Consider the following 55805-nt stretch of genomic DNA (forward strand, 5'->3'; position numbering starts at 1 on the left):
CCCAGTCGAAATAAACGACCAAACCGCCCACATATCCCTTCAGATATCCAGCAATGTCAAAAAGCAAGGAAACAAAAACAACCGAGGCGCCAATCTCTCAGCGCTAACCCAGCCGCTCCGTTCCCGAATGTCCGTCAGAACCCCGAACCCAAAGGCCGGCCGTTCCGTCCCGTCCAGCGTCCCCGCCGTTCGGTGAAGCGGTATTTACGAAGCGCAGACGAAGGGCGCAAGAGGAAAATTCCGGCAGGTGGCAAAGTTTTCCGCAACCCCTTGGCATGGCTGCGAAACTTCCGCGCACAAAGGCGCCCCGCCCCGGGCGCGCCCAGGGCCTCGCCTGCGAACCCACGGCCCCAGCCTGGACGATTCCGGGCCGATCCTGAACGGCCGGATCGAGTCACGCGATGCAGAATCGCGGACCTGCCCGCCTTTTCGGCAGACTGCCTGCGCTTGACGACAAGGCGATGACGATTCGACAGCAGTCCGGAAACGAAAAAGGCGCGGCCCTTGCGGGTCGCGCCTTCCGGACAATGCCTTGCTGAAATCAGCGCTTCGAGAACTGGAAGCTGCGGCGGGCCTTCGCCTTGCCGTATTTCTTCCGCTCCACAACGCGCGAGTCGCGGGTCAGAAAGCCCGCCGCCTTCAGCGCGGCCCGCAAGGAGGGCTCGTGCAGCTGAAGAGCCTGGCTGATGCCGTGCTTCACAGCGCCAGCCTGGCCTGACAGGCCACCGCCACTCACCGTTGCCATGACATCGTACTGGCCGGCAACGCCGGCAACCTCGAAGGGCTGGCGCAGGATCATCTGCAAGACAGGGCGGGCGAAATACTGGGTGTAGTCCACATATTCGCCCTTGTTGTTGCGAATCAGGAACTTGCCGGAACCGGCCTTCACCCACACGCGGGCAACAGCGTCCTTGCGCTTGCCGGTCGCATAGGAACGGCCCTGGCTGTCGCGCTGCGCCTCGCGGCGGGGGGCTTCGGCCACTGCGGCGGCACTGCCCGACACGACGGATTTCAGATCGTCGAGGCTCTTGATGTCTTCGGCCATAATCACGCGCTCCGGGTGTTCTTGGCGTTCAGGACCTTGACGTCCAGAACTTCGGGCTGCTGCGCTTCGTGCGGGTGCTCGGCACCGGCATAGACGCGCAGGTGGGTCATCTGCTGCTTGCCCAGCTTGTTGCGGCTGATCATGCGCTCGACGGCCTTGATCACCACACGCTCGGGATGGGCGCCTTCCAGCACCTGGCGGGCCGTGCGGTGCTTGATGCCGCCCGGGTGGCCGGTGTGCCAGTAGTATTTCTTGTCATCCCGCTTGTTGCCGGTCATCTGCACCTTGTCGGCGTTGATGATGATGACGTTGTCGCCCATGTCCATGTGCGGGGTGAAGGTCGGCTTGTGCTTGCCGCGCAGGCGATTGGCGACGATCGTGGCGAGGCGGCCCAGAACGACGCCCTCGGCGTCGATCAGGATCCACTTCTTCTCGATCTCCGCCGGTTTCGCGGTATAGGTTTTCATCTTTCGTCCCTTCAGGGTCGTGAAATTCGAGATGGCGGTATATCCGCGATCAAAGGCAATCCGTCAAGCGCGACGTAAGCAAGTATTCCGAATGTAATCAGTTACTTGCGAAATAGGTAACTTTATACCACATCACAATGCGCTGTTTTGCGGTGTTTTTGGTGGAATCGAATAGGTCATCGAGCAGCGCGCGACCGGATCCGCCATCCCGTCCGAAAAGACCAGCGCCTCGGCCACGGCAAGGCTGCGCCCCAGCTTGAGGATCCGGCATTCGGCCAGCAGGTCGCGCCCTGCCGCAGGCTTGCGCATGAAATCGACCGAGGCATTCGTCGTCACCGCCAGCGCCACGGGCCCGATCCGCGACAGGATCGCGCAATAGATCGCTACATCGGCCAGCGCGAAGATCGAGGGGCCGCCGACCGTTCCGCCGGGCCTCAGGTGCCGGTCGTCCACCCGCCACCGGGCGACCAGCCTGTCCGGCAGCACCGCCTGGATGCTGCAGGCATCCGCGACCTGCGGGAAGTCCCTGGCCAGAAACGCGTTCAGCGCCTGCGCGTCCATGACGATATCCATGCTTTCCCCCTGCCCCGCCCGGGCATAGGCTTCCGGCAAACCGAGGAGGAGATCAAGATGGCGGACCTGGTGCTGAGGGAGGATGGCGACCATATCGCGCGGCTGGTGCTGAACAGCCCCGGCAACTACAACGCCCTGTCCGTCGAGATGATCGCCGCGCTGACGGATGAACTGGAACGGATCGGCGGCGACGACCATATCCGCGTGGTGGTGATCGCGGCGACCGGCAAGGCGTTCTGCGCGGGCCATGACCTGAAGCAGATGCAGGTATTGCGCGGGGACGGGGATGAGGGGCGTGCGGCATTTCCCGAGCTGTTCGACAGCTGCGCCCGGATGATGCAAATGATTCCCGCCCTGCCCCAGCCCGTCATTGCCGAGGTCCAGGGCGTCGCCACCGCGGCGGGCTGCCAGCTTGTCGCGTCCTGCGACATGGCGGTCGCCTCGGACAGCGCGCGCTTCGGCGTCAACGGGGTGAACATCGGGCTGTTCTGTTCAACCCCCATGGTGGCCCTGACCCGCGCCATTCCGCCAAAGGCCGCGTTCGAGATGCTGGTGACCGGAGAGTTCATCGATGCCGCCCGCGCGCTGGAACTGGGCCTGGTCAATCGCATCGCCACACCCGAGGCGCTGACCGATACGACCATGCAGTTGGCCGCCACCATCGCAGCCAAGCTGCCCGCTGCGATCCGGCTGGGCAAGCGCGCCTTCCACGACCAATTGCGGCTTGGTCTGGCCGATGCCTATGCCAGCGCGGGCGAGGCCATGTGCCGGAACATCCTGCTGCCCGACACGGCCGAGGGAATGGCCGCCTTTCTTGAAAAGCGCCGGCCCGCCTGGACCTGATCAGCGCGTTTCCAGCGCCCTGACCAGGGCGGTGAAATGCTCGCCGCGCTTCTCGAAGTTCGGGTACTGATCGAAGCTTGCCGCCGCAGGCGCCAGAAGCACGGTTTCGCCCGGCTCGGCTTCGGAGGCGGCATGGGCGACGGCGGCTTCCATCGTTTCGGCAATCTCGTAGGGGGTGTGGCCGATCTCCAGCGCGAAATCGCGGGCTGAATGACCGATCAGATAGGCCTTGGTGACACGGCCCAGGCAGGGTGCCAAGGCGCCGATGCCGCCTTCCTTGCCAAGCCCCCCGGCGATCCAGCGGATCCGGTCGAAGGCTTGCAGCGCCTTGGCGGCGGCATCGACGTTGGTGGCCTTCGAATCGTTGACGTAGCGGACGCCGCCGATTTCGGCCACGGTCTGGCTGCGATGCGGAAGGCCGGCGAAGCTGCGGAACGCGGCCTCGATCTCACGGGGGGCAAGTCCCACCGCGCGACAGGCGGCATAAGCCGCGCAGGCGTTCTGGTGGTTATGGGCGCCCGGCAGGCCTGTCACCGCGCGCAGGTCGATGGAGGCTGCCTGCCGTCCCTTGCGGTATTCCGCAAGGTGCCCCTTGCGCGCAAAGACCGACCAGGCCGTTCCTTCCAGCCTCTGGCCCGAGGACACGCGGATCACCCGGTCATCGGCCGGTCCCATCGACAGCTGGTCCGCCAGATACAGGCCCTCGATCTCATCCACCCCGATCACCGCGCGATCCGGCCCGCCTTCGGCGAAAAGCCTGCGTTTGGCGGCGAAATAGCCGCCGTGGCCACCGTGGCGATCCAGGTGGTCGGGCGAAAGGTTGGTGAAGACCGCGACATCGGGCGTCAGCGCGCGGGCAAGTTCCGTCTGGTAGCTGGACAGCTCCAGCACCACGACCTCGCCATCCTCGGCGGGCTCCAGCGACAACACGCCCGTGCCGATATTGCCGCCCATCTGGGTCGGACGACCGGCTTCCTTCAGGATGTGATGGATCAGCGCGGTCGTGGTGGATTTGCCATTCGACCCGGTGACGGCGATCACGCGGGGCGCGCGGTCGAAGCCCTCCCAGTCGGCGGTCGCATAGCTGCGGAAGAACAGGCCGATGTCGTTGTCCACCGGGACGCCAAGCGCATAGGCCTTGGCGATCACGGGATGCGGCTTCGGATAAAGATGCGGGATGCCGGGGCTGGTGATCAGCGCGGCAACCCCCTGCCAGGCATCGTCGCGGGTCAGGTCGGTGATGGTCAGGCCATCGGCGGCGGCCGCCTCTCGGGTGTCATTGCCGTCATCCCAGGCGATGACATTCGCGCCGCCCGCCGCCAGGGCGGCGGCGGTCGCCTTGCCGGAACGGCCGAGGCCCAGGACTGCAATGGTTTGGCCTTCGACGCCTTGGACGGGGATCATGGGAATTCTCTTGCAAGATGGGACGCCAAGGCAAATCCGATAGCGACGGAGCAGGCGAAACCCCCGGCATATCCAAAGGATGCTATCAACTTTCCGATCGGACCCGGAAACATCTCCATAAGCACCTTAGCCGTGTAATCTGCGAGACGGTAAGTCGCCTTATAATGAAGTGCGATGCCTAGGATGCCGAAACCGATCAAACCAAAGCTGCCGAAGTAGCGGAGGAACGGATCATTAAGCTCCCAATCACCTATGAAGCTTGAGAGTGCTAAGACGAAAGCTGCTTCTAATGCTAGCGCAACAGCAAAATTTCTTCCGATCGCCTCAAAAGATTCGTCGATCATCTCACCTCAACTTCAGCGTCGCCAGCCCGATCAGCGCCAGGATCAGCGAGATGATCCAGAAGCGGATGACGATCTGCGGTTCGGCCCAGCCCTTCTTTTCGAAGTGGTGGTGGATCGGGGCCATCAGGAAGACGCGGCGGCCCGTGCGCTTGAAATAGGCGACCTGGATGATGACCGACAGCGCCTCGACCACGAACAGCCCGCCCACGACGGCCAGGACGATCTCGTGCTTGGTGACGACGGCAATGGCGCCAAGCGCGCCGCCAAGCGCCAGCGACCCGGTGTCGCCCATGAAGACCGCCGCAGGGGGCGCGTTATACCACAGGAAGCCCAGTCCTCCGCCGATCAGGGCGGAAACGAAGATCAGGATTTCGCCCGTTCCGGGGACGTGGTGGACGCCCAGGTAGTCGGTGAAGTCCACGCGGCCTACGGTATAGGCGATGACCCCCAGGGTGCCCGCCGCGATCATCACCGGCATGATCGCCAGCCCGTCCAGACCGTCCGTCAGGTTCACCGCATTGGCCGATCCGACGATCACCAGCATCCCGAAGGGAATGAATGCCAGCGACAGGTTCAGCAGCGCGTCCTTGAGAACCGGCAGCGCCAGTTGTCCCGACAGGTCGTCCGGATGCAGCCACATTGCCCAGGCCGAGGCGACAAGGGCCAGCGCCAGTCCCATCGCCATGCGCTTGCGGCCCGACACGCCCTTGGTGTTCTGCTTGCTGACCTTGGCATAGTCGTCGGCAAAGCCGATCGCGGCATAGCCCGCCGTGACCAGCAGCACGATCCAGACATAGGCGTTGTCCAGCCGCGCCCAGAGCAGGGTCGAGAAGAACAGCGCCGACAGGATCAGGATGCCGCCCATCGTGGGGGTGCCCGCCTTGACGAAATGGCCCTCGGGGCCGTCGTCGCGGATGGGCTGGCCCTTCTTCTGCACCCGGCGAAGATAGTTGATCAACGGACGGCCGAAGATGAAGCCGAAGATCAGCGCCGTGAAGAAGGCCGCGCCCGCGCGGAAGGTGATATAGCGGAACAGGTTGAAGAGGTCGCCCCCTTCGGAAAGGCCGCTCAGCCAATAAAGCATCGTTCAATCTTTCGTTTCAGATGCGGGCGTTTGCGACGATTTCCGCAGGGCGTCAACAACGGTCGAGATTTTCGAGGACTTCGAGCCCTTGACCAGCACGATGTCGCCGGGGGCGACCAGATCCGCCACCCGCCCGGCGAGTTCCGCCGCCGTTTCGGCCCAGATCCCGCGCTTGGCCGAGGGAAGCGCATCGTGCAGATGGCGCATCCGCGGACCGGCGCTGTGGACCAGATCCACCTGCGACATGGCCGGGTCGTCGGCCATCCCGCGATGCATGGCGATCTCGTCCTCGCCCAGTTCCAGCATGTCGCCCAGGATCGCCACGCGGCGTCCGCCCTGCAGCCCGGCCAGCGTGGCAAGCCCCGCCGACAACGAGGTCGGGTTGGCGTTGTAGGCATCGTCGATCAGGCGCAGGCCCGCCAGATCCTCGACCGCGCCGCGCCCCTTGGGCGGCAGCCAGTCGCCAAGGCGCTTGCCCGCTTCCTTCACATCCGCCCCGGCGGCGGCCAGCGCGGCCAGAACGCCGACGGCGTTCATCGCGAAATGCATGCCGGTGGTGTGCAGGGTGAAGTCAACGGTTTCGCCGCCGATCCGCGCGTGGCACCTCAAGGCTCCGTCGTCCGGCCTGGCCTGCACCAGCCTGGCCTGTCCGTCGCTCCCGAAGCCCATGACCAGGGCACCGGCGTCATCCGCGCAGTCACGCAGGATCTGCGTGACCGCTAGATCCTCGGGGAGGATGGCGTGGCCGATGGGCTCCAGCCCCTGGAAGATCGACCCCTTCTCGCGGGCGATCCCCTCAATGGCGCCGAAGGCTTCCAGATGGGCGGCTGCAACGGTCGTGATCATCGCGACATGGGGGCGGGCCAGGCGCGACAAGGGCGCGATCTCGCCCGGGTGGTTCATGCCGATCTCGATGATGGCAAAGTCGGTGTCGCGCGGCATCCGCGCCAGCGTCAGCGGCACGCCCCAATGGTTGTTGTAGCTGGCCTCGGCCGCATGGATGCGGCCCTGCCCCGCCAGCGCCGCCCGCGCCATGTCCTTGGTCGAGGTCTTGCCGACCGAACCGGTGATGGCGATGACCTTGCCCGTCATGCGCTGGCGCCCGGCGCGACCCAGGGCCTCCAGCGCGGCCAGCACGTCCGGCACGACCAGCAGCGGCGCAGCGGCATCGACGCCGTCAGGGATCCGGCTGACCAGCGCGGCGCAAGCGCCCTTGTCCAGCGCCTGGCCCACGAAGTCGTGCCCGTCGCGCAGGTCCTTCAGCGCCACGAACAGGTCGCCCGGCTGGATCGTGCGGGTGTCGATGGACACGCCCGCCGCCACCCAATTCCCCTGAACCCGCCCGCCTGTTGCGGCGGCGGCTTCCTCGGCTGTCCAAAGGCTCATATCTTGCCGTCCAGTGCTGCGACCGCGACAGATGCCTGTTCGGCATCGTCGAAGGGATAGACATCGTTGCCGATGATCTGGCCGGTTTCGTGTCCCTTGCCGCAGATCAGCAGCGCATCGCCCGGCAGCAGCGCATCGACGCCGCGCAGGATCGCCTCGGCCCGGTCGGCGACCTCGGTCGCGTCGGGGCCGGCGCCCTCCATGACGGCGGCGCGGATGGCGGCGGGATCCTCGTTCCGGGGGTTGTCGTCGGTGACGATCACCACATCGGCGAACTGGCGCGCGGCCTCGCCCATCAGGGGGCGCTTGCCCCGGTCGCGGTCGCCGCCCGCGCCGATTACGCAGACGATGCGGCCCATGACATGCGGGCGCAGCGATTGCAGGGCGGCGACGACCGCACCCGGCTTGTGGGCGTAATCGACAAAGACCGTGGCGCCGTTTTCCCGCTGCGCGACAAGCTGCATCCGCCCCCGCACCGTATGCAGTTCAGGCAGGGCGCGCAGCGTTGCCTCTGCCGCATCCCCCGATGCAAGCACCAGCCCTGCCGCCGCCAGCACGTTTTCGGCCTGGAAGCCCCCGATCAGCGGCAAGCGGACCAGATGCGGCTGGCCCATCAGCGAGAAACGCAGGTCCTGGCCGGTCGCGTCATAGCGCTGGCCCAAAATGCGCAGCATCGCGTTTTCGCCGGTGCCGACGGTCGTGACGGCCAACCCGCGATCCGTGGCGATGTCCAGCATCTGCCGCCCGCGATCGCTGTCGATGTTGATGACGGCCGAGGCCCCATCCTCCAGGATATGATTGAACAGCAGCGCCTTGGCCGCGAAATATTCGTCAAAGCCCGCGTGGTAGTCCAGGTGGTCCTGGCTGAAATTGGTAAAGGCCCCGGCCTCGACCCGCACGCCGTCCAGGCGGCGCTGGTCCAGACCGTGGCTGGATGCCTCCATCGCGGCATGGGTGACGCCCGCCTCGGCAGCCTCGGCCAGGATCCGGTGCAGCGTCAGGGGATCGGGCGTGGTATGGGCCAGCTTCGCCTCGTAGTCGCCCTGCACGCCCATGGTGCCCAGGCTGATCGCCTTGTGGCCCAGATGCTGCCAGATCTGGCGGGTGAAGCTGGCGACGCTGGTCTTGCCCGAGGTTCCGGTGACGGCCACCACATGTTCGGGCTGCAATTCGAACCACAGGGCGGCAGCACCGGCCAGGGCGGCGCGCGCATCCTCGGCCACGACGACGGCACCGTTCCAGCCGGACAGGGCAGAGGCCGCCATCTCGGCCCCGGCGCGGTCGGTCAGAACGGCGCCCGCCTCCATCCGCAGGGCATAGGGGATGAATTCGGCGCCATGCACCGCAGATCCGGGCAGGGCGGCGAACAGATGGCCGGGCTTCACGGTGCGGCTGTCCAGCGACAAACCGGTGATGGCCGGGTCGCGCCCGTCCCTTGCCCGCAGCCCCAGCTGCGACAGCGTTTTCGTGCCTTGCCCCACAGTCCTACCCGTCATTGATTTGCGACGACCTTTAGCTCATCGCCCGGTTGCGATTCAACACGGGGCTCGAAGCGCGGCGCGATGACCGGCAGCTTTTCGTCGGTCACGGGCTCCAGCCCGACCAGCGGCGCCAGGCGGCGGATCATCGCGCCCGCGACCGGCGCAGCGGTGGTTCCGGCGGTGCGTGTCTCGCCGCCCGGCCCCGTGACGGAAGGTTCGTCAAGCGCCAGGATCAGCACATATTTCGGTGCGCTTGCCGGAAAGACCGAGGCGAAGTTCGCGACCACCTTGTTGTCGTAATAGCCACCCGAGGGGCGCGGCTTGTCGGCGGTCCCGGTCTTGCCCGCGACCTCGTATCCCTCGACCTCGGCCTGCCGGGCGGTGCCGCGCGTGACGACCTGGCGCAGCATGTCCACCGCGCGGGCGGCGGCGCGTTCGGACAGGATCTGCTCGCCTTCGGGGCGGGTGCGGCCATGGATCAGCGTGGGCATCACCTTTTTGCCGCCATTGGCCACGGTGGCATAGGCGGCGGCCAGATGCAGCGGGCTGGCGGCAAGGCCGTGGCCAAAGGACACGGTCGCGGCCGTGACGGCGGGCCAGCGGGTCGGGACCAGCGGCTTGCCGGTCGGCGCCTCGACCATCTCGATCGGCAGGGGGTCGAAGAAGCCCAGCTTCTGCAGGAAGTCCTTCTGCTTGTCCACGCCGATCATCTGCGCGATCCTGACCGTGCCCACGTTCGAGGACTTAACGATCACATCGGTGGCCGACAACTGCGGGCCATAGTTGGAAAAGTCGTTGATCCGGTACTTGCCGATCCGCATCGGCGTGGTGGTGTTGATGCCGCTGTTGGGGTTGATGATCTGCAGATCCAGCGCCTGCGCGACCGGGAAGATCTTGAAGGTCGAACCCAGTTCATATTGCCCCTGGACCGCGCGATTGAACAGCGGACTGTCGGACGGATCGCCCTTCAACAGCGGACGCGGGCGGTCGTTCGGATCGAAGTCGGGCAGGCTGGCCATCGCCAGGATCTCGCCCGACTTGATCTCCATCAGGATGCCGGTGGCGCCCTTGGCGTTCATCACCTCCATGCCGGAGGCGAGAACCTGCTCCATCGCCGCCTGCACCGGCAGGTCGATGGACAGCTGCAAGGGCGCGCCTTCGTTCGCGGGATCGCGCAGCCAGCCGTCGAAGGCCTTTTCCACGCCCGCGACGCCTAGGACCTCAGCGCTGTCCACGCCCTCGTTGCCGAAGCCCGACCCGCCGAGGATGTGGCTGGCGATATGGCCGTTGGGATAAACGCGCATCTCGCGCGGGCCGAACAGCAGCCCCGGCTCGCCGATGTCGTGGACGGCCTGCATCTGCTCGGGGCTCATCTTGCGCTTGATCCACATGAACTTGCGGCTGCCGGTGAAGTCGCGCAGCAGCTTCTGTTCATCCAGATCGGGGAAGATGCGCGCCAGTCCCTGCGCCGCGCCCACTGGATCGACCATCTGGTGGGGATGGGCGTAAAGCGAATGCGTCAGCAGGTTGGTTGCCAGCACGCGGCCATTGCGGTCGGTGATATCCGCGCGCTGCGAGACGATCTGCGCCGACATCACGTCGCTGCGCGGCTCGATCGCGTCGCTGGAGGCCAGCGCGCCCATGCGCACGCCCACCACGCCGAAGCCCAGGACGAACAGGCTGGCCATCAGCGCCAGGCGCTTTTCAGCGCGGCGGCGGGCCTGGTCCTGGATCGCCTCGTGGCGCAGGCGGCGGTTCTCGGCCTCGATCTCGTCGGGATTCTCGCCACGCTCTCGGGCGCGGAGGATCCGGGCCAGGGGTCGCAAGGGAATGCGGATCATGACGGTCACTCCTGCGGGGCGGCGTTGCCGGGGGCTTCGGATGCGGCTTCGGGTTCAGGTTCCGGCGGCGCGGGGGGCTTGGGATAGTCGATATGGCCCAGGTCCATCACCTGCCCCGCCTCGCGCGGGATCAGCTGCAGCCGGTCAAAATTCAGATCCACCAGTTCGCGCAGCCGGTCAGGGCGGTTCAGATAGGCCCATTCGGCGCGCAGCACGCCAAGGTCCTCGCGCAGGGCCGCGATTTCCCGCTGGACCTGGCTCATCTCGCCGATGGCTGCCTGGGTGCGGTAATTCTCGCGATAGGCCCAGAAGGCCAGGCCCATCACCAGAAGCGCGCAGGCAAGATAGGTCAAGGGACGCATCAATGGCCCCCCTTCGGCAGACGCGGCATGGCCAGGGCATCGGCATCGACCCCTCCGGCGGGGGCCTCGGTGCGAACGGCCACGCGCAGCAGCGCGGACCGGGCGCGGGGATTGGCGGCCTCTTCGTCCGGGTCGGGGCCGATGGCGCGGCGGAAGGGCATGGTGAAGGCCGCAGGCGCCGTGTCCTGCACCGGCGCATAGCGGCTGCCGCCGCCCGCGCTGTTCGACCGCGCCTGCATGAAGCGCTTGACGATCCGGTCCTCCAGCGAATGGAAGCTGACCACGGCCAGCTTGCCGCCGGGCTTCAAGGCGCGTTCGGCGGCGGACAGGCCATCGACCAGCTGGCGGAATTCGTCGTTCACCCAGATGCGGATCGCCTGAAAGCTGCGCGTGGCGGGGTGGCTCTGCCCCGGCTTGGAGCGCGGCAGGCACGATGCCACGGCCTCGGCCAGCTCTGCCGTGCGGGTCAGCGGGCGGGCGGCGACGATGGCGCGGGCGATGCGGCGGGCGGCGCGCTCCTCGCCATAATAATAGAGCACATCGGCGATCACCGATTCCTCGACGGTGTTCAGCAGATCGGCGGCCGAGGGCCCTGCCTGTTCCATCCGCATGTCCAGCGGCCCGTCGCGCAGGAAGGAAAAGCCGCGTTCCGCCAGATCCAGCTGCATCGAACTGACGCCCAGATCCAGCACGACGCCGTCCAGTGATTCGCCTGCAAGTTGATCAAGGTCCGAGAAGGTCCCCTCGACCAGCCGCAGCCGGTCGCCGTACTCGCCCGCCCAGCTTGCCGCCATGTCGAAGACCAGCGGATCGCGGTCCACGCCGATCACCTTGTCCGCCCCCGCCGCCAGCAGGCCGCGGGAATAGCCCCCTGCCCCGAAGGTGCCGTCCAGCCAGACCCCGGACACGGGCGCGACCGCGCGAAGCAGCGGGGCAAGAAGAACAGGCACATGCGACTCGGCCATGGTCTACTCCTCGCCCAATTGGTCGAGGAACGAGCGCGGGTCGAATTCGGGGCCGTGCTGGGCGGTGAAGTCCTCCAGCGCCGCGACATCCTTGGGCCGGGAATCGGGGTGATAAACCTGGACATAGTCGCCGCGCGATTCGAAGATCGTTTCACTTCCGTCGGCTAGGCCCAGTTTCTCGCGCAGTTTCTGGGGCAGGACCAGGCGGCCCTCCTTGTCGATTTCCAGATCCGTTGATTGTCCGTTCATCAGCATTTCCAGCCAGCGGCGCTGCGGGCTGCCGCGCGTCAGCTTGTCGATCTGCTCGTCGATTTCCTCGATGGCCTCGATGGTGTAAAGCTCGATCCAGTTCCACCAGTCGGGGCCGTAGACGGCCACAAGCTGCGTGCGTCCGGTATTGGCGGTGGCGAAACCCGGGTCGCCGGCATCGAATACGCGCCGCAGCCGGGCCGGGACCGACATGCGCCCCTTGCCATCGACCTTGACGGATTCAGTGCCTCTGAACTTCCGCGCCACCCTTGGCCTGCCTCACTGCCGCTCTTCCGCCCGCCCAAAAGAGAAAGGGCGGATCGGGCCGCTGCCACTGCCCGATCCGCCGCCCTCGTTCCCCGTCCTGGCCCCTTTTTGGGGTCTCGCCCTGTCACGCGCCACCTGGGGGAGGTGCTGCTCGCGCATGCGGACGCTTATTTGGAAAACGGATGCCTGTATGAAAGCCTGCTCGCCTGTGGGGTCTTTGTTGCCCCTTTGCTGCCCGTCTTCGTGATCTGGTTGTGGCATGGGAATTCATGGGAAGCAACGGTATTCTTCGCCCCGAGGCGAAGCTAAAGGGCGAACGGCGGAATGCCGCAAACGGGGCATCTTCCTGATCCGAATCGAAAAAGGCGCAATGGGTGGGATTCCAAGCGCATAAAACATACCAAATCTAGGAGATTAACTTTTGTTAACCAAGGCCTTTTCGGTCGGAGCGGGCCTTGCGAGCGGGTGCCACCTGTTGCGACTTATCCACAGAAAACTGGGTTTGCCGATTTATTGCTCACGGACCCTCACGGAAAGGCGAGCACGCACAACCCTGACGCGACACGCCGCCAAACCCCTGCATTCCCGTCCATTCCCGAAAGGCTTCGCGATCAGGCCACGCTGTCCCCGATCAGACGCCCTGCGAGCTGCGCGTAAGCCTGCGCCGTGGCACCCTCGGACAAGGCTACCGGAAGACCCGAATCGCCTGCAAGCCGCACTTCCAGTTCCAGCGGAAGCGCGCCCAGGAACGGCAGGCCAAGCCGGGCGGCTTCAGCCGCTACCCCGCCGTGGCCGAACAGATGCGCCTCGTGCCCGCAATTGGGACAGACATAGGTGGACATGTTCTCCACCAGGCCGAGGACGGGGGTTTTCAGCTTGTTGAACATGTCGATGGCGCGGCGGGCATCCAGCAGCGCCACGTCCTGCGGGGTCGAGACGATGATGGCGCCCGTCACCGCCGCCTTCTGGCACAGGCTCAGCTGCACGTCGCCGGTGCCGGGCGGCAGGTCGATCAGCAGCACGTCCAGTTCGCCCCAGTTCACCTGCTGCAGCATCTGCTGCATCGCGCCCATCAGCATGGGACCCCGCCAGACGACCGCCTCGCCTTCCTTCAGCATCAGGCCGATCGACATGACGGTGACGCCATGGGCGTGCAGCGGCTCGATGTGCTGGCCGTCGGGGCTGGCCGGGCGGCCCGACACCCCCATCATGCGCGGCTGCGAGGGGCCATAGATATCCGCGTCCAGCAGACCCACCCGCCTGCCCGCGCGCGCAAGCGCGACCGCAAGGTTCGAGGTCACGGTGGACTTGCCGACGCCGCCCTTGCCCGATCCGATGGCGATGATGTTCCTGACGCCCGGAATCGCCTGCGGTCCCGCCTGGCCGGTCGGATGCCGCCCGATCTGCAGCGAGGGCGCGGCGCCCGAACTGCGCACGGGCTCGCCCTTCGGCTTGCCCGCAGGGGCGGTCATGACGATCTGGACCCGGGCCACGCCCGGCATCCCCTCAAGCCGGCGCCGGGCCTCGGCCTCGACCGGAGCGAGGGCGCGCGCGGCAGCGGCATCCGCGACCTCCAGCACGAATCTGATCGTGTCGCCCTCGACCGAAAAGGCCCGGACCAGATCGGCTTTTTCCAGGGTCCTCCCGTCCGGCAGAAGGATATCGGAGATTTCCCTTAGGGCAGCTTCACGGTTCACGGACATGTCAGGCCTGTTCTTGCAACTCAGGCGCCAACATGGTTCAGGACGCGCGCCGCATCAACCACCCGCCGCAATTTGCGGCATCACGCCGCCGGACATGCACCCCGCGCCCATTTTTGCAGCGCAGCGTGACCGCTAACTGCTTCTGACCGTAACAATTCTGTCATGAATATCACGGCGATATGAGGTGCTTGACGCGCCAGTCATGCGGTTGCTGCATGGCAGCATTCCCAAAGCGTCCATTGTGCAGACGCAGCATTCGGGCCATCTTGTGTTCATCGAAAGGCGCCGGGCCAATCCGGGCAGGGCGCAACCGCAAGAACAAAGACGCTGAAAAGGAACATGACATGGCTGCTATCGCCCAAACCCACAACGCCGCTGCCTCGCTTGGCTTCGCTGGCCGTCTGATGGCTGCGATCCAGCGCATGCAGGAAAACCGCGCCCGCCGCGCAATCTATCGCCAGACGGTGCGTGAACTGAATGCCCTGACCAACCGCGACCTGGCGGATCTGGGCATCAACCGCACGATGATCGCCCGGTTGGCCCGCGAAGCGGCCTGGGGCAAGTAAGAACTGACCTTTCCGCCCCACCTCCTCCCCGGGGCGGACCTGACGGCATCCTTTCTCCTCCTCCCATGAGGATGCCGTCACAAACAGCGCTGGAACCCTTTCTCCTCCCCAGGGTTTCAGCCGCAGGCGGCGGCCCCTTCTCCTCCCTCGGGGGTCGCCGCGTACCGAATATAGCCGCCCCATCCCGCGGCACCAGAATACGGCCCGCCCTCTCCTCCTCCCATGGGCAGGGTCGTCTGCGGTGAAGCCTCTCCTCCTCCCTGGCTGAACCGCACCCCATATAGCCGCCTCATTTGCGGCACCCTGATGCGACGGACCTCTCCTCCTCCCAATGGTCCGTTCGTTGGCGGCAACGGCCTTTCCTCCTCCCATGGCCTTGCCGCACCCCATACGCGGCCCCTCCCTCCTCCCTGGGCCAGCGTTGCGCGGCGGCGCCCCCTCCTCCTCCCTGGGCGCCGCCGCTTTTCATTTCAGACCTGCCGGAACTGCCGCCCCCGGGCCGCGTTGTCGCGGGTCATCCGGGGGGCAATGCCATGAACAGATACCGCAAGGGCGCGAAGGTCGAATGGGACTGGGGCAGGGGCACCGGCAGCGGCAAGATCGCCGAGTCCTTTACCGAACCGGTCGAGCGAACCATCAAGGGCACCAAGGTCAAGCGCGACGCCGACACTGGGAACCCCGCCTATTTGATCGAGCAGGACGACGGCGACCGGGTGCTGAAAAGCCATTCCGAACTGCGCAAGGCGACATAGGTCTTTCGCCGGGGATGGCTGCGGGCTAAGGGCCGTTCATGCTCAGCTATCAACACGCCTATCACGCCGGAAATCTGGCCGACCTGCACAAGCACGCCCTGCTGGCCGCCGCGCTGGATTACCTGACGCGCAAGGACAAGCCGCTGTCCTATCTGGAAACCCATGCCGGACGCGGGCTTTACACCCTGGACGGGGCCGAGGCCGCCAAGACGGGCGAGGCCCGCGCCGGCATCCAGCGGGCCGAGGCCGAGCGTTGGCTGCCCCCCGATCACCCGCTTCTTGCCGCCCTGGCGCAGGTCCGCCGCAGCTACGGGGCCTCGGCCTATCCCGGATCGCCGCTGATCGCCGCGCATTTCCTGCGCCGGGGCGATTCCGCCCATCTGGCCGAACTGCATCCCGCGGAATACGATGTCCTGTCCACCGTTGCGGGCTTTGCCACGCTGCACCGGCAGGACGGCTTCCAGATGGCGCAGGCGGTCTGCCCGCCGACCCCCCGGCGGGGCATCATCCTGATGGACCCGAGCTATGAGGTGAAGGCGGACTACGCCGCAATCCCGCGCCAGGTCGGGCTGATCGCGCGGAAATGGAACGTGGGCGTCATCGCGCTGTGGTATCCAGTCCTGACCGACGACCGCCACCGCCCGATGCTGGATGCGCTGATGGTCGCCCATCCCGATGCCCTGCGGTCAGAGGTCGCCTTCCGCCCCGCCCGCCCCGGCCATTCCATGGTGGGATCGGGCATGTGGGTGCTGAACGCGCCTTTCGGCTTGGCCGAGGAAGCCGCGCGGATCGAGGCGATCTTCCGCCGGAACGCCTGATCGGGGGGATTCCCCTGCCCTTGTGCCTGTGGCATGATCCCCCGACCAATCCAGAACGGCCCGTCCATGTCGCAGCGTCTTTCCCTCAGCGCCACCATCCTCCTGGCCCTTGCCGTGGCCCTGGGCCTTTATTTCGCCTTCGCCGCCGTGCAGGGTCCGTCCGGCATCCTTCGCCGCATCCAGATCGAGTCCGAGACCGTCGAACTGTCCGTCCAGCGGGACAAGCTGAAATCCGAAGTGCAGGAGATGCAGAACCTGACCCGCCGGATGTCGGACGAATATCTGGACCTCGACCTGCTGGACGAACAGGCGCGAAAGGTCCTGGGCTTCACCCGCGCGGACGAGGTGATCCTGCGCTGACGCCCGTCGCGTTCGCGGATTGCGCCCTTCCGGTTGATCGGTTACGGATAGTTTAACGCTGAACTATTCTGACCGCGCTTTGAGGAGGACCCCCCGCATGGCCAGGAAGCCTGCCCCCGCAGCCGAGGCACAATCCCCCGATACACTGTCCAACGTCTCTCGGGACGAATTGCTGCAATATTACCGCGACATGCTGCTGATCCGCCGTTTCGAGGAAAAGGCAGGCCAGCTTTACGGCATGGGCCTGATCGGCGGCTTCTGCCACCTGTATATCGGCCAGGAGGCCGTCGTTGTGGGCCTGGAAGCGGCCACCAAGGAAGGCGACAAGCGCATCACCAGCTATCGCGATCATGGCCACATGCTGGCCTGCGGCATGTCCGCGCGCGGGGTGATGGCGGAACTGACCGGGCGCGAGGGGGGATACTCCAAGGGCAAGGGCGGCAGCATGCACATGTTCAGCCGCGAAAAGCACTTCTATGGCGGCCATGGCATCGTCGCCGCACAGGTGCCGCTGGGCGCGGGCCTGGCCTTTGCCGACAAGTATCTGGGCAATGACAATGTGACCTTCGCCTATTTCGGCGATGGCGCGGCCAACCAGGGTCAGGTCTACGAGACCTACAACATGGCCGTGCTGTGGGAACTGCCGGTGATCTTCGTGATCGAGAACAACCAGTATGCCATGGGCACCTCGGTCAAGCGGTCCACGAAATCGACCACGCTGTTCGGTCGTGGCGAGGCGTTCGGCATCCCCGGTGAGCAGGTCGATGGCATGGACGTGCTGGCCGTGAAGGCCGCGGGCGAGAAGGCCGTGGCCCACTGCCGCGCGGGCAAGGGCCCCTATATCCTGGAAGTGATGACCTATCGCTATCGCGGCCACTCCATGTCGGACCCCGCCAAGTATCGGACGCGCGAGGAAGTGCAGAAGATGCGCGACGAACGCGACGCCATCGAGCATGTCCGCGAACTGCTGCTGCAGGGCAGCCACGCCAGCGAGGATGACCTGAAGGCCATCGACAAGGACATCAAGGACATCGTCAACGATTCGGCCGAGTTCGCCAAGGAAAGCCCGGAACCGGCGCTGGAAGAATTGTGGACCGACATTTACGCCGAAGACCTGCCCCAGGGCAGCGCCGAAGAAGTCGCCTGAGGGAGGGCTGAATTTATGGCAACCGAAATCCTGATGCCCGCCCTGTCGCCGACCATGGAGGAAGGCACCCTGGCGAAATGGCTGAAGAAGGAAGGCGACGCGGTCAAATCCGGCGACATCATCGCCGAGATCGAGACCGACAAGGCCACGATGGAGTTCGAGGCGGTCGATGAGGGTATCCTCGGCAAGATCCTCGTGTCCGAAGGCTCGCAAGGGGTGAAGGTCAACACGCCCATCGCCGTCCTGGTCGAGGAAGGCGAATCCGCCGATGACGTGAAGGCCGCAAGCACGCCCGCGCAGGCGCAGGCGCCCTCGACCGCCGAAGGCCCGAACGAGCAGGGCCAGCCCGGCAAGTCCGCCGTGGAACAGGTCAAGACCCCCGAACCCGACCGCAGCCCCGACTGGCCGGAAGGCACCAGGATGAAGACCATGACCGTGCGGGAAGCCCTGCGCGAGGCCATGGCCGAGGAAATGGAACGCGACGAAACCGTCTTCCTGATGGGCGAGGAAGTCGGCGAGTACCAGGGCGCCTACAAGATCAGCCAGGGCCTTCTGGACAAGTTCGGCCCGCGCCGCGTCGTGGACACCCCGATCAGCGAGATCGGCTTCGCGGGCATCGGCACCGGCGCCGCGCTTGGCGGGCTGCGCCCCATCGTCGAGTTCATGACCTTCAACTTCGCCATGCAGGCGATGGACCACATCATCAACTCGGCCGCCAAGACGCTGTACATGTCGGGCGGCCAGATGGGCTGCCCCATCGTCTTCCGCGGCCCGAACGGCGCAGCCGCCCGCGTGGCGGCCCAGCACAGCCAGGATTACGCGGCATGGTATGCCTCGGTCCCCGGCCTGAAGGTGGTGATGCCCTATTCGGCGGCCGATGCGAAGGGCCTGATGAAGCAGGCGATCCGCGACCCGAACCCGGTCATCTTCCTGGAGAACGAGATCCTCTATGGCCGCTCCTTCGAGGTGCCGGATCTGGAGGATTTCACCATCCCCTTCGGCAAGGCCCGCATCGCGCGCACCGGCAAGGACGTGACCATCATCAGCTTCGGCATCGGCATGTCCCACGCCCTGGAAGCCGCCGACAAGCTGGCAGGCGATGGCATCGAGGCCGAGGTGATCGACCTGCGCACCCTGCGCCCCATCGACTATGGCACCATCATCGGATCGGTGAAGAAGACCAACCGCTGCGTCACGGTCGAGGAAGGCTTCCCGGTGGGCTCCATCGGCAACCACCTGTCGGCCTATATCATGGAAAACGCCTTCGATTACCTGGATGCGCCCGTGATCAACTGCACCGGCAAGGACGTGCCCATGCCCTATGCGGCCAACCTTGAAAAGCACGCCCTGATCACCGTCCCCGAAGTCGTCGAGGCGGTGAAGAAAGTCACCTACAGGTAAGGGGAACGCGTTATGCCGACAGAAATCCTGATGCCCGCGCTGTCCCCCACCATGGAGGAAGGGACGCTTGCGAAATGGCTGGTGAAAGAGGGTGACGAAGTGAAATCCGGCGACATCATCGCCGAGATCGAGACGGACAAGGCCACGATGGAATTCGAGGCCGTCGATGAAGGCAAGATCGGCAAGATCCTGATTGCCGAGGGTTCGCAGGGCGTGAAGGTCAACACGCCCATCGCCGTGCTGCTGGAGGAAGGCGAGGATGCCTCGGCGGTCGCCAGTCCGGCACCTGCCAAGGCCGCACCCGCAGCCGAGGAAAAGGCCGCCGCCGAAAAAAGCTATGGCAGCCCCATCAACCCCCCGATTGCAGGCGATGCCGGATCGGCCCAACCGGCGCCCGCCAAGGCTGAACAAGGCAACCGCGTCTTCGCCTCGCCCCTTGCCCGCCGCATCGCGGCCGAAAAGGGCATCGACCTGACGGGCATCACCGGCACCGGCCCGCGTGGCCGGATCGTCAAGGCCGATGTCGAAAGCGCAAAACCGGGCGCAGCCAAGCCCGCGGCGGCGCCCGCTGCCGCACCGGCTGCGACGCCTGCCCCGGCACCCGCCGCGCAGGCGCCCAAGGCCCCCTCGGCCGATGCGATCCTCAGGATGTATGCGGACCGCGAGACGTCAGAGGTGCCGCTGGACGGCATGCGCCGCACCATCGCGGCGCGCCTGTCCGAGGCCAAGCAGACCATCCCGCATTTCTACCTGCGCCGCTCGGCCAAGCTGGACGAGTTGATGAAGTTCCGCGCCATGCTGAACAAGCAGCTTGAATCGCGGGGCGTGAAGCTGTCGGTCAACGACTTCATCATCAAGGCCTGCGCGCTTGCCCTGCAACAGGTGCCCGACGCCAACGCCGTCTGGGCGGGCGACCGGATCCTGAAGCTGAAGCCGTCGGACGTGGCCGTGGCCGTCGCCATCGAAGGCGGGCTGTTCACCCCGGTCCTGAAGGACGCGCAGCAGAAGACGCTGTCGGCCCTGTCGGCCGAGATGAAGGATCTGGCCAGCCGCGCCAAGTCGAAGAAGCTCGCCCCCCACGAATACCAGGGCGGCAGCTTCGCGATCTCGAACCTCGGCATGTTCGGGATCGAGAACTTCGACGCGGTCATCAACCCGCCCCATGGCGCGATTCTGGCAGTCGGCGCCGGCATCCAGACCCCCGTGGTGGAAAATGGCGAGGTCGTCGTCCGCAACGTCATGTCGATGACCCTGTCGGTGGATCACCGCGTCATCGACGGCGCGCTTGGCGCGCAGTTGCTGGAAGCCATCGTGAACCATCTGGAAAACCCGATGGGGATGCTGGCCTGATCAGGTCGAAAGCATGAAGAAAGGGGCGCCACGCAAGCGCCCCTTTTTCTTGTTCTTCTTCATGAAAATATCCTCGGGGGTCCGGGGGCAGACAGCCCCCGGCTATCGCGGGACGCAGATCAGGCCAGCGCTTCCTCGATGGCGCCCACAAAGGCGTCCAGATCGTCCGGGTTGCGGCTGGTGATGATGCCCCGGTCCACCACGACCTTTTCATCCACCACATCGGCGCCCGCATTCTTCATGTCGGTGCGTATGGAATCATAGCTGGTCAGCCGGCGGCCTTGCGCCAGACCAGCCTCGGCCAGCAGCCAGGGCGCATGGCAGATCGCGGCCACGGGCTTTCCTGCCTCGGCAAAGCTGCGGATCAAGCCGATTGCGGTCTTGTCGGTCCGCAGGTTGTCGGGATTGATCACCCCGCCCGGCAGGACAAGCACGTCATAGCTGGCAGCATCAACCGCCGAAATGGCTTTGTCGGCGGTTACGGACTTGCCCCAGTCCTTCTTGTCCCACGCCTTGATCTCGCCCACCTCAGGCGCGGCGATCTCGACGTCGTGGCCGGCTTTCCTCAGCTTTTCCAGCGGCACGAACAGTTCGGACTGCTCGAACCCGTCCGAAGCCATGATCAGAACCTTTGCCATAAGTGGTCTCCTTTCGCATCAGCCCACCCAATGCGGCCCGTCCGGCGAAGTTCCGACCTATTCTGCGGCCCCTTGCGGCCTGTTCACCCCGATCCGCCGTCTCAGCCAGCCGGTTAGCCGCCCCTGTCCCCCGTGGATCAGCGAGAACAGCGAGGGCACGAACAGCAGCGACAGCACGGTGGAAAGCAGCAGCCCCCCGATCACCGCGATGGCCATGGGCGCGCGGAACTCGCCCCCCTCGCCCGTCGCCAGCGCCGAGGGGATCATCCCCGCGCTCATCGCGATGGTGGTCATGACGATGGGGCGCGCGCGCTTGTGGACCGCGTCCAGGATCGCGTCGCGCTTGGTCACGCCTGTCTCGATGGCCGACACCGCGAATTCCACCAGCATGATCGAGTTCTTGGTGACGATCCCCATCAGCATCAGGAAACCGATCACCACCGCCATGCTGATCGAATGGCCGGTGACGAACAGCGCCAGGATCGCGCCGCCGATGGCAAGCGGCAGGGACAGCAGGATCGTTACGGGGGTGATGAAGTTGTGGAACAGCAGGACCAGCACGACATAGACCAGCATCACCCCTGCGCCCATGGCGGTGCCGAAGGCGCCGAAGACCTCGCCCATGATCTCGGCATCGCCCGAGGGCTGGATGCGCGTGCCGGGGGGCATCTCGATCCGGGACTGCAGCTCGGCCACCTGGGCGCTGACGGGGCCCAGCAGCTGCCCGTCGGCAAGGTTGGCGCTCACCGTCGTCTGGAACTGGCGATCGTATCGCCCGATCTCGGTCGCGCCCGCCGACAGGCTGACCTCGGCCACCGTCCCCAGCGGAACCTGCCCCGAAGCCGAGTTGACCCGCAGGTTCTGCACCGTCACTAGGTCGGCGCGGGCATCGGCATCCAGCCGCACCACGATGGGGATCTGCTCGTCGCCCGCGTTGAACTTGGCCAGGTTCGATTCGACATCCCCCAGCGTCGCCACCCTCAGCGTGGTCGCCATGTCGCTGGCGGACACGCCAAGCTGCGCCGCCACATCGGCACGGGGCGTGATCTGGATCTCGGGGCGCTGCAAACGCGCCGTGGTGGTCACGCTTTCCAGGGACGGCAGTTGCGACATGGCAGCCGCCAGGCGTTCGGCGGCAAGCGCCGCGCCATCCTCGGTTTCGCCCAGGACATTGATGGTCAGGTCGTTCTGGCCGTTCTCGTTCTGGAAGTTGATGCGCATGTCCGGCGTCCCGGACAGGCGCTCCTTCAGCTCCTCCTCCAGCACGAACTGGGACCGCTCGCGGGTTTCCTTCTTGCCATAGTTGATCATCACCCGCGCCTCGGTCACGTCGGAGCCGTCGCTGTAGACGAAAACCGACTGCACCTCGGGCACCTCGTCGATTTGGGCGGACAGGCTGCGGGCGGCGTCTTCCGTGTCGTTGATGGTCGCGCCGGGGGGCAGCTCGACCTCGATCTGGCTGCGGCCGACGTCGGATGCGGGGATGAACTCGGTGGGCAGCAAGGTCGCGGAATAGATCGATCCCGCGAAGATCCCCACCCCTGTCAGCAGCGTCAGCCCGCGATGGCGCAGGGTCCATCGCACGACCCGCATCAGGTTGCGCATCACGAAGCCGTCCTGCTGTTCGGTCCCGTGCACCGTGCCGCGCATCAGATAGGCCGCCATCATCGGCGTGATGATCCGCGCCACCAGCAGCGAGAACAGGACTGAGACCGCGACCGTCAGCCCGAACTGCTTGAAATACTGCCCCGGGATCCCGCCCATGAAGCTGACCGGCGCGAAGACCGCCACGATGGAAAAGCTGATCGCGATCACGGTCAGGCCGATCTCGTTGGCGGCCTCCTCGCTGGCCTCGTAGGGGGGGACGCCCATGCCGATATGGCGGACGATGTTCTCGATCTCCACGATGGCGTCGTCCACCAGGATGCCGGTGACCAGGGTGATGCCCAGCAGGCTGATGCCGTTCAGCGTGAAGCCCAGCCAGTGCATCACGAAGAAGGTCGGGATGATCGACAAGGGCAGCGCCACGGCGGCGACCAGCGTGGCGCGCCAGTTGCGCAGGAACAGGAAGACCACCACCACCGCAAGCGCCGCGCCTTCGTACAGTGTATGCATCGCGCTCTTGTAGCTGGCCTCGGTATAGGTGGTTGCATCGTCGATCAGGGTGATGCGGACATTCGGATGGCGTGCGGCGATCTGGTCCAGACGCTCTTTCGCCGCATTGCCCGCCCCCAGATCCGAGGCCCCGGTGGTGCGATAGATGCCGAAGGCCACGACCGGCTGGCCATCCAGCAGGGCAAAGCTGCGCTCCTCGGCCGGGCCGTCGAGGACGCGGCCCAGCTGGTCCAGCCGGATCGTCCGGCCCTCGGCGATGCTGATCGGCGCGCCGGCAAGCTGTTCGACGCTGTCGGCCGCGCCCAGGGTGCGGATCGAATACTCGCGCCCCGCCAGATCGCCACGCCCCCCGCCCAGGTCGATGTTGCGCGCCCGAAGCTGGTTCGACACATCGGCCGCCGTCAGCCCGTGGGCCAGCAGGCGGTCGGGGTCCAGTTCGACCTTGATCTCGCGCGCGGCCCCGCCGATGCGGCTGGTCTTGCCGACGCCGGGGACGGTGGACAGTTCTCGCCCGATCACGTCATCCACGAATTTCGACAGCGATTCGATGGACTGGGTCGGGTCGCTGACGGCATAGGTCAGGATCGGCATGCCCGTCACGTCCAGCCGCTGGACCAGGGGTTCGTTGATGCTTTCGGGCAATTGCTGGCGGACGTTCGAGACGGCGTCCTTGATGTCGTTGACGGCGCGGTCGCTGTTCGTCTCAAGCTCGAACTCGACCACGATCACGGCGGCGCTGTCAGTCGCGGTAGAGGTGATGTGGCGCACGCCGGTCACGGATGCGATGCTGTCCTCGACCGGCTGGATCACCTGGCTGGTCAGCTCGGACGGCGCCGCGCCGGGCTGGTTGATGGTCACCTGCACCAGCGGCAGGTCGATATTGGGCATCGCCGTGACCGGCAGTCGGTTGAAGCTGTAAAGCCCGACGATAAGAAGGACCAGGAAGATGGCGACGGGCGGGACCGGATGGCGGATCGACAGGGTCGCGAAGTTCATGGCCCCGCCCTTTCGGCGGCGACCGGACGCACCTGGTCGCCGGTTCGGAAGAACGCGCCGGACCGGGCGATGACGGCCTCGCCCAGGGCCAGGCCCTCGGTGATCTCGCGCCGGCCGTCCCACAGCAGCCCGGCGCGGACGGGGCGGCTTTCGACCGTGCCGTTCTTGACGACCTGCACGCGTTCGCCGGCGTCGTCCGCCAGCACGGCGCCGGCGGGAACTGTCACGGCCTGGCGCCGGTCCGTGATGACCCAGCCGCTGGCGAATTGCCCGGTCCTGACGCCGGCGGCCTTGTCAAGCGAGATCCGCATGAGGCCAAGCCGCGTCACCGGATCGACCGCGGCCGGAACCAGCCGCACCGATCCCGCCACCATGCCCGCGCCCGCCACGGTGATTTCGGCCGGGTCGCCGACCCTGAGGCTGCCCAGAGCCGTTTCGATCACCTCGGCCGACACCTCGACCGCGCCATTGCCCAGCAGGGTGAACAGCGGATCCGTCACGGCCCCCGCCAGAGTGCCCAGTTCGGCAGTGCGCGCGACAACCACGCCGTCGACAGGTGCGGTGATCTCGGCCCGCTCGAGGTTCAGCTCGGCGATGCGCCGCGCGGCCTGGGACTGCGCCAGGGCGGCCCGGGCCAGGGCCAGCCCGCCGGCGGCGGATGCGGCCTCCGCGCGGGCATTCGCCTCGGCTGCGATGGCATCGTCCAGCGCGGACTGCGAGGCGGTGCCGCCTTCGCGCAATTGCTGCACCCGCTGCAAGGTCGTCTGCGCCTGCGTCAGCGAGGCCTCGGCGCTGTCGATGGTGCTTTGCGCCTGTCCGACGACCGCCTCGGCGCGCAGGTATTCCGAGCGGGCCTGTTCCAGCAGCACCGACAGCTCTTCCGTGGACAGCCGTGCCAGAACCTGCCCCTTGGTGACGCTATCGCCCGCCTCCACCAGGATCTCGGTGATCTCATGGCCCGAGACTTGCGGAAAGACCTGCACTTCCTGCCGGGCGACGATGGTGCCCGAAATCGGGACACGGGCCTGGACCTCGGACCGGGCGGCGACCTCGACGGTGACGGATGGCACGGTGCGGGCGGGCGCCTCTGACGCGGTCGCGGGTTCGTTGGCCCATGCGGCCAGCGGCAATCCGAATCCGACAAGAAGGGCGAAAAGAAAGCGCATGTACCAGCCTGCCATGATGACTTGTCGGCAACATAGGCGCACAAGCCTGCGGCAACAACGCGCGCGTGAGGCGCTGCCTAGAAGTTGACCGAGACGCCCGGCAGGTTCAGCTCCGCGATGAGGTCGCGCAGCTCCTGCCGCGCGGCGATGTTCGACATGGACAGCTGTTCCGTGCCGATGTCCTTCAAATCCAGAAGCGTCAGCCCGCGCGGAAACAGCTCGCGGAAGATGACGCGTTCCGAAAAGCCGGGCGCCACGCGAAAGCCGATGCGCTTGGACAGCGACTGCAGCGCGCCGCCGACCTTGCGCTTGTTGTGCATTGCCTGCGTCCCCAGCCGGTTGCGCAGCACCAGCCAGTCGATCGGTCCCGCGCCTGCGTGCGCGCGCATCTGCCGCGCCGACCAGACCATTTCGGCATAGATGGACGGCCCGAGGATCTTCCCCTCGGGCGACAGCCGCGCCAGCAGGTCGAAATCCACAAAGCTGTCGTTCAAGGGCGTGATCAGCGTATCGGCCAGGGTATGGGCCATCTGGCTCAGCTTCGTGTGTGAACCGGGGCAGTCCAGCAGGATGAAGTCGCAGGTGGCCTCAAGCGCGGCCAGCGCCGGGGAAAGGGGATCGCTGCCCTCGGCCATGGTGCCGATGACCGGCATGGGCAGGTCCAGGCCCTCGCGCTGCGCGAAACTGGCGCGGTTTTCCAGATATCGGCCAAAGCTGCGCTGGCGCACGTCCAGGTCCAGCCCGCCGACGCTGTGGCCCATGCGGACCAGGGCGGTCGCCACATGCATCGAGGTGGTGGACTTGCCGCTGCCACCCTTTTCGTTGCCCACAACGATGATATGCGCCACGACGCCGCCTCTTGCCGGTCTGTCCTCCGCGCGGACCCTAGCGATGTCCCCGCATGAAGGAAAGCGCCGCCACGCCGGGCGGGACAGTCTGATGCGCAAGGGGCGCGTTCCCGCCACATCTGCATGTTCTGCAAACGAAATCAATCTCGACTGACATGATAGATTTTTCTTGCGTCATGCCGGCGGGTCTGGCCTTATCAAGCCGAAGCCAACCCCGGCCATGGAGGAGACGACATGACCCCGAACTTCATCACCGGCCTTGTGATGTCCACCCCGACCACGGTTGCCGATCCGCTGGCCTTGTGGATGGACGATATTCCGGATGTCCGGCAGGATCTGGGCTTTGCCACCATCGCCATCGGTCCCCGCCAACAGGCCCAGGGTCCGGTCCTGCGCCACCTGCGCGACGGGCGCATCAGCATCGACGCGGGCGGTCGCGTCCTGACCGGCCACGGGGTCACGCCCCGGCCTGCCGCCCGCAGCCTTTGGGCGCGCATCAGCGGGCGGTCAAGCTGACGCGCCGGGCGATCACGGCCCTGCGCGCCCCTTGACCGGGTCACATGCGGCCCAGCATGTAGAATTCGTCATTGGCACGGAAATCGCCGGCATTGGCCATCCGGTTCGACATGCCGAAGAACGCGGCGATGGCGCCGATGTCCCAGATCTCGTCGCTGTCGAAACCGGCGTCCCGCAAGGCCTGATGATCTGAATCGTCGATCTGATGGGCGGCCAGCGTCACCTTTTCGGCATAGGACAACATCGCCCGCTGACGATCTGTCAGATCCGCCTTGCGCCAGTTGATCGCGACCTGATCGGCGACCAGTGGATTTTTGGCGCGGATGCGCAGGATCGCGCCATGCGCCACCACGCAGTACTGGCAGTTGTTGAGACCGCTGACGGCCACGACGATCATTTCCCGTTCCGCCTTGGACAAGCCTTCGTCCTTGTCCATCAGCGCCTGGTGATAGGCGAAGAAGGCGCGGAATTCGTCGGGCCGGTGGGCCAGCGCCAGAAAGACATTCGGCACGAAGCCGGATTTTTCGGCGACCTTGGCGATGGCCTCCTGCATGTCGGCGGGCAGCGCCGCAAGCTCGGGCACCGCAAAGCGGCTGATGGGGCGGGTCTGGGTCATGGGTTCCTCCGATCCCGCCACCTTGGCCTGCGGCCCGCGGACTGTGAAGGGGTCACTCGGCCCGCAAGGCGGCCACGGCGGCCTGCACCTTGGGCGTGCGGTTGAGATCGACATGAGTGACCAGCCACAGCCGCGATTCCCATTCGGGCAGCGCCATAACCTCGACCAGCCCCTCGGCGCGGGATGGCGACAAGGGGCCGATGGCAAGTCCCGCGCGGATGGCGGCTTCCCGCGCGGCGTCGTCATTGGCGGTCAGGACGATCTGCGCCCGATCGACCCTGCCCTGCAGCCAGCGCATCAATGGCGCATTGCGTGCCTGCGGCCCCGGCAGCGCCAGCGGATGGCCGTCCAGATCCGCGAGCGCCCCGTGGGCGGCTACATAGCCGGGCGAGGCATAAACGGCATGCCGCACCGTGCCCATGGGACGGACGACGTAATCGGGCTCGGTCGGCTGGCTGCCCGCGCGGATCGCGACATGCGCCTCGCCCGCGTCAAGGCGGAACAGGCGCGCATCGGTGACATAGTTCAGCCGCAGCCCGGGATGCTGGCGCATCAGCCGGATCAGCCGGGGCATGACCACATCGGCCAGTTCGGGCAGAGAGGTCACGACCAGTTCCCCCTCGATCCGGTCGCCACCGCCCGCGATCTGCGCGGCCAGTTGGGCAAAACGTTCGTCGGCATCGCCCGCGACCTTCAGCATGGCCTGCCCCGCCTCGGTCAGGGCATAGCCGCGCGGATGGCGCTGGAACAGCCTGACGCCCAGTTGCTGTTCCAGCCCGTCGATGCGGCGGATCACGGTGGCATGGTGGACGCCAAGCGTTTCTGCCGCGGCGCTCACGGTGCCGGTGCGCGCCACGGCAAGCGCGATGCGAAGGTCGTCCCAACTGTCGATGCTCATGTGCATCCTCGCACAGATACTGCGCGTTTATCGCCATTCCGTTCGATCATGCATAGACCTAAATCACCTTCAACGCAGCATCCCGGAACGGACCCGACCATGAACATCCTCCATATCGACAGTGCGATCACCGGCGAGGCTTCGGTTTCGCGCAAGCTGACCGCCGACATCGTGGCCAAGCTGAAGGCCGCCAATCCCGACACGGCCGTGACCTATCGCGACCTGAACAAGGGCGTGCCCGCCATCGACACCGACTGGTTCACCGCCGTCCGCACGACGCCCGAGAACCCGACGCCGGAACAGCAGGCGATCGTCGCCACCTCGGACGCCTACCTGGCCGAGGTTCAGGCCGCCGACGTGCTGGTGATCGGCCTGCCGATCTACAACTTCACCCTGACCGCGCAGCTGAAGAACTGGCTGGACCAGATCGCGCGGGCCGGCAAGAGCTTCCGCTATACCGCCGAGGGTCCGGAAGGCCTGCTGAAGGGCAAGCGCGCGATCATCGGCTATGCCGCCGCGGGCACGCCCATCGGGTCGGAATTCGACCACGCGTCCGGTTACCTGCGCTTCATGCTGGGCTTCCTGGGCATCACGGATGTCGAGTTCGTGGCGGCCGACCGGCTGGCCATGGACCGCGACGCGGGCCTGGCGCGCGCGCAAGAGGCGCTGGAAAAGCTGGCTGCCTGAGCCTATAGGTTTAACGAGTGTGACGGCCTGCGTTGACTCGCGGGCCGTTTTTTCGTATCAGCCCCCGGATTCCCGGAAGGATTGGCCTTCCGGTCCCTGCCACGCGCGGGGATCGCCCCCCGTCAGCGCGTTGCGCCCACGGGGGCAATACTGTTTTGGACCGAAGGAGGCCCGGCGATGTTCGAGAACCTTTCCGACCGTTTGGGCGGCGTCTTCGACCGGCTGACCAAGCAGGGCGCCCTGACCGAGGATGACGTGACCGCCGCCATGCGCGAGGTCCGCGTGGCCCTGCTGGAGGCGGACGTCTCGTTGCCGGTGGCGCGCAACTTCGTCAAGGCGGTGACCTCCAAGGCCACCGGGTCGTCCGTCACCAAGTCGATCACCCCCGGCCAGCAGGTCGTCAAGATCGTCCACGACGAGCTGATCAAGGTCCTGCAGGGCGACGACGCGCCCGACGCCCTGCGCATCGACAATCCGCCCGCGCCGATCCTGATGGTCGGCCTGCAGGGCTCGGGCAAGACCACCACCACCGCCAAGCTGGCCCTGCGCCTGAAGGACCGCGAGAAGAAGCGCGTGCTGATGGCCTCGCTGGACACCAACCGCCCGGCCGCGATGGAGCAGCTGGCGATCCTGGGAAGCCAGATCGGCGTCGATACCCTGCCCATCGTGCCGGGCCAGAGCGCGCCGCAGATCGCGCAGCGTGCCAAGCAGCAGGCCGCGCTTGGCGGCTATGACGTGGTGATGCTGGACACCGCGGGCCGGCTGCACATCGACCAGGCGCTGATGGACGAGGTTCAGGCCGTTCGCGACATCGCGCAGCCGCGCGAGACCCTGCTGGTGGTCGATGGCCTGACCGGCCAGGACGCGGTGAACGTCGCGACCGAATTCGACCAGAAGGTCGGCGTCTCGGGCGTGGTGCTGACCCGGATGGACGGCGACGGACGCGGCGGCGCGGCGCTTTCGATGCGCGCGATCACCGGCAAGCCGATCCGCTTCGTGGGTCTTGGCGAAAAGATGGACGCGCTGGAAACCTTCGATGCGCAGCGCGTCGCGGGCCGCATCCTGGGCATGGGCGACATCGTGGCCCTGGTCGAGAAGGCCCAGCAGGTGCTGGAGGTCGAGCAGGCCGAGCGCATGATGAAGCGCTTCCAGAAGGGTCTGTTCAACATGAACGACCTCAAGGGCCAGCTTGAACAGATGCAGAAGATGGGCGGCATGCAGTCCATCATGGGCATGATGCCCGGCATGGCCAAGATGGCCAAGCAGGCCGAGGCGGCGGGCATGGACGACCGCGCCATCGCCCGGCAGATCGCGCTGATCAATTCGATGACCAAGAAGGAACGCGCCAATCCCGACATGCTGCAGGCTAGCCGCAAGAAGCGGATCGCGGCGGGCGCCGGCATGGACGTGTCCGAGCTGAACAAGCTTCTGAAGATGCAGAAGCAGATGGCCGACACGATGAAGAAGCTGGGCAAGATGGGCAAGGGCGGCATGCTGAAGCAGGCCATGCGGGCCATGACCGGCAAGGGCGGCGGGTTGCCCGACATGGAGAACTTCGACCCCGCCAAGATGGCCGAGGCGCAGAAAATGCTGCAGGATCCCAAGGGTCTGGGCGGCCAACTGGGCAAGGCCGGGCTCCCGGGCGGGCTGTCGGGGCTGTTCGGAAAGAAATGATGGCCCTGCAGGACGATCCCGTCACCCAGGCAGCGATCCTGCTGAGCGAACACCGCGCCAGCATCGACCGGCTGGATGCGATCCTGGTCTATACCCTGGCCGAGCGCTTCAAGCACACCCAATCCGTCGGCCGCCTCAAGGCCGACTACGATCTTCCGCCGTCCGACCCTGCCCGCGAAGCGCAGCAGATCGAGCGGCTGGAACGCCTCGCGCGCGAGGCCGACCTGGACCCGGAATTCGCGCGCAAATTTCTGAACTTCGTGATCGCCGAAGTCATCCGGCACCACGAAACCTTTCAATCTTAAGGGGCCCTGCCCCGCACCCGCCATTCAAAGGAGAAAACCAATGGCAACGAAAATCCGTCTGGCCCGTGGCGGCAGCAAGAAGCGCCCGCATTACGCCATCGTTGTGACCGACTCGCGCATGCCGCGCGACGGCCGCTTCCTGGAAAAGCTGGGCACCTACAACCCGCTGCTGGCCAAGGACAGCGAAGACCGCATCAAGCTGGACCTGGACCGCGCCAAGCACTGGCTGGACCAGGGCGCGCAGCCGACCGACCGCGTGGCCCGCTTCCTGGAAGCCGCCGGTGTTCGCGAAAAGGCCACCCGTGCCAACATGAAAAAGGCCGAGCCGGGCGCGAAAGCCAAGAAGCGCGCCGAGGAGAAGGCCGCGAAAGCCGCCGCTCCGGCCGACGCCGAGTGATCCGATCGGGCGGGGGCAAACCCCGCCCTTCTCGTCTGAAGGGGGCCGCATGTCACAAGACCGCATCTGCGTGGGCGCGATCGCCGGGGCCTTCGGGGTCCAGGGAGAGGTGCGGCTGAAAAGCTTTTGCGCCGAGCCTTCCGATATCGCGACCTATGGCCCCCTGACGACCGAAGATGGCAAGCGCAGCTTCACCGTCCGCCTGACCCGCGCCGTCACCGGCGGCCTTGGCGCACGGCTGTCGGGCGTTGCCACGCGCGAGGATGCCGAGGCCCTGAAGGGCGTCACCCTCTGGGCGCCGCGAAGCGCGCTGCCCTCGCTTCCCGACGATGAATTCTATCACGCCGACCTGATCGGGCTTGAGGTCGTCGATACCGGCGGCGTCGTCCTGGGCCGGGTCCGCGCGATCTTCGACCACGGCGCGGGCGACATCCTGGAGGTCGTCGGCGGCAAGGACGTGCTGCTTCTGCCCTTCACCCGCGCCGTCGTGCCCACCGTGGACCTGACCGCGCGCCGCATCGTGGCCGACCCTCCCGTATCAGACGAATGACCGACACGCCCAAATCCCACGGACGGCTGTCCATCACCGCCAGCCTGCGCCCGCGCGAACTGATGGCGGAACCGCAGGTGCAGGGCGCTTGGACCGCCAGCATCGTCACCCTGTTCCCCGAGGCCTTTCCCGGCATCCTGGGCCTGTCGCTGACCGGCAAGGCCCTGGCGCAAGGCCTGTGGAACCTGCGCACCATCCCCTTGCGCGACTTCGGCATCGGCAAGCACCGCAACGTCGATGACACGCCCGCCGGCGGCGGCGCGGGCATGGTGATCCGCGCCGACGTGATGGACGCCGCCCTGCGCGAGGCCCGCCAGGGCCCGCCGCGCCCGGTGATCTATATGTCCCCGCGCGGCACGCCGCTGACGCAAGCACGCGCCCGCGACCTGGCGCAGGGCAATGGCGTCACGCTGATCTGCGGCCGCTTCGAGGGTGTGGACCAGCGCGTCCTGGACGCCCACGATGTCGAGGAAATCAGCATCGGCGACTATGTCCTGACGGGCGGAGAGATCGCCGCTCAGGTCTTGATCGACGCGACGGTTCGCCTTATACCGCGCGTGCTGGGGAATCACGACTCTCTGGCCGAGGAATCCTTTTCCATCGGCAACAGGGGTCTGCTTGAGGCCCCCCAGTTCACGAAGCCCGCCCAATGGGAAGGCCGCGAGATACCGGAGGTTCTGCTGTCCGGCAATCACGCGGCCATTCATCGTTGGAGGGCGGAGGAGGCCGAAAGGCTGACAAAGGAACGCCGCCCCGACCTGTGGCGGGCATACCAGGACGGTATGGACCCGGCAAAGGACCGACAGCTCTCGGGCGCATCAGACCAATCGCGGAACCGCCGCGAGCATGACAAGGAACCCAGGCGATGAACCTGATTGCAGAACTCGAAGCCGAGCAGATTGCCTCGCTCGGCAAGAATATCCCGGATTTCAAGGCCGGCGACACCGTGCGCGTCGGCTACAAGGTGACCGAAGGCACGCGCTCGCGCGTCCAGATGTATGAAGGCGTCTGCATCTCGCGCAAGGGCGGCAGCACCATCAGCGCCAGCTTCACCGTGCGCAAGATCAGCTTCGGCGAAGGCGTGGAGCGCGTGTTCCCGCTGTATTCGACGAACGTCGACTCGATCGAGGTCGTGCGCCGCGGCAAGGTCCGCCGCGCCAAGCTGTACTACCTGCGCGACCGTCGCGGCAAGTCGGCCCGGATCGTGGAAAAGACCAACTATCGCCCGCTGTCCGACGCGAAAGCCTGAGGGTTCTACCGATGAGAAAAGATATCCACCCCGACTACCACACCATCGAAATCAAGATGACCGATGGCACCACCTACCAGACCCGTTCGACCTGGGGTTCGGAAGGCCAGACCATGACGCTGGACATCGACCCCACGGTGCACCCCGCCTGGACCGGCGGCTCGGCCAAGCTGATGGACACCGGCGGCCGCGTGTCGAAGTTCAAGTCGAAATACGCAGGCCTGGGCTTCTGATAGCCCCAGCCACGGAAATGCGAAACGCCGCCCCTTCGGGCGGCGTTTTTCATGTCCAGGCCTGCCGCCTTGCTTCTTCTTCACGCAAATATCCCACAGGGGGTCTGGGGAACGTGAAGTCCCCCAGACATCGCGGGACGCAAGTCACGCCGCCTCGGCCCCAGGTTTCACCAGCGCCACGATATCCATCATGATGGCGTTCAGCTGGAAATCCTTGGGCGTATAGACGCGGGCGACCCCCATGGCGCGCAGGCGTGCCGCGTCCTCGTCCGGGATGATGCCGCCGACGATGACCGGGACATGATCCAGACCCGCCGTGCGGATGCGCGCCATCAGGTCCTCGATCAGCGGCAGGTGGCTGCCCGACAGGATCGACAGCCCCACGACATGGGCGTCTTCTTCCTGCACGCGCGCCACGATCTGCTCGGGCGTCAGGCGGATCCCTTCATAGGTGATGTCCATGCCGCAGTCGCGGGCGCGAAAGGCGATCTGCTCGGCGCCGTTGGAATGACCGTCCAGCCCCGGCTTGCCCACGACGAATTTCAAACGACGGCCCAGGCGCGCACTGACGGCATCGACCGCCTCGCGGATCTCCTCCAGCCCCTCGGTGCGGTTGGACGGGCTGGCGGATACGCCGGTCGGGCCGCGGTATTCGCCATGCACCTGCCGCATGACGCCCGCCCACTCGCCGGTCGTGGCGCCTGCCTTGGCGGCGGCGATGGACCAGGGCATCACGTTCTCCCCCCGCGCCGCAGCGTCGCGCAATGCGCCAAGCGCCCGTTGCACCGCATCTTCGTCGCGGGCCTCGCGCCAGGCGCGAAGCCGGGCGACCTGATCCTGCTCCACCGCCGGATCGACCACCATGATGCCGCCGTCCCCCGCTGTCAGGGGCGAGGCCTCGCCCCCCTGCCAGCGGTTCACGCCGACCACCACGGTTTCGTTCGTCTCGATCCGGTTCAGGCGTTCGGCATTCGACTCGACCAGCCGCGCCTTCATGTAGTCGATGGCCGCGATCGCCCCGCCCATCTCGTCCAGCAGGCGCAATTCGTCCAAGGCACCCTGCTTCAGTTCCTCGACCTTGGCGGCGATGACCGGGTTGCCATCGAACAGGTCGCCATATTCCAGCAGGTCGGTCTCGTATGCCAGGATCTGTTGCATCCGCAGCGACCATTGCTGGTCCCAGGGACGCGGCAAGCCCAGGGCCTCGTTCCAGGCAGGCAGTTGCACGGCCCGCGCCCGCGCGTTCTTCGACAAGGTGACCGCCAGCATCTCCAGCAGGATGCGATAAACGTTGTTCTCGGGTTGCTGCTCGGTCAGGCCCAAACTGTTCACCTGCACGCCATAGCGGAAGCGGCGGTATTTCTCGTCCGCGATGCGATAGCGGTCGCGCGTGATCTCGTCCCACAGCTCGGCAAAGGCGCGCATCTTGCACATCTCGGTGACGAAGCGGATGCCCGCGTTCACGAAGAAGCTGATGCGGCCCACCATCTCCGGGAAACCTTCGGGGGGAACCTTGCCCTTCAGGTCGTCCAGCACGGCGATGGCGGTCGCAAGAGCATAGGCCAGCTCCTGCTGCGGCGTCGCGCCCGCCTCCTGCAGGTGATAGGAACAGACGTTCATCGGGTTCCACCTGGGCAGGTGTTCCCGCGTATAGGCCGCCACATCCGTGATCATGGCCAGCGAGGGCTTTGGCGGGCAGATATAGGTGCCGCGCGACAGGTATTCCTTGATCAGGTCGTTCTGGACGGTCCCCTGCAGCCGGGCAATGTCCGCGCCCTGCTCCTCGGCCACGGCGATATAGAGCGACAAAAGCCAAGGCGCCGTCGCGTTGATCGTCATCGAGGTGTTCATCTGTTCCAGCGGGATTTGATCAAACAGCGTCCGCATGTCACCCAGATGGCAGATGGGCACGCCGACCTTGCCCACCTCTCCCCGCGCCAGGATGTGGTCGCTGTCATATCCGGTCTGCGTCGGCAGGTCGAAGGCCACCGACAGCCCGGTCTGCCCCTTGGCCAGGTTACCCCGATACAGCGCATTCGATTTCTCGGCCGTGGAGTGACCCGCATAGGTGCGGAACAGCCAGGGTTTGTCCTTCTCGACCATGCGTCTCCTCGCAACAATATTTCTTATCAAAATCCGATACCGAAACAATCGTGCTGCGTCAATTCGCTGCGGTGCGGAATGTTCCGATTGCGCACCATCTGGTCGGCCCGTATCCTCAGCCTGGTTCTTCCTTTGTCGCGGCACCCTTGTTTAAGCATTTGTTTCCAGTTCGCGATGGCGTCTACGCCATCGATACCATTCGCGCCGCCGCCATTGTGCTGGTTGTCCTTTACCATGTGATTGGATCGGATCCGGCGGCAGGCCTCGAGATAGCTCCTCCTCATCCGCTACGGAGTCTGGCGGACATCCTGAACGAGATCCATATGCCGGTCTTCGCGGCGATATCGGGCCTTGTCTATGCCATGAAACCGGCAAGCTGGTCGGGCCTGCTGCCTTTCCTGTGGAAAAAGCTTCTTCGCTTGGCCGTGCCGGGAATGGTTGCAACGATCACCTTCGCAGTCGCGCTTCAGTTCGTCGCGACAGGTTTCACACTGCCGTCACCCTTGTGGCATCTTGCTGTCTATCCCTTTGTTCATTTCTGGTTTCTCCAAGCATTGATGGTGGTTCTGACCCATACCGCAATTGCTGATGCCTTGACGCGTGGCCATTCGGCCTGGCCTACGTTGCTCCTGGGATCGGCCGCGCTCTCGACCGGTTTTCTTCCCGGAACCAGCTTAATGGCTTTCAACGGCGCGGTATGGCTGCTGCCTTATTTTGCGCTCGGCCAGCTTCTGTGGCGATATCGAAGCCGGGTCGAGGAGCGGAAGGGATTCATCTGCATCCTTGCGGTCCTGGGGATCGCGGCAGGGCTAGGTGCCGACATCTTGCAGATAAATGCGTCCGGAGGCGTAAACCCCCACCATTCTGCGCCGGAAAACTTCCTGCTTTCCATGGGCGTCTGCCTGGGCATCGTTGCGATCCCGGCATTGGGCTGGATCGCGTGGTTGGCCGCTCCATCCTTCGTGATCTATCTTTACCACCCTTTGGCCACCTCGGCGACACGCCGGCTCCTGGCAGCCCTGGGCATCGAGCATAACGGCATTCACATTGTGCTTGGCGTGATTGCCGGCGTCGCATTGCCCTTGGTCATATATGTGGCTGCAACGCAGCATTTCCTGGGAGAGCGGATTGTACTTGGACAGAATGACAGAAAGCTGAACGACATAAAATTACCAAAAACATATACATCCTATTGCAATGTTGCGCATCAGCCCATACCACTTAGCATCAGACAGCCGGCGCTTCTGCGCCGCAGCAGATGTGAAGGAGAAGCCGATGGCCCTTGACGCCCCGCCCTCAATCGCGCCCTATGACGCGCCCATCAAGGACCTGTATGACCTTGGAGAAATGCCGCCACTGGGCCATGTTCCGGCCAGGATGCATGCCTGGGCGATCCGTCGCGAGCGTCAGGGTGAACCCGACAAGGCCATGCAGCTCGAGGTCGTGGAGACCCCCAGCATCGACAGCAACGAGGTGCTGGTCCTGGTGATGGCGGCAGGCGTCAACTACAACGGGATCTGGGCGGGGCTTGGCATTCCGATCAGCATGTTCGACGTCCACAAGCAACCCTATCACATCGCGGGATCCGACGCCTCGGGGATCGTCTGGGCCGTGGGCGACAAGGTCAGGCGCTGGAAGGTCGGCGACGAGGTCGTGATCCACTGCAACCAGGACGACGGCGATGACGAGGAATGCAACGGCGGCGACCCGATGTATTCGCCCACGCAGCGCATCTGGGGATACGAGACCCCCGACGGCAGCTTCGCGCAATTCACCCGCGTCCAGTCCCAGCAGTTGATGCCCCGCCCCCGACACCTGACGTGGGAAGAATCGGCCTGCTATACGCTGACGCTGGCCACCGCCTACCGGATGCTGTTCGGGCACGAGCCGCACGAGCTGAAGCCCGGCATGAACGTGCTGGTCTGGGGCGCGTCGGGGGGCCTTGGATCCTATGCCATCCAGCTGATCAACGCGGCGGGCGGCAATGCCATCGGCGTCATCAGCGAAGAAGACAAGCGCGACTTCGTCATGGGCCTGGGGGCCAAGGGCGTGATCAACCGCAGGGAGTTCAACTGCTGGGGTCAGCTGCCCACCGTGAACACGCCCGAATACAAGGAATGGTTCAACGAGGTCCGCAAGTTCGGCAAGGCCATCTGGGACATCACCGGCAAGGGCAACAATGTCGACATCGTCTTCGAACATCCGGGCGAGGCGACCTTCCCCGTCAGCACCTTTGTCTGCAAGAAGGGCGGCATGGTGGTGATCTGCGCGGGGACCACCGGCTTCAACTGCACCTTCGACGTGCGCTATCTGTGGATGCACCAGAAGCGCATCCAGGGATCGCATTTCGCGCATCTGAAGCAGGCAAGCGCGGCCAACAAGCTGATGCTGGAACGCCGCCTTGATCCCTGCATGTCCGAGGTCTTTCCCTGGGCCGAAATCCCGGCCGCGCATGTGAAGATGATGAAGAACCAGCACAAGCCAGGCAACATGGCCGTTCTGGTGCAGGCGCCGACCACGGGCCTGCGCACCTTCGAGGATGCGCTGGAGGCCGGCCGCCAGCTTTGACGCCAGGCGGGGCAGACACCGGGGCCGCCGGCGGGCAGCCCCGTCAGGACCCCGCACCAGCGCGCGGCGGGCTCAGGCTTCGGCCTGCCGCTGATCGACCACGTGGCACTTCCATTCCCGCACTGTTTCCTTGGGATGGCTGTCCAGCCATCTGGCAATTTCCTGCTGGCCGTGGACCATGCAGGCCATCATGCTCATGTCGATGAAAACCAGGCTGCGATCCTGGCAACTGGCAGGTTCGACCGACAGGCAGCTTACAAACAACAGTTCGATCACCGGATCATCCTTTCCGTTTCTCCCGGCCTGACCTCCCCGGTCTTCAGGATAGGGAAAGCTTCTCGCGCAGGCGTGATTCCGACGTGAATTCGCCATCGATTGCTGGCGCTGCATCCAGATTGGACGCAGCCGGGGCTGATGTGGCGCGGCCTTGACCAGCGGGCGGACAAGCCCGGTTCAGATCGCGGCGTCGTCCTGCCCGGCGGGACGGCATTTCCAGGCGGTCACCTGGTCGTCGGGATGCGTTTCAAGCCATCGCGCCAGTTCGCTCTGGCCGTCCAGCAGGCAGGTGAAAAGGCCGTTCTGCTCCTCGAACAGCAGGCTGTGTTCGGTGCAGCGCTGCGGGTCGGAGATCAGGCAGGTAACAAAGAACAGCTCGATCATCGGCGTTCCTTTCGGTGATCAGCAAAGACCCCTCAGCGCCGAAAAAGTTGCATGGGCAATCGCTGCCGCGCGCGATACAGGAGAGGCATGACCGTTTCCGCCCCCACCCTGTCCCCCGACCAGGCCGATGCCTGGGATGCCCTGGCCGAGACATTCGGCGCGGCCGGCATCGACCTGATCGCCGAGGAGGTGCAGCCCCCGCAACCCGGCAAGGGCCGCGTCATGGCGGTGATCGGCAAGGCGGGCTCGGGCAAGACGCTGCTGCTGTCGCAGATCACCAAGGCCCTGCGCGGCGCGGGGGTCGAGGTGGTCAGCGGCGATTACGAAGGCCGCCGCCGCAAGGACCGGCGCAGCGTGGCGATCCTGGCGCCGACCAACAAGGCGGCCTTCGTGCTGCGGATGCGCGGCGTGCCGGCAACCACGATCCACCGGATCCTTTATACCCCCGTCTATGACCCGGAATATGAAAAGCTGGCCGAGTGGCTGACCGGCGCCGGCGACCGGCCCGCGGTCGAGGGCATGACGGATGTCGCGCTTGACCGGGCCAAGGCCTTCTTCGACCAGCACGCCTCGATCCCCGGCGCCCTGGCGGCGGCGGGCCTGCGCGGCTCGGACTTCATCCGCGGCTGGAAGCGGCGCGAGGATGCGCTGGACGTGGGGCTGATCGACGAAGCATCGATGCTGGACGAAAAGCAGTTCGAGGATCTGCGCGAGATCTTTCCGATCCTTATCCTGTTCGGCGATCCGGCGCAGCTTGCCCCCGTGGGCCAGTCGGGCGAGATGGTGTTCGAGAAGCTGGCAGCCAGCCAGCGGCTTGTCCTGAACCGCATCCACCGCCAGGCAGACGACAGCCCGATCCTGGATCTGGCCCATGCGCTTGCCGATGACAGCCTGACCTTTGACGGCTTCGAAAGCATGATCCGCGCCGCCGCCCGCAAGGACGACCGGGTGGTCTGGGCCGAGCGGGTCGAAAGCGACCTGATGGCGCGCAGCCCCGTGCTGGTCTGGCGCAACGCCACCCGCATCCGGCTGATCCATGCCTTTCGCGCCGCCTATGGCGCGCCGGGCGATGCGCTGCTGCCCGGAGAGCCGCTGATCTGCGACGGGCTTGAACTGCCCCTGAAGCACCGCAAGAAGCGCATCGACCTTGAGGCGCGGGGCCTTATCAAGGGCGCGCAGGTGGTCTATCTGGGACCGGGCCGCCAGCCCGGCTTTTCCCGCCTGCACGTGATCGGGGCCGAGGATCCGCGCCTGTCGGCCGCCAGCATCGTCAAGATCGAGCTGCCGGACGAGGAAGAGCCCTTCATCCCCTATGCCGCCCGCATGGGCGCGACCTTCCTGCATGGCGCGGCAGTGACGATCCACAAGTCGCAAGGGTCGCAGTGGCCCGAGGTGCAGGTCTTCGGCCCCGACATCTCGGCCGCCGCATGGTCGAACCGAAGCGAGGCGGGCATTCCGTTGTGGAAGCGGCTGACCTATGTCGCGATCACCCGCGCGCAGGAACGGCTGCTCTGGGTCACGAAGTCGCGGCTGGCCCGCCCCACCGCGCCGCTTGGAACGGCTGACCTGGACGCGCCCGTCGCGGACCTGGCGCTGGCGGCCGAGGAGGAGTGAGCCGGCCTGCGTCCCGCGATGAGCGGGGGGCCAGGCGGAAAGACCCGCTATCTGTTCGTGCGCCGGTGGTCCAGGCGTTCGATGGACAGGCGCAGAGCCTCGACCAGGGCCTCCTTGGGGATGCCGGTTTCCTGGGACAGGCGCATGATCCCGAAATGGACGCGGGCCAGTTCCTGGTAATAGCGCGCGAAGGTATAGTTGATCGACGCGCCCACCACGGCGCCGAAGATCGGGGCGGCCTGCGCCGCCAGCTTCTGGCCCATCGACACCGACAGGCGCGGCGCGACGCGGCTGATCAGTCCCTGCACGGTCTGCCCCGTCACCGACAAACGCGCCGCCAGCAGGCCCATGTCGGTCGTGTCATCCTCGGCCATGGGTCCGGCGGCGGCGAAGATGCGCAGGCACTCCATGCGCACCTCCTCGCTTTGGGGATCCAGGCCGTGCTCGGCGGCGATGTCCAGCATCGCGCGCAGAAGCAGGGTGATCGTCACCGGCAGCTCGATCATCGCGCCGGCAAAGCCGCCCATGCCCCCCGCCGCCCCGCTGACGGTCGAGGCCATGCGGTTGAACCAGTCTCCCCGGTCGCGCACCATCCGGCGCGACGTGCTGGCCGCCGCGAAGGCCCGGCCAAGCGCCGAACGGGTAAGGCGGTCCATACGGTTGCGGACAAAGGCGGGCAGCTTCTCGACCAGGCCCTCGGCGCTGTTGCCGACGATGGCCATGACCTCCATCCCCAGGCCGCCGGCATCCAGATAGCGCCGCGCGAGGCGGTCGATCTGGGCATGGACGGACGGGTCATTGATCGGTGGAAGCACCAGCTGCGGATTGGTCGCCATCGATATCCTCTCTTGGGTGATCGACCGTGATGCAGGCCGACAGGACATTGGCGCCGCGCGACATTTCCGCCATGCCCTCCAGCACGCCGGGCGAGGTCTCGCGCATCACCGGCCCTTCCACACCAACCCAGGCGCCGGGGCGAAGTTCCAGTCCCAGCACCCGGTCGGGATTCGTGGGCGGCGGCATGACGACGTGATCCAGCCGCGAAAATCCGAAGCGGCCGTAATAGGGCGCATCGCCCACCAGCAGCACCCTGCCCCATCCAAGCCGCCGTGCCCGGGCAAGGCTGTCGCGCATCAGAAGGCCGCCCAGGCCTTCCCCCTGCGCGGTCGGATGGACCGCGATCGGGCCCAGCAGCAGCACCGGCCTGCGCGCCACGCGCACCGGCCAGAAGCGGATGGCGGCCAGCAGGATGTCCGACGGATCACGCAGCACCAGGCACAGGTCGGCCACCCTGGGCACGCCCTCGCGCAGGCGATAGGACGACAGCGCGGTCCGGCCCGGCGCGAAACACAGGTCGTAAAGGGCCTCGACCTCGGGCTCGTCGGCGGCTGTCTCGGGGCAGATCTCGAACATCGCGCCTCCTTGGTTCGGCGGCCCCTTAGCATGGGTGTCCGGGTGATGAAACCGGCACCGGCCATTGCGGGTCCGCGCGGCTGATGGCAGGTTGGCGCGGCGCATCAACAGGAGGCCCGCGATGTTCTACCGCCCCGAGGCAGGCCACGGGCTGCCCCACAATCCCTTCAACGCGATCATCGCGCCCCGGCCGATCGGCTGGGTTTCGACCCGCGGCACGGCTGGCGACAACTTGGCCCCTTATTCCTTCTTCAACGCGGTCGCCTATGTGCCGCCGCAGGTGATGTTCGCCTCGACCGGCGCCAAGGCGGATCGCCAAGGCACCAAGGACAGCGTCGCGCAGATCATCGAGACCGGGGTGTTCTGCGTCAACATCGCGACGGGCGACATGCGCGACCAGGTGAACGCCAGTTCGGCCCCTTTGCCCGCCGGGACCAACGAATTCCAGGCCGCGGGGATCGAGGCCGCGGAATGCGAAACCATCGACTGCCCGCGCGTGGCCAGCGCCGCCGCCGCCCTTGAATGCCGCATGACCCGCATCCTGCCCTTGGCGGGCAAGGCGAACTATGCCGTTTTCGGCGTGGTGACGGGCGTGCATCTCCGCGACGATTGCGTGGTGGATGGCCGCTTCGATCCGCGTGCGGCCGGCGGCTGGATTGCACGCCTGGGCTACAAGGATTATGCCGCCGTCCAGGACTTGTTTGAAATGGACCGCCCCGCATGATCCGAAACGTCAAGGATTACATCCGCACCATTGCCGACTTCCCGCACGAGGGGATCATGTTCCGCGACGTGACCACGCTGTTTGCGGACGCACGCGGCTTCCGCATGGCGGTGGACCAGCTGCTGGCCCCCTATGCGGGCGCGCGGATCGACAAGGTCGTGGGGCTCGAGGCGCGCGGGTTCATCCTTGGCGGCGCGGTGGCGCATCAGCTTTCCACCGGCTTCGTGCCGATCCGCAAGAAGGGCAAGCTGCCGGGCGCGGTAATCTCTCAGGCCTATCAGCTGGAATATGGCGAGGCCGTGGTCGAGGTCCATGACGACGCCCTGAAGCCGGGCGAACGGGTGCTGATCGTGGACGACCTGCTGGCGACCGGCGGCACGGCGGCGGCGGGGATCACGCTGTGCGAACGGTTGGGGGCAAAGGTGGTGGGCTGCGCCTTCGTGATCGACCTGCCGGACCTGGGCGGGCGGCGGCTGCTGGAAGGCCTGGGGCATGAGGTTCATGCGCTGACCCGTTTCGATGGGGATTGACGTAGGGTGCGTGCTTGCACGCACCCTACGCCAGGATCACCCCCGGGTTCATGATTCCCGCCGGATCCAGCGCGTCCTTGATCGCGCGCATGGCGCCCAGTCGCGCGGGATCGCCCCAACGGGCCAGATCCGCCGCCTTCAGCCGCCCGACCCCGTGTTCCGCCGAAAACGACCCCCCACGAGCGACGACCATCTCGTGCACCGCGCGGGACAGGTCGCGGCGAATGGCGTCATAGGCGTCGCGGGTCTTCCCCTCGACCGGGAACAGGTTGAAATGCAGGTTGCCGTCGCCCAGATGGCCGAAGCAGTTGATGCGCAGATCCGCCATGCCCGCCAGCATGGCGCTGGCATCCCGGATGAAGCGGGCGATTTCCGACAAGGGCAGGCTGATGTCGTGGCTGGCGATGGCGCCGACATGGCGGTTGGCCTCGGGGATCGTTTCCCGGATCGCCCACAGCTCGGCCGCCTGCTGGCCGGATTGCGCGATCACGCCGTCGCTGACCAGACCGGCCTCGGTGGCATCCGTGAACAATACTTCCAACGCCTCATCGGCGGAAAGGCCGGCGGGCAGGCCGACCTCGACCAGGACCAGCCAGTCGGGGCGGGTGGCGAAGGGCTGGCGCAGGTCGGGGAAGGCCACGTCCAGGAAACGCAGCCCCTGCCCCGAGATCAGCTCGAACGCCGTCACGCCGCCCGCCATGCGCGCCTGCGCCAGTGACAGCAGGGTCAGCGCGGCCTCGGGCGATTCCACGACCATCATCGCGACACCGGTTTCGGCAGGCACCGGAGCCAGCACCAGGGATGCGGCGGTGATGATGCCCAGCGTTCCCTCGGCCCCGATCAGCAGGTCACGCAGGTCATAGCCGGTGTTGTCCTTCCGGAGCCGCTTCAGGTCATGCATGATCTGCCCCTGCGGCAGGACGGCCTCGACCCCCAGGCACAGGGCGCGCGCATTGCCATGACGCAGCACGTTCACGCCCCCCGCATTGGTGGCCAACAGGCCGCCGATCTGCGCGGTTCCTTGCGAGGCCAGCGCCAGCGGGAACTGCCGCCCGGCCTTGGCCGCGGCCTCGCGGACCTGTTGCAGGGTGGCGCCGGCCTCGACCACGATCACGCCTTCCTCGGGATAGACATCGCGGATCCGGTTCATCCGCTCCAGCGACAAGACCAGGGGCACCGCGCCGTCCGGCATCACCTGCCCGCCGACCAGGCCGGTGCCGCCGCCGCGCGGGACGATGGGCACGCGGGCCTTTTCGCAAGCGCGGACGATGGCCGCGACCTCCTCGACATCGCGGGGGGCGGCGACCAGCCCGGCCTGCCCGCGAAAGCGCCCGCGCGGTTCCTCCAGATAGGCGGGGGCGATCTCTCGCATGACGCCCTGGGGCAGCAGGCGGGCCAAGGCCTCGGTCGCGGGGTTCAGCATCGTCTCTCCTTCAGCGGGCATCCGAGCGGCCGCGCCGGTCGCTGCGCAGATTGGCGTAAAGCACATGGTTTCGCCAGCGCCCGTCGATCTGCAGATAGCTTTGGGCCACGCCTTCGTACTTGAAGCCCGATTTTTCCAGAACCCCGCGCGAGGCGGCGTTTTCCGGCAGGCAGGCCGCCTCGACCCGGCTCAGATCCAGGGTGGTGAAGGCGTAATGGACCAGGGCGCCGATCGCCTCGCCCATATAGCCCTGGCGCGCATAGGGCTGGCCGATCCAATAGCCGATGGTGCCCGATTGCGCCGGGCCGCGGCGGATGTTGTCCAGCGTGATGGCCCCCAGCAGCACCCCGTCACGGCGGACCAGGAACAAGGGCAGCGCCGTGCCGCCCCGGCTGGCCCGCGCGGCCCAGTAGACGCGGTTGACGAAGCTCTTGCGGGACAGGTGGTCGGGCGACCAGACGGGCTCCCAAGGGGCCAGGAAGTCGCGGCTGGACTGGCGCAGCGATGACCAGGCGCGGAAATCCGCATGGGCAGGCAGGCGCAGCACGATCCGTTCGGTTTCCAGCCTCACGGGTCGCCTTTGCAGGAACATCAGGCGGCAAGCCTTTCGGCCAGCGCATCGCGCGCAGGCGCGGCCTTGACCGGACCATAGAGCGCCAGCGCCGGGCGGGCCTGCGCGATCAGCCCTTCGGCATGGGCGCGCACCTCGGCCACGGTGACGGCGGCGATGCGGTCCGCGACCTCGGCGGCATCGGGCACCCTGCCCCAGATCGCCAATGTCCGCGCCATGCGCTCGGCCTGCGAGGACGGGCTTTCCAGCGACATCAGCAGGCTTGCGCGCAACTGCGCCTTGGCGCGGGCGACCTCGGCCTCGGTCATGTCCTCGGCGGCGCGCTTCGTTTCGTCGATGGTCAGGGTGGACAGGGCCGCCAGATCCTCGGCCCCCGTCCCGGCATAGATGGTCAGCATGCCCGTATCGTCATGGAAGCCCGACTGCGCGAAGATCGTGTAGCACAGCCCCCGTTCCTCGCGGATCTTCTGGAACAGGCGCGAGGACATGCCTCCGCCAAGCGCCGAGGAAAAGATCTGCGCGGCATAGAAATCACTCGCCAGATAGCCCGGACCTTCCAGGGCCAGCGCGAAATGGGCCTGTTCCAGACGCTTGACCTTGCGGGTTTCCAGGCCCTGCCAGCGGGCGGCCTCGCGCGGGGCCTGTGCGACAGGGGCCAGGTGCCCGAAGGCGCGTTCGGCCAGCCGCACGATGCGGTCGTGATCGACCGCGCCCGCTGCCGCCACGATCATCTGGCCGGGGCCATAGTTTTCGGCGACAAAGCCCGCCAGATCGGCGCGGCCAAAGCTGCTGACCCGTTCGGCAGGGCCAAGGATGGTGCGGCCCATCGGCTGGTCGGGATAGGCGGCCTCTTGCAGCCAGTCGAAGATGATGTCGTCGGGCGTATCCATCGACTGCCCGATCTCCTGCAGGATCACGCCGCGCTCGACCTCGATCTCGCGCTCGTCGAAGATCGGGTTCAGCACGATGTCGGAAATCACGTCGAAGGCCAGATCGACGTCGTCTTCCAGCACGCGCACGTAATAGGCCGTCGCATCGCGCGAGGTATAGGCGTTGATGTAGCCGCCCACATCCTCGATGGCCTCGGCGATCTGCAGGGCCGTGCGGGTCGCGGTGCCCTTGAAGGCCATGTGCTCCAGGAAATGCGCGATGCCGTTCTGTTCGTGGCGTTCGTTCCGCCCGCCTGCGCTGACCCACACGCCAAGGGCCGAGGAATGAAGCCCTGGCATCAGGCGCGTGGCGACGCGCAATCCGTTGGGCAGGGTCGTGACGTGCAGGTTGGGGTCTTTGTTCACTGGGTTCTCCGGTCAAGGATCAGCGATTTAAGCGCCTGCACGTCGTTTTCAACCCGCGTCACGCGCTCGGGCAGGTCGAACAAGGTCGCCATGTGCGGCGGCAGGGCGGGGCGGATGCCGATGGCGGCTTCAACCGCGTCGGGGAACTTGGCCGGATGGGCGGTGGCCAGCGTCACCATCGGCACGCCCGGCTCGACATGCTGGCGCGCGACAGCCACGCCCACGGCGCTGTGCGGGCAGAGGATCTCGCCCGTCTCGGCGCGGATGGTGCGGATCATGGCCAGCGTCTCATCCTCGCCGACGCGGCCCGACAGGTATTGCTCGCGCAACGCCTGCAGGGCGCCCTGGCTGATGGTGAAGCCGCCCGCTTTCAACTCCTCCATCAACTGCCCGATTGCCGCGGCATCGCCGCCATAAGCCAGATACAGCGCCCGTTCGAAGTTGGAGCTGACCTGGATGTCCATCGACGGGCTGATCGAGGGTTTGACCGTGCCCACCCGGTATTCGCCCGTGGTCAGGGCGCGGTGCAGGATGTCGTTCTGGTTCGTGGCCACGATCAGGCGGCGGATCGGCAGGCCCATGGCGCGGGCGATGCTGCCTGCGAAGATGTCGCCGAAATTGCCGGTGGGCACGGTGAAATCCGTTTCGCGCATCCCCAGGCTGGCGCAGGCGGTGAAGTAGTAGACGATCTGCGCCACCACGCGCGCCCAGTTGATGCTGTTGACGCCCGCCAGCCCCACCTGGTCGCGGAAGGCATGGTCGTTGAACAGGTCCTTCAGCCGCGCCTGGCAGTCGTCGAAATGGCCGGTCACGGCCAGGGCATGGACATTCGCGGCCTCGGGCGTGGTCATCTGGCGGCGCTGGACCTCGGAAACGCGGCCATGCGGGAACATGATGAAGACGTCCACATTGTCGATGCCCTTGAAGGCCTCGATGGCGGCGCTGCCGGTATCGCCCGAGGTGGCGCCCACGATGGTGATCTTCTGGCCAGACCATTTCAGCGCGATCTCGAACAGCTGCGCGATCAGCTGCATGGCGAAGTCCTTGAAGGCCAGCGTCGGCCCGTGGAACAGCTCCAGCAGGTGATGGCCGGGGGCAAGCTGGCGCAGCGGCGCCTTGGCCGTATGCTCGATGCGCGCATAGGCGCGGTCGATGGCGCCGCGCAGTTCGCCGTCCGTGAAGCTGTCGCCGGTGAAGGGGCGAATGACGCGGAAGGCGACCTCCTCGTAGGGCAGGCCGTCGAGGTCGCGCAGTGACGTGAAGGCGGGGATCGTCTCGGGCAGGTACAGGCCCCCGTCGCGGGCCAAGCCCGACAGCATCGCCTGTTCGAAGTTCAGCACCGGGGCCTGACCCCGTGTCGAGACGTAGCGCATCACGTATCCCTCAGTATTTCCGCTGCCTGATACGCCAGATCAGGGCCACTGTCATCCCTGCCCAGGTCGCCGCGATCAGGAACCACTGGACGGCATAGGACAGGTGGTTGTTGGGTATGCCCTCGACCGCGACGGGGATCGGCGCGATCCCTTGGGCATTGCCCTCGACGAAGCTGGCGACGACCAGCACGGGTTCGGTATCCAGCGCCTCGGCCATGGCGGGCACGTCGCGGGCGAACCAGATGTTTTCGTCCAGGTTGGGTTCGGGCGTGGCGCTGCCCTTTTCATCGGGCCAATGCAGGTTGCCGCGCACCACCAGCCGCGTGGGACCGCGTTCGACGTGGCGCAAGTCCTGCGGCACGAAGCCCCGGTCCAGCAGGATCGCGCGCCCGTCGTCGGTGATGAAGCGCGAGACCACCTGATAGCCGCCGCCCTGTTCGCGGGTGTGGGACAGGACGTCGATCTCGGCCCCCGTGGTGGTCCCGCTGACCGTCACCGGCAGGTACTTCATCGACGGATCAATCTTGGCCGGCAAGGGCACGGGATCGGCGTCGATGCCGGTCTCGATCCGGGCGATCATGTCCTCCTTCCACTCCATCCGGCGCAATTGCCACAGGCCAAGCTGGATCAGGATCGCGCAGCCGACGATGCCGAGGATCAGGGGAAACAGGATGCGGCGCATGAGGATGAAGCCCGTCGCAAAGAAAAACGCGCGGGTCGGGTCCCGCGCGTCGCATTTCGGCAGAAAAGGGGATCAGCTGCCCCAGACATAGACCACGGCGAACAGGAACAGCCAGACCACATCGACGAAGTGCCAGTACCAGGCGGCGGCCTCGAATCCGACATGCTTGTCCTGGCTCATCTGGCCGTTCAGCAGGCGCAGCAGGCAGACCGCCAGGAAGATCGTCCCGACGATGACATGGAAGCCGTGGAAGCCCGTCGCCAGGTAGAAGGCGCCGGCATAGGCGGTCTCGGACAGGCCGAACTGCGCGTGGCTGTATTCGTAGGCCTGCAGGATCGAGAAGACGACGCCCAGGATCACCGCCACGATCAGCCCGTTGATCGTGGTCTTGCGGTCGTTGTCATGGACCAGCGCATGGTGCGCCCAGGTGACGGCCACGCCGGACAGCAGCAGGATCAGCGTGTTGATGAACGGCAGGTGCCAGGGGTCGAAGGTCACGATCCCCTCGGGCGGCCAGACGCCGTCCTTGATCGGGCTTTCCGGCCCCATCGGATACATGGCCTGCTTGATGAAGTTCCAGAACCAGGCGACGAAGAACATCACCTCGGAGATGATGAACAGGATGAAGCCGTATTGCAGGCCGATCCGCACCACGGGGGTATGGTCGCCCGCCTGGCTTTCGCGGACCACGTCGGCCCACCAGCTGTACATCACGTACAGCACACCGACAAAGCCGATCAGGAACAGCCAGGGGCCACTGGCCGGGATGCCCAGCAGGTGAACCTCGCCCGCGTGCATCCAGCCTACCGCGCCATACAGCATCAGGAAGGCGGCGATGGCGGAAACGAAGGGCCAGATCGACGGCGGAAGGATATGGTAATCGTGGTTCTTTGCGTGCGCCATGAGCTGTCCCCGTCGGCTCCTTGAGGTATTCAGTTGACGTTATCAGCCGGACGGGCGTCAAGCGACGCCTGCTTCGGCTCTGTACGGTGGAAGGTGTAGGACAGGGTGATGTCCCTGACCCAGCTTGCATCGCGGTCGCCCGTCAGTTCGGGATCGACAAAGAAGCTGACCGGCATCTCGATCCGCTCGCCGGGCTGCAAGGTCTGCTCGGTGAAGCAGAAGCACTCGATCTTGCTGAAGTAATAGCCCGCCACTTCCGGCGCGACGTTGTAGCTGGCGGTGCCGGTGATGGGCACGTCGGAATTGTTGATCGCCTCGTAGAAGGCCAGCCCGTTCTCGCCGATCTTCAGTTCCATCGAGGTCTGCATCGGCCGGAACGTCCATTCGAGGTTCGGGTCCACATTGGCATCAAAGCGGACGCGGATCACCTCGTCGAGAACCTGGTCCGAGCCGGACTGCGCCACCTGGGTCGTTCCGCCATAACCCGTCACGCGACAGAACCAGTCGTAGAAGGGCACGGCCGCCCAGGCCAGGGCGCCCATGGTCAGGACGACAGCCACCAGGGCGGTGACGGTCTTCGTTTCAGGCGACATCCGGCGGCTCATCGGGCATCCTCGGGCTCGGGCTGCTCGGGCGGCAGGGCCGAGACGCGGGGCTGGTGGTCGAAGGCCTCCATCATGTCGCCCTGCTGGACCTTGACGACCGTCAGGGCGAAGACCAGCGCGACAAAGGCGACCAGGACGATGCCCAGGCCGACATTGCGCGACCGGCGGCGGCGATGGATTTCGTGCTCGGCGTTCAGCGGCATCACCACGCCCCCACCCAGTTCTGCACCAGAAGCGCAACGAAATGCAGGAACAGATAGTTCAGCGACAGCTTGAAGACGCGCTTTTCCACCGCATAGCCGTCGGCGACCGCCGCATCCTCGTCCCGGCGCAGGATCCGCCACCCGCCGTGGATGAACAGCGCGTTCAGGATGACCGAGGCCCCCAGGTAGATCGGCCCGCCGACCGAAGTCAGCCCCAGCCAGATCGCGAAGGGCGCCAGCACCAGCGTATAGGCGAAGATGTGGCGCCGCGTCACCGGGCGGCCATGGGTGACCGTCAGCATCGGCACCTTGGCGTTGTGATAGTCCGACTTCATGAACAGCGCGAGCGCCCAGAAATGCGGCGGCGTCCAGAAGAAGATCAGCGCGAACATCAGCAACGATTCGATGCTGATCCCGCCCGTGGCGCAGGCCCAGCCGATCATCGGCGGAAAGGCCCCGGCCGCGCCACCGATGACGATGTTCTGCGGCGTCGAGCGCTTCAGCCAGACCGTGTAGACCACGGCATAGAAGAAGATCGTGAAGGCCAGGAAAGCTGCGGCAAACCAGTTCGCCGCCAGCCCCAGCATCATCACCGAAAAGCCCGCAAGGATCAGGCCAAGCGCCAGGGCGGCATTGCCGTCCACCCTGCCCGCCGGGATCGGGCGGTTCTGCGTGCGCTGCATCACCGCGTCGATGTCGGCGTCATACCACATGTTCAGCGCGCCCGAGGCGCCGCCGCCAAGCGCGATGAACAGGACCGAGCAGAAGGCGATGAAGGGATGGACATCGACCGGCGCGACCCAAAGGCCCACGAAAGCCGTGAACACGACCAGCGACATCACGCGCGGCTTCAGCAACGCGATGAAATCGCGGAACTCGGCCTCGGGGGCGCCTTCATATGCGTTGATGTCGCTCATACCGTCTTCGGATTACCTGGCTTTGTCGCTGGTCCGGCCGACGGTCAGTCGGCCTTGGCCACCTGCACGTCGGTCGCAGCCGAAGCTGCGGCGGTTTCGGCCTCGCCCGCCGGGGTGCCGCCCTGTTCGGCGACCCACTGGGCATAGACCTCGGGGCTGACCGCCTTCACGACGATCGGCATATAGGCATGGTTGATGCCGCACAGTTCGCTGCACTGGCCGAAATAGATGCCTTCCTGTTCCACGTTGAACCAGGCCTGCGCGATACGGCCCGGAACGGCGTCCTGCTTCACGGCGAAGGCGGGGATGGTCCAGCTGTGGATCACGTCGTTGGCCGTCACCTGCAACAGCACGGTCTGGCCCACGGGCACGACCACGGCCGTGTCGGTGGCCAGCAGATACTCGTCCTCGGAATAGCCGTAATTCGCCAGTTCTTCCTTGGCCAGCATGATCGAATCGAAGCTGATGCCGCTTTCCGGGTACTCGTAGGACCAGTACCACTGGTTGCCGATGGCCTTGATGACCACGTCGGGATCGGCGGGCATCTCCTGGCTGCGGAACAGCGCGGGCAGAGAGAAGGCGCCGATCACCACAAGGATCAGCACGGGCACCAGCGTCCAGCCGATTTCCAGCGGCGTGTTGTGCGTGAACTTGGCCGGAACCGGGTTCGAGCGGCTGTTGTAGCGCAGGATGACGGCCAGCAGCAGCAGGCAGACGAAGATCGTGATCACGGTGATGATGATCAGCACGAAATGGTCCAGCCATTGCTGGTCGCGCGCCAGTTCCGTCGCGGCAGGCTGGAAGTTCACGCCCCTCGGCTCGGGCTTGCCGATCGTGGGAAGCTCGCCCAGAACGTCCTGCGCCAAGGCAGAGCTGGCTATCATTCCCGCTGTCGCAAGCCCGGAAGCTGCCGCGACCCCACGGCGAATCATCGCTATTGCCATCATTCCATCCCGTTATCCTGACGCGGCCGCGCGACCGCAGGCGCCCGAAGGCGGCCCTTTTCCTTTAACAATCCCCGTTCTATGACCATATCTCGACCCCACGGGCAAGTGATACATAAGCCTGCCTGCGCAAAATCCCGGCATTGCGCCCGCTGCGGCCCTTGCTCGTGCCCCTGCCAGAAAGACGACAAATCGCCATGAGCCGTGAATCTTTCAACCCCTTCGACACCCACCTGGACCGTGACCGCGCCCTTGCGATCCTGCGCGACGCCGTCGCCGGAGCCGAGGACGGAGAGCTTTTCCTGGAACGCTCGGTTTCGGAATCGCTGGTCTTCGACGACGGGCGGCTGCGGAATTCGGGCTATACCGCCGAGCAGGGCTTCGGGCTGCGCGCCGTGCGCGGCGAGGTGACGGGCTATGCCCATTCGACCGAGATTTCCGAACCCGCCCTGCGCCGCGCCGCTGAAACAGCGCGCCTGGCCGTGGGTCAGGGCGGCGGCACCCTGGCCGAGGCCGCGCCCCTGCGGACCCGCCCGCTCTACATGGCTGCCGACCCGGCCGAGGGCATTCCCTTCGCCACCCGGATCGAGCTTCTGCGCCAGATCGACGATTACGCCCGCTCGCGCGATCCCCGCGTGGTGCAGGCGACGGTGTCGCTGGCCTCGTCCCTGCAGGAAATCGCGATCCTGCGCCCCGAGGGCGGGCTGGTCACCGACATCCGCCCGATGGCGCGGCTGAATGTCAGCGTGATCGTGGAAAACAACGACCGCCGCGAATCCGGCAGCTTTGGCGGCGGCGGGCGCATCCCGCTGGCCGGGCTGATGGACCCCGCCCACTGGCAGCCCGCCGTGGACGAGGCGCTGCGCATCGCCCTGGTCAACCTGCGCTCCGTCCCCGCCCCCGCGGGCGTGATGGACGTGGTGCTGGGCCCCGGCTGGCCCGGCATCCTGCTGCACGAGGCCGTGGGCCACGGGCTGGAAGGGGACTTCAACCGCAAGAAGGCCTCGGCCTTTGCCGGGCTGATGGGGCAACGCGTCGCCGCGCCCGGCGTGACCGTCGTCGATGACGGCACGATCCCAGACCGGCGCGGCAGCATCAGCGTCGATGACGAGGGGATGCCGCCGGCCCGCAATGTGCTGATCGAGGACGGGATCCTTGTCGGCTACATGCAGGACCGCCAGAACGCCCGGCTGATGGGTGTCGAGCCGACCGGCAACGGGCGGCGCCAGGGCTTTTCGCACGCGCCGATGCCGCGGATGACGAACACCTACATGCCCGGCGGCGATGCCGATCCGGCGGCGATCCTGGCGGACCTGAAGGACGGCATCTATGCCGTGGGCTTCGGCGGCGGGCAGGTGGACATCACCAACGGCAAGTTCGTGTTCAGCTGCACCGAGGCCTATCGCGTAAAGGATGGCGTGGTGGGCGACCCGATCCGGGGCGCCACGCTGATCGGCGACGGCGCGACCGCCCTGCAGCAGGTCCGCGCCGTCGGCAACGACATGGCCCTTGACCCCGGCATCGGCAACTGCGGCAAGCAGGGCCAGTGGGTGCCGGTCGGCGTGGGCCAGCCGACGCTGCTGATCGGCGGGCTGACGGTGGGCGGCTCGGCTGCGTAGGGCGCCGGTAACCAGTTGTTAACGCCTTCCCGGTAATGCTGATTCCAGGATGAGGCGGAGGCAGCATGGATACCGGGCATCTTCCTTTCGACAGACCCAGAAGCTCCACGACGGTCAAGGACGACGACCTGTCCGTCCTTCGCCTCATCCGCTCTCGCAGGGTGGGACCGGCCACCTACCACCGGCTGGTGGCCGAACACGGCAGCGCAGCTGCGGCGCTTGAGGCCCTGCCAGCCATCGCGGCGGCGGCGGGCATCACCGGTTACGAGGCATGCCCGGAAGGCGTCGCCGCGGCCGAACTGGCGGCGGGACGCAAGGCCGGTGCCCGGCTGATCCGCTGCGATTCGCCGCTTTACCCGGCGGCGCTGCGCGACATCGACGGCGCGCCGCCGATCCTGTGGGTCCGGGGCGACCCGGCCTGGCTGTCACGGAACCCGGTCGCGGTGATCGGGGCGCGCAACGCATCCTCGCTTGGCCTGCGCATGGCGCGCGGCATGGCGGCGGGCCTGGGCGAGGCTGGGCATACCGTTGTCGCGGGCCTCGCGCGCGGCATCGACACCGCCGCCCATAACGCTGCCCTGCCCACGGGCACCATCGCCGTGATGGCGGGCGGGGTCGATGTGATCTATCCCGCCGAAAATGTCGTCCTGGCCGCGCAGATCGCGGAACAAGGCGCGCTGGTATCGGAACAGCCGCCGGGGACCGAACCGCAGGCCCGGCATTTCCCCACCCGCAACCGCATCGTGTCGGGCCTGTCCTTGGCCGTCGTGGTGATCGAGGCCGCGCATCGGTCGGGCACCCTGATCACCGCCAGGAACGCGCTGGACCAGGGACGAGAGGTGATGGCCGTGCCGGGCCACCCCATGGATGCGCGCGCCTCGGGCTGCAACCAGCTGATCCGCGACGGCGCCGTGCTGGTGCGCAACTCGGCCGATGTCTGCGCGGCGCTCGGGCGCGAGCCTGAACCTGCGGGGACGGCCTGCCCTGCGCCCGCGCCCGCCCCGCGCGCCGAGCCCGTCGATGCGGGGCAGATCGAGGCGCGGATCCTGTCGCGGCTCAGCCCCTCGCCCTCGGATGAAAACGACGTGATCCGCGACCTGGGGCTGCCGGCGGCGGCGGCCAGCGCGGCGATCCTGTCGCTGGAATTGCAGGGCCGGCTGCTGCGCGTGCCGGGTGGCCGGCTGGCGCTTGGCTGATGAGCCCGGTTGACACTGGCAGGGACCGCACCCATGTTGCCGCCCCATCGCAAGGTCCCCTGAGGTAAGAATGCCCGTCGTCGTCGTGGAATCCCCGGCCAAGGCCAAGACCATCGAGAAATACCTTGGCGGCGACTATCGCGTGCTGGCCTCTTTCGGCCATGTCCGCGACCTGCCCCCCAAGGACGGCAGCGTCGATCCCGATGCCGACTTCGCCATGAAATGGGAGGTCGCGGCCGACAGCAGGAAGCACATCAAGGCGATTAAGGACGCCCTGAAGGACGACCAGACCCTGATCCTGGCGACCGACCCTGACCGAGAGGGCGAGGCGATTTCCTGGCATCTGCTGGAGGCGCTGTCCCCCGCCCTGAAGAAGGGCGCGGCTGTCAACCGCGTCACCTTCAACGCGATCACGAAGACCGCCGTGACCGAGGCGATGGCCAGGCCCCGCCAGATCGACCAGCCGCTGGTCGATGCCTATCTGGCGCGGCGCGCGCTGGATTACCTGGTGGGCTTCAACCTGTCGCCGGTCCTGTGGCGCAAGCTGCCGGGCGCGAAATCGGCGGGCCGGGTGCAGTCCGTCTGCCTGCGCCTGATCGTGGACCGCGAAATGGAGATCGAGGCCTTCAAGGCCCGCGAATACTGGTCCGTCCATGCGCGGCTGGCCACCCCGGGGGGCGCGGAATACGACGCGCAACTGGTGTCCCTGGCCGGATCGAAGCTGGACCGCTTCGACCTGGCGACGGCGGAAAAGGCCGCGATGGCCGTCAGCGCGGTCGCCAGCCGCGAGTTGCGCGTGACCAGCGTCGCGGCCAAGCCCGCGACCCGCAATCCCTGGCCGCCCTTCATGACCTCGACGCTCCAGCAGGAAGCCAGCCGCAAGATGGGCATGGGCGCGAAGGCCTGCATGTCCGCGGCGCAGCGCCTGTATGAGGCGGGGCTCATCACCTATATGCGGACCGACGGCATCGACATGGCGCCCGAGGCGGTCCATGCCGCCCGCGATGCGATCAAGGCCAAGTTCGGCGACAAATACGTCCCCTCCAGCCCGCGCATGTACAAGAACAAGGCCAAGAACGCCCAGGAAGCGCACGAATGTATCCGCCCGACCGACATGATGCTGTCGCCCGACAAGCTGAAGGTCACGGCGGACGATCAGCGCAGGC

58 protein-coding genes and 1 pseudogene (1 of these 59 running past the window's edge) are annotated in these 55805 nt (G+C 66.3%); 25 read left to right on the plus strand and 34 right to left on the minus strand.

Going from position 1 to position 55805, the window contains the following annotated elements; genetic code table 11:
- Positions 1–541: 541 nt before the first annotated feature.
- From rpsI to OU682_RS10590, 3 genes are all read right to left on the minus strand, one after another.
- On the minus strand, positions 542–1045 hold the full coding sequence (gene rpsI, locus OU682_RS10580; protein WP_268942083.1) for a 30S ribosomal protein S9: 504 nt from the start codon (positions 1043–1045) through the stop codon (positions 542–544).
- A 2-nt stretch (positions 1046–1047) separates the two neighbouring features.
- A complete protein-coding gene (rplM, locus tag OU682_RS10585; RefSeq protein ID WP_103174744.1) occupies positions 1048–1512 on the minus strand; it encodes a 50S ribosomal protein L13 in 465 nt (154 codons plus the stop codon).
- Positions 1513–1644: 132 nt separating this feature from the next.
- Positions 1645–2085, minus strand: coding sequence for a PaaI family thioesterase (locus OU682_RS10590; RefSeq protein WP_268942084.1), 441 nt, complete (start codon positions 2083–2085; stop codon positions 1645–1647).
- A 57-nt stretch (positions 2086–2142) separates the two neighbouring features.
- Between OU682_RS10590 and OU682_RS10595 the strand changes: the two genes are divergently transcribed.
- Positions 2143–2928 carry an enoyl-CoA hydratase gene (locus tag OU682_RS10595; RefSeq protein WP_268942085.1) on the plus strand — a complete coding sequence of 262 codons (786 nt, stop codon included), beginning with the start codon at positions 2143–2145 and terminating at the stop codon, positions 2926–2928.
- Here the strand turns inward: OU682_RS10595 and murD are convergent, their stop codons facing one another.
- From murD to OU682_RS10645, 10 genes are all read right to left on the minus strand, one after another.
- A complete protein-coding gene (murD, locus tag OU682_RS10600; RefSeq protein WP_268942086.1) occupies positions 2929–4332 on the minus strand; it encodes a UDP-N-acetylmuramoyl-L-alanine--D-glutamate ligase in 1404 nt (467 codons plus the stop codon).
- Entirely contained in the window at positions 4329–4676 is a 348-nt protein-coding gene (locus OU682_RS10605) for a hypothetical protein (RefSeq protein ID WP_268942087.1), read from the minus strand. The genes murD and OU682_RS10605 overlap by 4 nt, the downstream gene beginning before the upstream one ends.
- Position 4677: 1 nt before the next feature.
- Positions 4678–5760 carry a phospho-N-acetylmuramoyl-pentapeptide-transferase gene (gene mraY / locus OU682_RS10610; RefSeq protein ID WP_268942088.1) on the minus strand — a complete coding sequence of 361 codons (1083 nt, stop codon included), beginning with the start codon at positions 5758–5760 and terminating at the stop codon, positions 4678–4680.
- 3 nt (positions 5761–5763) lie between these two features.
- A complete protein-coding gene (locus OU682_RS10615; RefSeq protein WP_268942089.1) occupies positions 5764–7146 on the minus strand; it encodes a UDP-N-acetylmuramoyl-tripeptide--D-alanyl-D-alanine ligase in 1383 nt (460 codons plus the stop codon).
- Positions 7143–8642, minus strand: coding sequence for a UDP-N-acetylmuramoyl-L-alanyl-D-glutamate--2,6-diaminopimelate ligase (locus tag OU682_RS10620; protein ID WP_268942090.1), 1500 nt, complete (start codon positions 8640–8642; stop codon positions 7143–7145). The genes OU682_RS10615 and OU682_RS10620 overlap by 4 nt, the downstream gene beginning before the upstream one ends.
- Positions 8639–10468, minus strand: a complete 1830-nt coding sequence (locus OU682_RS10625; protein ID WP_268942091.1) for a peptidoglycan D,D-transpeptidase FtsI family protein — start codon at positions 10466–10468, stop codon at positions 8639–8641. Before OU682_RS10625 ends, OU682_RS10620 begins: the two co-directional genes overlap by 4 nt.
- A gap of 5 nt (positions 10469–10473) precedes the next feature.
- Positions 10474–10830, minus strand: coding sequence for a cell division protein FtsL (ftsL, locus tag OU682_RS10630; protein WP_268942092.1), 357 nt, complete (start codon positions 10828–10830; stop codon positions 10474–10476).
- On the minus strand, positions 10830–11795 hold the full coding sequence (gene rsmH / locus OU682_RS10635) for a 16S rRNA (cytosine(1402)-N(4))-methyltransferase RsmH (protein ID WP_268942093.1): 966 nt from the start codon (positions 11793–11795) through the stop codon (positions 10830–10832). The genes ftsL and rsmH overlap by 1 nt, the downstream gene beginning before the upstream one ends.
- 3 nt (positions 11796–11798) lie before the next feature.
- Positions 11799–12311: a division/cell wall cluster transcriptional repressor MraZ gene (locus OU682_RS10640; protein WP_268942094.1), complete on the minus strand. Its 513-nt coding sequence runs from the start codon at positions 12309–12311 to the stop codon at positions 11799–11801.
- Between the two features lie 611 nt (positions 12312–12922).
- Entirely contained in the window at positions 12923–14014 is a 1092-nt protein-coding gene (locus tag OU682_RS10645) for an Mrp/NBP35 family ATP-binding protein (protein WP_268942095.1), read from the minus strand.
- Between the two features lie 344 nt (positions 14015–14358).
- Between OU682_RS10645 and OU682_RS10650 the strand changes: the two genes are divergently transcribed.
- The 7 genes from OU682_RS10650 to OU682_RS10680 all read left to right on the plus strand — a co-directional run bounded on the left by OU682_RS10650 (position 14359) and on the right by OU682_RS10680 (position 20408).
- Positions 14359–14580, plus strand: coding sequence for a DUF1127 domain-containing protein (locus OU682_RS10650; RefSeq protein WP_268942096.1), 222 nt, complete (start codon positions 14359–14361; stop codon positions 14578–14580).
- Positions 14581–15113: 533 nt separating this feature from the next.
- Positions 15114–15332, plus strand: coding sequence for a hypervirulence associated TUDOR domain-containing protein (locus OU682_RS10655; RefSeq protein ID WP_268942097.1), 219 nt, complete (start codon positions 15114–15116; stop codon positions 15330–15332).
- 38 nt (positions 15333–15370) lie between these two features.
- A complete protein-coding gene (rlmJ, locus tag OU682_RS10660) occupies positions 15371–16150 on the plus strand; it encodes a 23S rRNA (adenine(2030)-N(6))-methyltransferase RlmJ (RefSeq protein WP_268942098.1) in 780 nt (259 codons plus the stop codon).
- 66 nt (positions 16151–16216) lie between these two features.
- A complete protein-coding gene (locus OU682_RS10665) occupies positions 16217–16510 on the plus strand; it encodes a septum formation initiator family protein (RefSeq protein ID WP_268942099.1) in 294 nt (97 codons plus the stop codon).
- 97 nt (positions 16511–16607) lie between these two features.
- Positions 16608–17657 (plus strand): pyruvate dehydrogenase (acetyl-transferring) E1 component subunit alpha, encoded by a 1050-nt coding sequence (pdhA, locus tag OU682_RS10670; protein ID WP_268942100.1) that lies wholly within the window; start codon positions 16608–16610, stop codon positions 17655–17657.
- Positions 17658–17672: 15 nt separating this feature from the next.
- Positions 17673–19058, plus strand: coding sequence for a pyruvate dehydrogenase complex E1 component subunit beta (locus OU682_RS10675; RefSeq protein ID WP_268942101.1), 1386 nt, complete (start codon positions 17673–17675; stop codon positions 19056–19058).
- A gap of 12 nt (positions 19059–19070) precedes the next feature.
- On the plus strand, positions 19071–20408 hold the full coding sequence (locus tag OU682_RS10680; RefSeq protein WP_268942102.1) for a pyruvate dehydrogenase complex dihydrolipoamide acetyltransferase: 1338 nt from the start codon (positions 19071–19073) through the stop codon (positions 20406–20408).
- Between the two features lie 119 nt (positions 20409–20527).
- Here OU682_RS10680 and OU682_RS10685 read toward each other — a convergent pair whose 3' ends face one another.
- From OU682_RS10685 to OU682_RS10700, 4 genes are all read right to left on the minus strand, one after another.
- The gene (locus OU682_RS10685) at positions 20528–21046 is read right to left on the minus strand and encodes a type 1 glutamine amidotransferase domain-containing protein (protein WP_268942103.1); all 519 of its coding nucleotides are present in this window, start codon (positions 21044–21046) and stop codon (positions 20528–20530) included.
- A 57-nt stretch (positions 21047–21103) separates the two neighbouring features.
- Entirely contained in the window at positions 21104–24157 is a 3054-nt protein-coding gene (locus OU682_RS10690; protein WP_268942104.1) for an efflux RND transporter permease subunit, read from the minus strand.
- Positions 24154–25323, minus strand: coding sequence for an efflux RND transporter periplasmic adaptor subunit (locus OU682_RS10695; protein WP_268942105.1), 1170 nt, complete (start codon positions 25321–25323; stop codon positions 24154–24156). Before OU682_RS10695 ends, OU682_RS10690 begins: the two co-directional genes overlap by 4 nt.
- Positions 25324–25400: 77 nt before the next feature.
- Positions 25401–26171 (minus strand): division plane positioning ATPase MipZ, encoded by a 771-nt coding sequence (locus OU682_RS10700; protein WP_268942106.1) that lies wholly within the window; start codon positions 26169–26171, stop codon positions 25401–25403.
- Between the two features lie 234 nt (positions 26172–26405).
- Between OU682_RS10700 and OU682_RS10705 the strand changes: the two genes are divergently transcribed.
- Positions 26406–26687, plus strand: coding sequence for a hypothetical protein (locus tag OU682_RS10705; protein WP_268942107.1), 282 nt, complete (start codon positions 26406–26408; stop codon positions 26685–26687).
- Positions 26688–26727: 40 nt separating this feature from the next.
- Here the strand turns inward: OU682_RS10705 and OU682_RS10710 are convergent, their stop codons facing one another.
- Complete coding sequence (locus tag OU682_RS10710; protein ID WP_268942108.1) at positions 26728–27303, minus strand: peroxidase-related enzyme; 576 nt, start codon at positions 27301–27303, stop codon at positions 26728–26730.
- 52 nt (positions 27304–27355) lie between these two features.
- Positions 27356–28201, minus strand: coding sequence for a LysR family transcriptional regulator (locus tag OU682_RS10715; RefSeq protein WP_268942109.1), 846 nt, complete (start codon positions 28199–28201; stop codon positions 27356–27358).
- A gap of 99 nt (positions 28202–28300) precedes the next feature.
- Between OU682_RS10715 and OU682_RS10720 the strand changes: the two genes are divergently transcribed.
- The 8 genes from OU682_RS10720 to rpmE all read left to right on the plus strand — a co-directional run bounded on the left by OU682_RS10720 (position 28301) and on the right by rpmE (position 33296).
- Positions 28301–28888 carry an FMN-dependent NADH-azoreductase gene (locus OU682_RS10720; protein WP_268942110.1) on the plus strand — a complete coding sequence of 196 codons (588 nt, stop codon included), beginning with the start codon at positions 28301–28303 and terminating at the stop codon, positions 28886–28888.
- Positions 28889–29065: 177 nt separating this feature from the next.
- The gene (gene ffh, locus OU682_RS10725) at positions 29066–30562 is read left to right on the plus strand and encodes a signal recognition particle protein (RefSeq protein ID WP_268942111.1); all 1497 of its coding nucleotides are present in this window, start codon (positions 29066–29068) and stop codon (positions 30560–30562) included.
- A complete protein-coding gene (locus tag OU682_RS10730; RefSeq protein ID WP_371832234.1) occupies positions 30562–30867 on the plus strand; it encodes a chorismate mutase in 306 nt (101 codons plus the stop codon). The genes ffh and OU682_RS10730 overlap by 1 nt, the downstream gene beginning before the upstream one ends.
- A gap of 40 nt (positions 30868–30907) precedes the next feature.
- The gene (rpsP, locus tag OU682_RS10735) at positions 30908–31264 is read left to right on the plus strand and encodes a 30S ribosomal protein S16 (protein ID WP_268942114.1); all 357 of its coding nucleotides are present in this window, start codon (positions 30908–30910) and stop codon (positions 31262–31264) included.
- Between the two features lie 49 nt (positions 31265–31313).
- Positions 31314–31814 carry a ribosome maturation factor RimM gene (gene rimM, locus OU682_RS10740; RefSeq protein ID WP_268942115.1) on the plus strand — a complete coding sequence of 167 codons (501 nt, stop codon included), beginning with the start codon at positions 31314–31316 and terminating at the stop codon, positions 31812–31814.
- Entirely contained in the window at positions 31811–32683 is an 873-nt protein-coding gene (trmD, locus tag OU682_RS10745; RefSeq protein ID WP_268942116.1) for a tRNA (guanosine(37)-N1)-methyltransferase TrmD, read from the plus strand. The genes rimM and trmD overlap by 4 nt, the downstream gene beginning before the upstream one ends.
- Positions 32680–33063, plus strand: a complete 384-nt coding sequence (gene rplS / locus OU682_RS10750; RefSeq protein ID WP_268942118.1) for a 50S ribosomal protein L19 — start codon at positions 32680–32682, stop codon at positions 33061–33063. Before trmD ends, rplS begins: the two co-directional genes overlap by 4 nt.
- A gap of 11 nt (positions 33064–33074) precedes the next feature.
- Complete coding sequence (gene rpmE / locus OU682_RS10755; protein ID WP_268942120.1) at positions 33075–33296, plus strand: 50S ribosomal protein L31; 222 nt, start codon at positions 33075–33077, stop codon at positions 33294–33296.
- A 144-nt stretch (positions 33297–33440) separates the two neighbouring features.
- Here the strand turns inward: rpmE and OU682_RS10760 are convergent, their stop codons facing one another.
- On the minus strand, positions 33441–35399 hold the full coding sequence (locus OU682_RS10760; RefSeq protein WP_268942121.1) for an ethylmalonyl-CoA mutase: 1959 nt from the start codon (positions 35397–35399) through the stop codon (positions 33441–33443).
- A 50-nt stretch (positions 35400–35449) separates the two neighbouring features.
- Here OU682_RS10760 and OU682_RS10765 point away from each other — a divergent pair, with 50 nt between their 5' ends.
- Both OU682_RS10765 and ccrA read left to right on the plus strand, forming a co-directional pair.
- Positions 35450–36685, plus strand: coding sequence for an acyltransferase family protein (locus OU682_RS10765; protein WP_268942122.1), 1236 nt, complete (start codon positions 35450–35452; stop codon positions 36683–36685).
- Entirely contained in the window at positions 36675–37967 is a 1293-nt protein-coding gene (gene ccrA / locus OU682_RS10770) for a crotonyl-CoA carboxylase/reductase (RefSeq protein WP_268942123.1), read from the plus strand. The genes OU682_RS10765 and ccrA overlap by 11 nt, the downstream gene beginning before the upstream one ends.
- Positions 37968–38039: 72 nt before the next feature.
- Here the strand turns inward: ccrA and OU682_RS10775 are convergent, their stop codons facing one another.
- Both OU682_RS10775 and OU682_RS10780 read right to left on the minus strand, forming a co-directional pair.
- Positions 38040–38243 (minus strand): hypothetical protein, encoded by a 204-nt coding sequence (locus tag OU682_RS10775; RefSeq protein WP_268942124.1) that lies wholly within the window; start codon positions 38241–38243, stop codon positions 38040–38042.
- A gap of 177 nt (positions 38244–38420) precedes the next feature.
- Positions 38421–38627 carry a hypothetical protein gene (locus OU682_RS10780; protein ID WP_268942125.1) on the minus strand — a complete coding sequence of 69 codons (207 nt, stop codon included), beginning with the start codon at positions 38625–38627 and terminating at the stop codon, positions 38421–38423.
- Between the two features lie 87 nt (positions 38628–38714).
- On the opposite strand from OU682_RS10780, the gene OU682_RS10785 reads away from it, so the two are divergent.
- A complete protein-coding gene (locus tag OU682_RS10785) occupies positions 38715–40241 on the plus strand; it encodes an ATP-dependent DNA helicase (RefSeq protein ID WP_268942126.1) in 1527 nt (508 codons plus the stop codon).
- A gap of 47 nt (positions 40242–40288) precedes the next feature.
- Here the strand turns inward: OU682_RS10785 and OU682_RS10790 are convergent, their stop codons facing one another.
- Together OU682_RS10790 and OU682_RS10795 are read right to left on the minus strand one after the other, a co-directional pair.
- On the minus strand, positions 40289–41077 hold the full coding sequence (locus OU682_RS10790) for an EcsC family protein (RefSeq protein ID WP_268942127.1): 789 nt from the start codon (positions 41075–41077) through the stop codon (positions 40289–40291).
- A gap of 94 nt (positions 41078–41171) precedes the next feature.
- A pseudogene (locus OU682_RS10795) lies at positions 41172–41654 on the minus strand (GNAT family N-acetyltransferase); the annotation flags it as partial.
- Between the two features lie 121 nt (positions 41655–41775).
- Here OU682_RS10795 and OU682_RS10800 point away from each other — a divergent pair.
- Together OU682_RS10800 and OU682_RS10805 are read left to right on the plus strand one after the other, a co-directional pair.
- Entirely contained in the window at positions 41776–42378 is a 603-nt protein-coding gene (locus OU682_RS10800; RefSeq protein WP_268942128.1) for a flavin reductase family protein, read from the plus strand.
- Positions 42375–42908 carry an adenine phosphoribosyltransferase gene (locus tag OU682_RS10805; protein ID WP_268942129.1) on the plus strand — a complete coding sequence of 178 codons (534 nt, stop codon included), beginning with the start codon at positions 42375–42377 and terminating at the stop codon, positions 42906–42908. The genes OU682_RS10800 and OU682_RS10805 overlap by 4 nt, the downstream gene beginning before the upstream one ends.
- Positions 42909–42933: 25 nt before the next feature.
- Here the strand turns inward: OU682_RS10805 and OU682_RS10810 are convergent, their stop codons facing one another.
- The 10 genes from OU682_RS10810 to coxB form a co-directional block, all read right to left on the minus strand.
- Positions 42934–44331 carry an FAD-binding oxidoreductase gene (locus OU682_RS10810; protein ID WP_268942130.1) on the minus strand — a complete coding sequence of 466 codons (1398 nt, stop codon included), beginning with the start codon at positions 44329–44331 and terminating at the stop codon, positions 42934–42936.
- 10 nt (positions 44332–44341) lie between these two features.
- Complete coding sequence (locus tag OU682_RS10815; protein ID WP_268942131.1) at positions 44342–44923, minus strand: GNAT family N-acetyltransferase; 582 nt, start codon at positions 44921–44923, stop codon at positions 44342–44344.
- Positions 44923–46197: a M16 family metallopeptidase gene (locus tag OU682_RS10820; RefSeq protein ID WP_268942132.1), complete on the minus strand. Its 1275-nt coding sequence runs from the start codon at positions 46195–46197 to the stop codon at positions 44923–44925. Before OU682_RS10820 ends, OU682_RS10815 begins: the two co-directional genes overlap by 1 nt.
- Complete coding sequence (gene thrC, locus OU682_RS10825; RefSeq protein ID WP_268942133.1) at positions 46194–47570, minus strand: threonine synthase; 1377 nt, start codon at positions 47568–47570, stop codon at positions 46194–46196. Before thrC ends, OU682_RS10820 begins: the two co-directional genes overlap by 4 nt.
- 10 nt (positions 47571–47580) lie before the next feature.
- Positions 47581–48252 carry an SURF1 family protein gene (locus OU682_RS10830; RefSeq protein ID WP_268942134.1) on the minus strand — a complete coding sequence of 224 codons (672 nt, stop codon included), beginning with the start codon at positions 48250–48252 and terminating at the stop codon, positions 47581–47583.
- Positions 48253–48324: 72 nt separating this feature from the next.
- Complete coding sequence (locus OU682_RS10835) at positions 48325–49155, minus strand: cytochrome c oxidase subunit 3 (protein ID WP_268942135.1); 831 nt, start codon at positions 49153–49155, stop codon at positions 48325–48327.
- A gap of 29 nt (positions 49156–49184) precedes the next feature.
- A complete protein-coding gene (locus OU682_RS10840; protein WP_268942136.1) occupies positions 49185–49760 on the minus strand; it encodes a cytochrome c oxidase assembly protein in 576 nt (191 codons plus the stop codon).
- On the minus strand, positions 49757–49963 hold the full coding sequence (locus OU682_RS10845; protein ID WP_268942137.1) for a cytochrome c oxidase system small membrane protein: 207 nt from the start codon (positions 49961–49963) through the stop codon (positions 49757–49759). The genes OU682_RS10840 and OU682_RS10845 overlap by 4 nt, the downstream gene beginning before the upstream one ends.
- A complete protein-coding gene (gene cyoE / locus OU682_RS10850; protein ID WP_268942138.1) occupies positions 49963–50880 on the minus strand; it encodes a heme o synthase in 918 nt (305 codons plus the stop codon). The genes OU682_RS10845 and cyoE overlap by 1 nt, the downstream gene beginning before the upstream one ends.
- A gap of 44 nt (positions 50881–50924) precedes the next feature.
- Positions 50925–51827, minus strand: coding sequence for a cytochrome c oxidase subunit II (gene coxB / locus OU682_RS10855; protein ID WP_268942139.1), 903 nt, complete (start codon positions 51825–51827; stop codon positions 50925–50927).
- A 194-nt stretch (positions 51828–52021) separates the two neighbouring features.
- Here coxB and tldD point away from each other — a divergent pair, with 194 nt between their 5' ends.
- The 3 genes from tldD to topA form a co-directional block, all read left to right on the plus strand.
- The gene (gene tldD / locus OU682_RS10860; protein WP_268942140.1) at positions 52022–53443 is read left to right on the plus strand and encodes a metalloprotease TldD; all 1422 of its coding nucleotides are present in this window, start codon (positions 52022–52024) and stop codon (positions 53441–53443) included.
- A gap of 65 nt (positions 53444–53508) precedes the next feature.
- Entirely contained in the window at positions 53509–54639 is a 1131-nt protein-coding gene (dprA, locus tag OU682_RS10865) for a DNA-processing protein DprA (protein ID WP_268942141.1), read from the plus strand.
- A 70-nt stretch (positions 54640–54709) separates the two neighbouring features.
- Positions 54710–55805, plus strand: partial view of a type I DNA topoisomerase gene (gene topA, locus OU682_RS10870; protein ID WP_268942142.1) — the start only. Its footprint extends 1580 nt past the window's final position; only the first 1096 of its 2676 coding nucleotides appear in the window; it begins with the start codon at positions 54710–54712; its stop codon lies beyond the right edge, outside the window.

The sequence above is a fragment of the Paracoccus benzoatiresistens genome, assembly GCF_026913015.1.
Classification (GTDB): Bacteria; Pseudomonadota; Alphaproteobacteria; order Rhodobacterales; family Rhodobacteraceae; genus Paracoccus; species Paracoccus benzoatiresistens.

Coding starts and splice junctions, on each gene's coding strand:
- rpsI (WP_268942083.1), bottom strand. CDS start 1,045: ATGGCCGAAGACATCAAGAGCCTCGACGATCTGAAATCCGTCGTGTCG.
- rplM (WP_103174744.1), bottom strand. CDS start 1,512: ATGAAAACCTATACCGCGAAACCGGCGGAGATCGAGAAGAAGTGGATC.
- OU682_RS10590 (WP_268942084.1), bottom strand. CDS start 2,085: ATGGATATCGTCATGGACGCGCAGGCGCTGAACGCGTTTCTGGCCAGG.
- OU682_RS10595 (WP_268942085.1), top strand. CDS start 2,143: ATGGCGGACCTGGTGCTGAGGGAGGATGGCGACCATATCGCGCGGCTG.
- murD (WP_268942086.1), bottom strand. CDS start 4,332: ATGATCCCCGTCCAAGGCGTCGAAGGCCAAACCATTGCAGTCCTGGGC.
- OU682_RS10605 (WP_268942087.1), bottom strand. CDS start 4,676: ATGATCGACGAATCTTTTGAGGCGATCGGAAGAAATTTTGCTGTTGCG.
- mraY (WP_268942088.1), bottom strand. CDS start 5,760: ATGCTTTATTGGCTGAGCGGCCTTTCCGAAGGGGGCGACCTCTTCAAC.
- OU682_RS10615 (WP_268942089.1), bottom strand. CDS start 7,146: ATGAGCCTTTGGACAGCCGAGGAAGCCGCCGCCGCAACAGGCGGGCGG.
- OU682_RS10620 (WP_268942090.1), bottom strand. CDS start 8,642: ATGACGGGTAGGACTGTGGGGCAAGGCACGAAAACGCTGTCGCAGCTG.
- OU682_RS10625 (WP_268942091.1), bottom strand. CDS start 10,468: ATGATCCGCATTCCCTTGCGACCCCTGGCCCGGATCCTCCGCGCCCGA.
- ftsL (WP_268942092.1), bottom strand. CDS start 10,830: ATGCGTCCCTTGACCTATCTTGCCTGCGCGCTTCTGGTGATGGGCCTG.
- rsmH (WP_268942093.1), bottom strand. CDS start 11,795: ATGGCCGAGTCGCATGTGCCTGTTCTTCTTGCCCCGCTGCTTCGCGCG.
- OU682_RS10645 (WP_268942095.1), bottom strand. CDS start 14,014: ATGTCCGTGAACCGTGAAGCTGCCCTAAGGGAAATCTCCGATATCCTT.
- OU682_RS10650 (WP_268942096.1), top strand. CDS start 14,359: ATGGCTGCTATCGCCCAAACCCACAACGCCGCTGCCTCGCTTGGCTTC.
- OU682_RS10655 (WP_268942097.1), top strand. CDS start 15,114: ATGAACAGATACCGCAAGGGCGCGAAGGTCGAATGGGACTGGGGCAGG.
- rlmJ (WP_268942098.1), top strand. CDS start 15,371: ATGCTCAGCTATCAACACGCCTATCACGCCGGAAATCTGGCCGACCTG.
- OU682_RS10665 (WP_268942099.1), top strand. CDS start 16,217: ATGTCGCAGCGTCTTTCCCTCAGCGCCACCATCCTCCTGGCCCTTGCC.
- pdhA (WP_268942100.1), top strand. CDS start 16,608: ATGGCCAGGAAGCCTGCCCCCGCAGCCGAGGCACAATCCCCCGATACA.
- OU682_RS10675 (WP_268942101.1), top strand. CDS start 17,673: ATGGCAACCGAAATCCTGATGCCCGCCCTGTCGCCGACCATGGAGGAA.
- OU682_RS10680 (WP_268942102.1), top strand. CDS start 19,071: ATGCCGACAGAAATCCTGATGCCCGCGCTGTCCCCCACCATGGAGGAA.
- OU682_RS10685 (WP_268942103.1), bottom strand. CDS start 21,046: ATGGCAAAGGTTCTGATCATGGCTTCGGACGGGTTCGAGCAGTCCGAA.
- OU682_RS10690 (WP_268942104.1), bottom strand. CDS start 24,157: ATGAACTTCGCGACCCTGTCGATCCGCCATCCGGTCCCGCCCGTCGCC.
- OU682_RS10695 (WP_268942105.1), bottom strand. CDS start 25,323: ATGCGCTTTCTTTTCGCCCTTCTTGTCGGATTCGGATTGCCGCTGGCC.
- OU682_RS10705 (WP_268942107.1), top strand. CDS start 26,406: ATGACCCCGAACTTCATCACCGGCCTTGTGATGTCCACCCCGACCACG.
- OU682_RS10710 (WP_268942108.1), bottom strand. CDS start 27,303: ATGACCCAGACCCGCCCCATCAGCCGCTTTGCGGTGCCCGAGCTTGCG.
- OU682_RS10715 (WP_268942109.1), bottom strand. CDS start 28,201: ATGAGCATCGACAGTTGGGACGACCTTCGCATCGCGCTTGCCGTGGCG.
- OU682_RS10720 (WP_268942110.1), top strand. CDS start 28,301: ATGAACATCCTCCATATCGACAGTGCGATCACCGGCGAGGCTTCGGTT.
- ffh (WP_268942111.1), top strand. CDS start 29,066: ATGTTCGAGAACCTTTCCGACCGTTTGGGCGGCGTCTTCGACCGGCTG.
- OU682_RS10730 (WP_371832234.1), top strand. CDS start 30,562: ATGGCCCTGCAGGACGATCCCGTCACCCAGGCAGCGATCCTGCTGAGC.
- rpsP (WP_268942114.1), top strand. CDS start 30,908: ATGGCAACGAAAATCCGTCTGGCCCGTGGCGGCAGCAAGAAGCGCCCG.
- rimM (WP_268942115.1), top strand. CDS start 31,314: ATGTCACAAGACCGCATCTGCGTGGGCGCGATCGCCGGGGCCTTCGGG.
- trmD (WP_268942116.1), top strand. CDS start 31,811: ATGACCGACACGCCCAAATCCCACGGACGGCTGTCCATCACCGCCAGC.
- rplS (WP_268942118.1), top strand. CDS start 32,680: ATGAACCTGATTGCAGAACTCGAAGCCGAGCAGATTGCCTCGCTCGGC.
- rpmE (WP_268942120.1), top strand. CDS start 33,075: ATGAGAAAAGATATCCACCCCGACTACCACACCATCGAAATCAAGATG.
- OU682_RS10760 (WP_268942121.1), bottom strand. CDS start 35,399: ATGGTCGAGAAGGACAAACCCTGGCTGTTCCGCACCTATGCGGGTCAC.
- ccrA (WP_268942123.1), top strand. CDS start 36,675: ATGGCCCTTGACGCCCCGCCCTCAATCGCGCCCTATGACGCGCCCATC.
- OU682_RS10780 (WP_268942125.1), bottom strand. CDS start 38,627: ATGATCGAGCTGTTCTTTGTTACCTGCCTGATCTCCGACCCGCAGCGC.
- OU682_RS10785 (WP_268942126.1), top strand. CDS start 38,715: ATGACCGTTTCCGCCCCCACCCTGTCCCCCGACCAGGCCGATGCCTGG.
- OU682_RS10790 (WP_268942127.1), bottom strand. CDS start 41,077: ATGGCGACCAATCCGCAGCTGGTGCTTCCACCGATCAATGACCCGTCC.
- OU682_RS10800 (WP_268942128.1), top strand. CDS start 41,776: ATGTTCTACCGCCCCGAGGCAGGCCACGGGCTGCCCCACAATCCCTTC.
- OU682_RS10805 (WP_268942129.1), top strand. CDS start 42,375: ATGATCCGAAACGTCAAGGATTACATCCGCACCATTGCCGACTTCCCG.
- OU682_RS10810 (WP_268942130.1), bottom strand. CDS start 44,331: ATGCTGAACCCCGCGACCGAGGCCTTGGCCCGCCTGCTGCCCCAGGGC.
- OU682_RS10815 (WP_268942131.1), bottom strand. CDS start 44,923: ATGTTCCTGCAAAGGCGACCCGTGAGGCTGGAAACCGAACGGATCGTG.
- thrC (WP_268942133.1), bottom strand. CDS start 47,570: ATGCGCTACGTCTCGACACGGGGTCAGGCCCCGGTGCTGAACTTCGAA.
- OU682_RS10830 (WP_268942134.1), bottom strand. CDS start 48,252: ATGCGCCGCATCCTGTTTCCCCTGATCCTCGGCATCGTCGGCTGCGCG.
- OU682_RS10835 (WP_268942135.1), bottom strand. CDS start 49,155: ATGGCGCACGCAAAGAACCACGATTACCATATCCTTCCGCCGTCGATC.
- OU682_RS10840 (WP_268942136.1), bottom strand. CDS start 49,760: ATGAGCCGCCGGATGTCGCCTGAAACGAAGACCGTCACCGCCCTGGTG.
- OU682_RS10845 (WP_268942137.1), bottom strand. CDS start 49,963: ATGCCGCTGAACGCCGAGCACGAAATCCATCGCCGCCGCCGGTCGCGC.
- cyoE (WP_268942138.1), bottom strand. CDS start 50,880: ATGAGCGACATCAACGCATATGAAGGCGCCCCCGAGGCCGAGTTCCGC.
- coxB (WP_268942139.1), bottom strand. CDS start 51,827: ATGATGGCAATAGCGATGATTCGCCGTGGGGTCGCGGCAGCTTCCGGG.
- tldD (WP_268942140.1), top strand. CDS start 52,022: ATGAGCCGTGAATCTTTCAACCCCTTCGACACCCACCTGGACCGTGAC.
- dprA (WP_268942141.1), top strand. CDS start 53,509: ATGGATACCGGGCATCTTCCTTTCGACAGACCCAGAAGCTCCACGACG.